The following is a 57,199-nucleotide window of genomic DNA, read 5'->3' as shown; positions in this document are numbered from 1 at the left end:
CTGTCGGCACTGGGTTACCTGCTGGGAGGCGGTGCCATGCTGGCTGAATCTGCCGGCTTGCAGCGCTGGCTCGAAGACCTGCAGCAGGATTGTCCGGCCCTGGCCTACGAGCAAGCGCCGGAAGCGACCGCCGAGCATTACCATCCGCCGCAGAACGACGCGCGCCTGCTCGCTGCGCTGATGCCCAAGCGCCGGGCCAGTGAGAACTGGTGGATTGCCTCCTACAGCGCCTTGCGCATTGGTGACAGCCTGAGCATCGGCAGCGACGAAGCGCCCGAAAATCCGCAGGCGCAAAAACTCTTCGACGACGAACGTCTCGATCCCCATGCGCCGCGCGAAGTGGCCACGGGCGGTGCGGACATCCATCGATTCCCCCGCGGGCCGGGTCCTGGCACCTTTCTCCATGGATTGCTGGAATGGGCCGGTGGCGAGGGATTTTCTGCGGCCCCGCAAGCGGTTGAAGACGCTATCGGGCGTCGCTGCAACCGGCGAGGCTGGGAAGGCTGGATCACCACGCTGAGTGACTGGCTGCAACACTTGCTCAAGTCGCCGCTGCACCTTGGCGTGGGGCAAGCGCCTGTAGTGTTCGAGCACCTGACGCAGTATCGGGTCGAAATGGAATTCTGGTTCGCCAGCCACAAAGTCGACGTGCTGAAACTGGATGAACTGGTTCGCCAATACACCCACAACGGAGTCGCTCGGGTGGCCGCTGAACCGGTGCTGCTCAATGGCATGTTCAAGGGTTTCATCGACCTGACGTTCGAACACGAGGGGCGTTATTACGTTGCCGACTACAAATCCAACTGGCTGGGCGTCGATGACTCGGCCTACACCGAACAGGCGATGGAACAGTCGATTCTCGACAACCGCTATGACCTGCAATACGTGCTGTACCTGTTGGCCCTGCATCGTCAGCTGAAAGCGCGACTGGCCGATTATGATTACGACCGGCATGTCGGTGGCACGTTGTACCTGTTCCTGCGCGGCACCCGTGCCGCCAGCCAGGGCGTGTATTTCGCCCGTCCGCCACGGGAGCTGATCGAACGCCTTGATCGCCTGTTCCAGGGCAAGCCAGAGCCCAAGGCCGAACCCGCCTGGGAACAGGGAGAACTGCTATGAGTCGCACCTTCGCCGATTTGCTGCCCACGCCATTGGCGGCTGAAAGCCTGGCAGACCTTGCGCCGTTGAGCCGCGCCGAGGATTTACTGCTGTTGCTCACGCGCTGGGTCGAGCGGGGCTGGTTGCGGGCACTGGACAAGGCTTTTGTGGCCTTCCTGCATGAACTGGCGCCCGATGACGATCCCCTGGTGCTGCTGGCGGCCGCATTGACCAGTCACCAGTTGGGCCACGGTCATGTCTGCCTGGACCTGTTCGAGACGCTGAAAGAGCCGGACTTTGCCCTGTCGCTGCCCCCAGAGGGCGACCTGCAGGGCGGCGCGATGGTGCTGCCTTCGCAGATGCTCGAGGCACTTGAAGGTGCTCACTGGTGCAAGGTGCTGGCAGCCAGCCCCCTGGTCGCGTTGGCGGCGGACAGGCGCGAGGATGCGCAGCATCGACCGTTGGTGCTGTCTGGAAAACGCCTGTACCTGCGCCGCTACTGGGCCTATGAGCGGCGCATCGACCTGTCGTTGCGCCAGCGCCTGGCAGAGCACGAAACTACCCCTGACGATCTGGCTCGGCGCCTCACCGGTCTGTTCGGCCCGGCCCGGCCCGGTGAAGTGATCGACTGGCAAAAACTCGCCTGTGCACTGGCGACCCGCAGCGCCTTCAGTATCGTCACCGGTGGTCCCGGTACCGGCAAGACCACCACCGTCGTGCGCTTGCTGGCGCTGCTCCAGGCGCCTGCGGTTGAAGCCGGCCAGCCACTGCGCATCCGTCTCGCCGCACCTACCGGCAAGGCGGCGGCGCGCTTGACCGAGTCCATCAGCCAGCAAGTCAGGACCCTCAAGGTCAGCGAAGCCGTCAGGGAGAAAATCCCCTCGGACGTTACCACCGTGCACCGCCTGCTCGGCAGTCGGCCGGGTACTCGACACTTCCGTCATCACGCGGGTAATCGTCTGCCGCTGGATGTGCTGGTGGTGGACGAAGCCTCGATGATCGACCTGGAAATGATGGCCAACCTGCTCGACGCCATGCCGGCTCATGCCCGCCTGGTATTGCTCGGCGACAAGGATCAGTTGGCCTCGGTAGAAGCCGGAGCGGTATTGGGCGATCTGTGCCGCGATGCAGAGGCCGGCTGGTACAGCCCGCAGACTCGCCAGTGGCTGGAACAGGTCAGTGGCGAGAGCCTGGCAACCAGCGGCCTGCCCGAGGACACTCAACACGTTCATCCACTAGCGCAGCAGGTGGTGATGCTGCGTCACTCTCGGCGGTTCGGTGAAGGCAGCGGCATCGGCCAGCTGGCGCGCTGGGTTAACCAGCAGCAGCCGGAAGAGGCGCGCAAATTGTTGGCCGCCCGCAGTCACGACGACGTGTTCGGCCTGTCGCTCAAAGGCGAACAGGATCGGGCGCTGGAGCGCCTGCTGCTCGAGGGGCACGGCGATGGGCCGCAAGGTTATCGGCACTACCTCAATCTGCTGCGCCAGCAGCGCCCGCCGCTGGGCCGCACCCTGGAAGATCCATGTTGGACCGATTGGGCGCGTCAGGTGTTGCAGGCATTTGATGCCTTCCAGTTGCTCTGCGCTGTGCGCAAGGGCCCATGGGGTGTCGAAGGCCTGAACCAGCGAGTCACCACCGCGCTGCTCAAGGCTCGACTGATCGACAGCGATCATCAATGGTACGAAGGCCGGCCCGTGCTGATGACGCGCAATGACTACGGCCTGGGATTGATGAACGGTGACATCGGCATCGCGCTCAAGCTGCCCGAGCGCGAGGGGCCTGAGGCCGGCAAGCAAGTGTTGCGAGTAGCATTCCCGCGTAACGATGGTCAGGGTGGTGTGCGTTTTGTGCTGCCTAGCCGGCTCAACGATGTCGAAACCGTGTACGCCATGACGGTGCACAAATCCCAGGGCTCGGAGTTTTCCCACACTGCGCTGATCCTGCCGGACGCCCTCAATCCGGTGCTCACCAAGGAGCTGATCTACACCGGGATCACCCGGGCAAAAAACTGGTTCACCCTGATAGAACCTCGCTCCGGCGTGTTCGAGGAAGCGGTGCGGCGCAAGGTAAAACGCTTGAGCGGGCTGATGCTGGAACTGGAGGAGGGCACCGCCCAGTAACGGAAACTGGCCGACCTGCCGCAGTGTCCGGCCTCGCTGGCGATTGAGCGCTGTGCTATCGTTGCGGCATCATTTCGTTTCGCTCAAGAGAATCCCTGCATGAAGGTGGCCGTCCGGAAGGCAGGGCGCGTGTTTGGCTGCAAGCAGATGTTGCTGGCCGGGATTCTCTGTCTGTTGTCCTCCTTCAGTTGCGCACAGCCCCAGGCGCCACAGAGCATGGCCGACCAACGGGCCAGGGCCGTGACCCAGGTCGTTCTCGGCATTCTCAGTTATGCGCGCTGGCCAGTTGAACCGGCGCAATTGCGCCTGTGCATCGTCGGCCCCACCGAGTACACCGACGACCTGGTCAAGGGCACCACCCAGGCCACGGGCCGCCCGGTCACTGTGCGCCGGTTCCTCGCCAACAACCCGTCCATCGTCAGCGAATGCGACGCGGTGTACATCGGCAAGCTCAGCGGCGACGAACGCAGCCAGCTGTTCGCATCACTGACAGGGCGCCCGGTGCTGAGCATCAGCGAGGCCGACGATCAATGCACCGTCGGCAGCCTGTTCTGCCTGCGGGTCAGCGACGATCAGGTGTCGTTTGAGGTCAATCTCGACTCCGTCGCCCGCAGCGGCGTGCGCATTCATCCAAGCGTGCTGCAACTGTCGCGCCGCAAGCCGGCGGCATCATGAGTCTGTTCAGGCCTGACATTCGTCCAACCTTGCGCTCGGTGCTGGGGCGCGGGCACCTGATCGTCGCACTGGTGGGCGTGTCGATGGCGAGTATTTCCCTGACGCTGCTTGGGGTCCTGGCTTTACGGGTCTATGCCGACCACAACCTGCACCTGATCGCCCGCTCGATCAACTACACCGTTGAGGCCGCAGTGGTGTTCAACGACAAGGCCGCCGCCACCGAAGCCCTGGCGCTGATCGCTTCCACCGAAGAAGTGGCCGATGCCCAGGTGCTGGATGACCGGGGCCACTTGCTGGCCCGCTGGCAGCGTCCAGAAACCGGATTGTTTTCCGAGCTGGAAATCCAGATAGCCAAGACCTTCCTGGAGAAGCCGATCAGCATGCCAATTGTCCATCAGGGGCGTGAAATCGGCAGTATCGAGCTCACCGGCCACGGTGGCAGCCTGCTGCGATTCCTGCTCAGCGGCCTGATGGGCATCATCCTGTGCACCGCGATCAGTGCCTGGATTGCGCTATATCTGGCCCGCCGGCAGCTGCGCGGCATTACCAGGCCGCTGCGCAGCCTGGCCAGCGTGGCGCACGCAGTGCGCAGTGAGCGAGCCTTCGACCGCCGCGTGCCGCCGGCGCAGATTGCCGAGCTCGATAATCTGGGCAACGACTTCAATGCCTTGCTCGACGAGCTCGAGTCCTGGCAGACCCACCTGCAGAGCGAAAACGAAACCCTCGCTCACCAGGCCAATCATGACAGCCTCACCGGCTTGCCCAACCGCGCATTCTTCGAAGGTCGCCTGAAGCGCGCATTGCGCCACGCCAGCAAACTCAATGAGCGAGTGGCAGTGCTGTTTCTCGACAGCGACCGGTTCAAGGAAATCAACGACAGCTACGGCCACGCTGCCGGCGATGCCGTACTGGTCGCCGTGGCTGACCGTGTTCGTGCGCAACTGCGCGAAGAGGACCTGGTGGCGCGCCTGGGTGGCGACGAATTTGCCGTGCTGCTGACGCCGCTGCACAAGACCGCTGACGCCGAGCGTATTGCCGAAAAAATTCTCGCCAGTATGGAAGAGCCAATCCCGATACCCGGCGACAGCCAGGTGTTGACCTCCCTCAGTATCGGCGTAGCCGTGTTCCCCGATCATGGCAATACCCCAGGCACCCTGCTGGATGCCGCCGACGCCGCCATGTATCAAGCCAAGCGCCTCGCCCGGGGCGCGCAACACACGGCGGGGTCGGAGTACCCCGTCGCCAACGTTATTACCAGGAGCTGATGTCCGTGTTCACATTGACCCACCGATCCCTTCGTTTTTTCACCGCTGCGCTGTTCATGGCGCTGCTGGCCCTGACTGGCTGCCAGACAGCACCGCAAAAAGGCCTGACCCCCGCACAGATCGCGGTGCTGAAGCAGCAAGGTTTCGAGTTGACCGACGACGGCTGGGCGTTTGGCCTGTCCGGAAAAGTACTGTTTGGCAGTGACGACGGCAGCCTGAACAGCGCCAGCACCGAGATCGTCCAGCGTATTGGCAAGGCGCTGCAAGGCGTGGGTATCGACCGGCTGCGGGTAGATGGCCACACCGATGCATCGGGCAAGGAGACCTACAACGAACAACTGTCCCTGCGCCGCGCCAGGAGCGTGGCGAAGGTCCTGAGCACCGTCGGCATCAAGGAACAGAACATCCAGCTGCGCGGCCTCGGCAGCAGCGTGCCCGTGGCGAGCAACACCACAACCGCCGGGCGCACCGAGAACCGCCGGGTGTCGATCGTGGTGTCCGCCGATTAATCGGCGAACAGCATCACGCGACTCTCACCCATTAACAGCGCCTGATTCTGCTCGGTCACAGAACGGATGTAATCCCACAACAGGGTAATCCGCTTGAGCTTTCTCAGGTCTTCCCGGCAGTACATCCAGAACTGTCGGGTGATGTTGATTTCCTCAGGCAGCACCGGCAGCAACCGCGGATCCTGGGCCGCCAGGAAACACGGCAGGATCGCCAGCGACCGCCCCTGCTGCGCGGCCACGAACTGCGCGATCACGCTGGTACTGCGCAGATTGGCGCTGGCCCCCGGCACCACGTTCGCCAGGTACAGCAGCTCCGAGCTGAACGCCAGGTCATCTACGTAACTGATGAATGCATGCTTGCCCAGGTCGGTCGGGCGGCGGATCGGTGGGTGTTTGTCGAGGTAGTCCTGGGTGGCGTACAGCTGCAATCGGTAGTCGCAGAGTTTGCAGCAGACATACGGACCGTGTTCCGGGCGCTCCAGGGCGATGACGATGTCCGCCTCGCGCTTGGACAGGCTGATAAAGTGCGGCAGTGGCAGGATATCCACCGAGATCGCCGGGTAAGCGTCGACGAAATGGCTCAGCTGCGGGGTGATGAAAAAGCTGCCGAAGCCTTCCGTGCAGCCCATGCGCACGTGCCCGGATAACGCCACGCCAGACCCCGAGACTTGCTCGCACGCCATGTGCAGCGTGCTCTCGATCGATTCGGCGTACCCCAGCAGGCGCTGGCCTTCGGCGGTCAGGACAAAGCCGCTGGTGCGCGATTTTTCGAACAGCAGGGTGCCCAGCGCCGCTTCTAGCGAGTTGATGCGCCGCGACACCGTGGTGTAGTCCACCGCCAGGCGCTTGGCGGCGGTGCTGGCCTTGCGGGTGCGGGCGACTTCAAGGAAAAACTTGAGGTCATCCCAGTTCAGCGAACCTAGAGATGTGATGTTTTTTTGCATGATGGACCGGCTTTTATGTGCGTTCTTATTAGAAGTTTGCACATCTATACTCCAAAAACCGCCGACAACCAATTCGCGACACTCGCGCCTTGGCTCCCTGATAACAACAAGTCCAGGAGACCCCCCATGAACGCATCGCTCACGCCCAACGACACCACCGTGCAGAAGGTCAAGCTGTTGATCAACGGCGAGTGGGTCGAGTCGCAGTCCACCGAGTGGCACGACATTGTCAACCCGGCGACCCAGCAAGTGCTGGCCAAGGTGCCGTTCGCCACCGCCTCGGAAGTCAACGCTGCCATTGAAGCTGCCCACCGCGCCTTCCAGACCTGGAAGCTGACGCCAATTGGCGCGCGCATGCGCATCATGCTCAAACTTCAGGCGTTGATCCGCGAGCATTCCAAGCGTATTGCCGTGGTGCTCAGCAACGAGCAGGGCAAGACCATTGCTGACGCTGAAGGCGATATTTTCCGTGGCCTGGAAGTGGTCGAGCATGCCTGCTCCATCGGTACTCTGCAGATGGGCGAGTTCGCCGAGAACGTTGCCAGCGGCGTCGATACCTACACCCTGCGCCAGCCGATCGGCGTGTGCGCCGGCATTACCCCATTCAACTTCCCGGCGATGATTCCACTTTGGATGTTCCCAATGGCCATCGCCTGCGGCAACACCTTCGTCCTGAAACCGTCCGAACAGGATCCGCTGTCGACCTTACTGCTGGTTGAACTGGCGCTTGAGGCCGGCGTTCCGCCAGGCGTGCTCAACGTGGTGCACGGCGGCAAGGATGTGGTGGATGCACTCTGCACCCACAAGGACATCAAGGCCGTATCCTTCGTCGGCTCGACCGCCGTGGGCACTCACGTCTACGACCTGGCCGGCAAGCACGGCAAGCGCGTGCAGTCGATGATGGGCGCGAAGAACCACGCCGTGGTACTGCCGGATGCCAACCGCGAACAGGCGCTGAACGCGTTGGTCGGTGCCGGTTTTGGCGCCGCGGGTCAGCGTTGCATGGCGACCTCGGTGGTGGTGCTGGTAGGCGCGGCCAAGCAGTGGCTGCCGGACTTGAAGGCACTGGCGCAGAAACTCAAGGTCAATGCCGGTAGCGAGCCTGGCACCGACGTCGGGCCGGTGATTTCCAAACGGGCCAAGGCGCGCATTCTCGACCTGATCGAAAGCGGCATCAAGGAAGGCGCCAAGCTGGAGCTCGACGGTCGCGACATCAGCGTTGCCGGCTATGAGCAGGGCAACTTCGTCGGTCCGACGCTGTTCTCCGGCGTGACCACCGACATGCAGATCTACACCCAGGAAATCTTCGGCCCGGTGCTGGTGGTGCTCGAGGTCAACACCCTCGATGAAGCCATCGCCCTGGTCAACGCCAACCCGTTCGGCAACGGCACTGGCCTGTTCACCCAAAGCGGTGCGGCGGCGCGTAAATTCCAGAACGAAATCGACGTCGGCCAAGTGGGCATCAACATCCCGATCCCGGTGCCGGTCCCGTTCTTCAGCTTCACCGGTTCGCGCGGTTCGAAACTCGGCGACCTCGGCCCTTATGGCAAGCAAGTGGTGCAGTTCTACACTCAGACCAAGACTGTCACCAGTCGCTGGTTCGATGACGACAGCGTCAATGACGGTGTGAACACCACCATCAACTTGCGCTAAGGAGCCCTCCATGAAAATCGCATTTATCGGTCTGGGCAACATGGGCGCGCCGATGGCGCGCAACCTGATCAAGGCCGGCCATGAGTTGAAACTGGTCGACCTGAACACCACCGTGCTGGCCGAACTGGAGCAATTGGGCGGCAGCATCAGCGCTTCGGCTCGCGAGGCGGCACAAGGTGCGGAGCTGGTGATTACCATGCTGCCGGCCGCGGTGCATGTGCGCAGTGTCTGGCTGGGTGAAGACGGCGTGCTCGCCGGCATTGGACAAGGCGTGCCAGCGGTGGACTGCAGCACCATCGACCCGCAGACCGCGCGGGAGGTGGCGAGCGCCGCCGCCAAACAGGGCGTGACCATGGCCGATGCGCCGGTGTCTGGCGGCACCGGTGGCGCGGCTGCTGGCACCCTGACCTTCATGGTCGGTGCCACTCCCGAGCTGTTCGCCACCCTGCAACCGGTGCTGGCGCAAATGGGCCGCAACATCGTCCATTGCGGCGAAGTGGGCACCGGGCAGATCGCCAAGATCTGCAATAACCTGCTGCTGGGGATTTCCATGGTCGGCGTCAGTGAAGCCATGGCCCTCGGCGATGCCTTGGGCATCGACACGGGCGTGTTGGCCGGGATCATCAACAGTTCCACCGGGCGCTGCTGGAGTTCGGAAATGTACAACCCGTGGCCGGGCATCGTCGAGACCGCTCCGGCTTCGCGCGGTTATACCGGCGGCTTTGGCGCCGAGCTGATGCTCAAGGACCTGGGACTGGCCACCGAAGCGGCCCGTCAGGCGCATCAGCCGGTGGTGCTCGGCGCGGTGGCGCAGCAGTTGTATCAGGCGATGAGCTTGCGCGGAGAGGGTGGCAAAGACTTCTCGGCGATTATCAACAGCTATCGCAAACCTCAGTAACGGGGTTTCCCAGGAAAAGATCGCAGCCCGTAGGAGCTGCCGCAGGCTGCGATCTTTTTGCCTACTCAGGCAAACACAAAATACTTGCGCACCGTCTCAACCACTTCCCACGTCCCCTTCATCCCCGGCTCAACCACAAAAATATCCCCCGCACGCAAATGGATCGGTTCCATACCTTCCGGGGTGATCACGCAGTAGCCTTCCTGGAAATGGCAGTACTCCCACTTCACATATTCCACATACCATTTCCCCGGCGTGCAGATCCATGTGCCCATGATCTTGCTGCCGTCTTCGCTGGTGTAGGCGTTGAGGTTGACGGTGTGCGGGTCGCCTTCGAGCTTTTCCCATTTGCAGGCGTCGAGTACCGGTAGCGGATGGGTGTCGCGAAGAACGGTAATAGGTGCGGTCATGTGAACTCCGGGCAGTGGATGCAAGAACGAAGCTGCACCCTATAGCGCCCGTCCAGCGGCGAGTTGTCTGTGCTCGACATCGGGGTGTCCAGAAACGCGCGGCCGCCTAGAGAGTCTCCAGCGGACAGGCGGCCTGAGACTGTTCGATGCCCCGTTCGAACTCAACCAGCTGCGCGTGTTGCCGCGCCAGTGTAGCCATGCGTTCGCCGATCTCGAGTTTCTTCGCCGCGATGGCCTGATGCGCCAACTCCCACGGCACCTGCGCGCCCTGATAGCCAGCGAAAATCGCCTGCAACTCCTTCAGGCGGAAACCCAGCTGTTGCGCGCATTTGATGAAGACCAGCAGTTCGACGCTCTGCTGGTCATAAACGCGATATGTGCCGTGGCGTTCAGCCGCTGGCAACAGGCCGATCGCCTCGTAGTGGCGGATGCTTTTGATGGTGGTTCCGGAACGCTGTGCAGCCTGGCCGATGTACATCAGTAATTCCCTTTAATGAGTCGAGGGCATTATCGGCACACTCAGCGACTGGCGATAGCCTCCGCTTGCTGCAACCACCGTTCACGCTGCGCGGTATTGGAGTCGAGGATCGGCCCGAAGGTGAGGGTTGCGGCGGGTTTGATGCCACAGAATTGCAGGATGGTCTTGCGCATCTGATGCACGCCAGGCATGTGATAGAACCAGCGGTAGTACCAGGGCGGCGTATCCATGGTGACCAGCAAGTGTGCGCTGCGACCGCGCAGGAGTTTGTCGGGGAAGGCTTTGCCTTTACGGTATTTGAAGGCGAAGCCGGGGAGGAATACACGATCGAAAAAGCCCTTGAGCACAGCCGGAATCCCGCCCCACCAGATCGGGAAGACCAGCGTCAGCTGCTCCGCCCACAGGACGTCCGCCTGGGCTTGCAGCAAGTCCGGCTCCAGGGGCTGCACTTGTTGGTAGCCTTCGCGCAGCACTGGATCGAACATCAGCTGCCCCAGGAACAGTTGGCGCACTTCATGTCCGGCGCGCAGTGCCGACTGGGTGTAGCGCTCGACCAGCGCTGCGCAAAAACTGTTGCTGGAAGGATGGCCGAGAATCACCAGAATCCGTTTGCCCATCGTGGCGGTCCTTGAAGAGGAAAGCCCAAGGGTAAAGTCTGCCCTTCAGGGGAGAGTCAAGGCGTGCAGCAGGGCCTTGGCGTAACCGGGCAGTTGCGCGAAGTCGCGGGCGCACAGCAGCAGTTTGCGCTGGGCCCAGGGATCGGTCAGCGCGATGCTGTTGAACGGCGGTTCGCCCGACCAGCGCTCCACGGCTGCTCGCGGCACGACGGCCAGCCCGGCGCCCCGGGCGACCATGCGCAGGGCTGCGTCGAAGCCATCGGCACGGATGCGGATCTGCAGGCGCGAACCGCTATGCAGCGCCTGTTCTTCCAGGTAAATCGCCAGGGCGCTATTAGCATTCAGGCCGACGTAGGCATGCGCCAGGGTGTCGCGGAAGCTCAAGGAATCGCGGATTGCCAGGGGGTGATCGCGGGGCATGACCAGTACCAAAGGATCGTCGCGAAACGCGCGGGTTTGCAGGTCGGTGCTGTCCACGGCGTCCGAGACGATACCCAGGTCCGCCGCGCCCTGGCGCAACGCGTGGGTGATGCGCGAGCTGGGCAGTTCCTGCAGCTCGATGTCCAAGTTGGGGTGGCTGAGCAGAAAGTCTGCGAGCGGTTCCGGCAGGTACTCGGTCATTGCCGTGGTGTTGCACAACAAGCGCACCTGGCCTTTGACGCCCTTGGCATATTCGGCGAGGTCCTGTTGCAGGCGATCGGCATGTTGCAGCAGCAGTCGGGCGTGTTGCGCCAGTGCCTTGCCGGCGGCAGTGGGGGTGACGCCACGTCGCCCGCGTAGCAGGAAGTCGACGCCCAGGGATGCCTCCATCGCCCGAATCCGCGCACTCGCTGCCGCCAGGGACAAATGGCTGCGGGTAGCGCCGGCGGTGATGTTGCCGCTGTCGAGGATGTTCAGGTAGAGGCGTAGGTCGGTGAGGTCGAAGTGCATGGAGTCTGCCTTGGTGTTTGTGTGGGCATGATGACCTCATCGCGAGCAGGCTCACTCCTACAGGTTTAGGAGCCATGCGCAAAAATTTCGCCGCACGCGGGACTACTGTGGGAGCGGGCTTGCTCGCGAAGGCGGCAGTCCGGACGATTCGAATTGATGCGACTGACGCTTTCGCGAGCAAGCCCGCTCCCACAGTTGACCGCATTCACCTGTAGGAGTGAGCCTGCTCGCGATAGCACCGGCAGCATCAACGAAAAATACAGCCTCAATCACAGCAAGAGGCATCCTCAGTATAAACCAGCTTTCCAAACCACCCGTCCCACTCCACGCTTAAGCCATGAATACTCTCCTGACGTTCTATCAAAATCTCGGCCTGGCCCTGTCGATGATGATCATCGCCACCTTCCTGCTGGCCGGCATGATCAAGGGCATCATCGGCCTGGGCCTGCCCACCATCGCCATGGGTCTGCTCGGCCTGGCTATGGCGCCAGCGCAGGCTGCCGCGCTGTTGATCATTCCCGCAACGTTGACCAACCTCTGGCAACTGGCATTCGGCGGGCATCTGCGCGCGTTGATCAGGCGCCTATGGCCCATGCTCCTGGCGATTTTCATTGGCACAGGCGCGGGCACGCTATGGATCGGCATGACCGGGGGACACTGGGTCGTGCGGGGATTGGGCGCGGCGCTGCTGCTATACGCATTGAGCGGCTTGTTCCTGCCCACCTTGCAGGTCGTCAGCCGTGCCGAGCGCTGGCTCGGCCCGCTGTGCGGCGTTTTGACCGGCGTGATCACCTCGGCCACGGGCGTCTTCGTCATCCCGGCGGTGCCTTACTTGCAAGCGCTGGACCTGGGCAAGGATCAACTGGTGCAGGCACTCGGCCTGTCATTCACCGTTTCGACCCTCGCCCTGGCCGCCGGCCTGTTCTGGCGCGGCGCTCTTGGCGGCGGCGAGCTGAGCGCGTCTTTTCTGGTACTGATTCCGGCGGTGGCCGGCATGCTGCTGGGGCAATGGTTGCGTCAGCGCATTAGTGCCGGCCTGTTCAAGCGCGTGTTTTTTATCGGCCTGGGCGTGCTCGGCGCCCACTTGCTGATCAGCGGTTAGTGGTTGACGGGGTGAGCAGCATTTGAGCGAGGTGTTTGGCCTGTCGGTATAAGGGGCTACTATCGGCGCAACGGCCGAAAAGATCGCAGCCTTCGGCAGCTCCTACAGAGTTCACATTTCCCCTGTAGGAGCTGCCGAAGGCTGCGATCCTGGCGATTCATGCGATAGAGGACACCCGTGAAAGCCAGATCCGATGAACTGCAGATCTTCGTCTGCGTGATTGAATGCGGATCGATTTCCGCCGCCGCCGAGCAGGTCGGACAAACGCCTTCGGCGGTCAGTCGCACCTTGTCGCGGCTGGAGGCCAAGCTGGAAACCACGCTGATCAACCGCACCACCCGGCGCATGGACCTGACCGAGGAGGGCAAGTATTTTTTCGAGCATGCCAAGCGCATCCTCGACCAGATGGACGAGCTCGAAGAACGTCTGACCTCGCGCCAGCAAACGCCTTCCGGGCGCCTGCGGATCAACGCCGCATCGCCTTTCATGCTGCACGCCATTGTGCCGTACATCGACGAGTTCCGCCGGCTCTACCCGGACATCCAGCTGGAACTCAACAGCAACGACCTGATCATCGACCTGCTCGAACAAAGCACCGATATCGCCATCCGCATCGGTACCCTGGCCGACTCGACCCTGCACGCCCGCTCCCTGGGTGGCAGCCCGCTGCATATCCTCGCCAGCCCGGCTTATCTGGAGCAGCACGGTACACCAACGGCCGTGGCGGACCTGAATGAGCACAACCTGCTCGGCTTTACCCAGAACGAAGGCCTCAACCAGTGGCCGTTGCGCTGCGTGCACGGCGACCGCTGGCCGATCCAGGCGAGCATCAACGCCTCCAGCGGCGAGACCATCCGCCACCTGGCGCTGCAGGGGCAGGGTATCGCCTGCCTGTCGCACTTCATGACCATCGAAGACATTCGCGCCGGTCGCCTGCAGGTTCTGCTGGCCGATTTCAACAGCGGGTATCGGCAGCCGATCAACGCGGTGTACTACCGCAACTCGCAACTTGCCTTACGCATCCAGTGCTTCCTGGATTTCATCCAGGGGAAATTGGCTGTGTATGCAAATGCGCAGTTCAACGGCTGATTCGTGACTCCTGCGCAACAGTGATTTGGGCTGCAGTGCCTGTTTCCCAAAGGCAGGGTCCCCAATACTGGACCCATCACTTATCCACGCACGGAGTTACTCCATGAACGTATTCGTCACTGGCGCTGCAGGTTTTATCGGCGGTTCGATCGCCACTGGTCTGATTCGCGCAGGCCACCAGGTTACCGGCCTGGTGCGCAATAAAGAGCAGGCCACTGAACTGAGCGCACTGGGCATCACCCCGGTCATCGGTACCCTTGACGACAGCGCACTGCTGGCCGAGCAGGCCCGTGCTGCCGATGCCGTGATCAACGCCGCCAGCAGCGATCATCGCGGCGCAGTCGAGGCCTTGCTCGACGCGCTGCGCGGCTCCGGCAAAGTGTTCCTGCACACCAGCGGTTCGAGCATCGTCGGCGATGCGTCCGGCGGCAAGTCCAGCGACGTTATCTACTTCGAAGACAGCCTGCCGGAGCCGACCGTCGACAAGGCTGCCCGGGTTGCCATCGATAACCTGATTCTTGCAGCGGCGAAGGACGGCGTGAACTCGGCCGTGATCTGCAACACCCTGATCTACGGCCATAGCCTGGGCGTGAAGCGTGACAGCGTGCAATTGCCGCGCTTGCTCAAACAGGCGCGCAACAGCGGGGTGGTGCGCCATGTCGGCAGCGGCCAGAACATCTGGTCCAACGTGCACATCGAGGACGTGGTAGCCCTGTACCTGCTGACGCTGGCCCGCAACGTACCTGGCACCTTCTACTTCGTCGAGAGCGGCGAAGCGTCGTTCATCGACATGACCACTGCCATGGCCCAGGCCCTGAAATTGGGCGAGCCGCAGGACTGGCCGTTGAAGGACGCCGAAGCGGAGTGGGGTTATGAAATGGCCAACTATGGCCTGGGCTCCAACAGCCGGGTGCGCGGCAAGCATGCGCGGGAATTGCTGGGCTGGGCGCCGAAGCGCACTTCGGTGGTTGAATGGATTCGGGATGAGATGGTGTGAGTTCGCTTTAGACCGCGTTATCGTTCATCGCGGACAGGCTCGCTCCCACAAAAGCATCGCGGGCAAGCCTTGCTCCCACAAAAGCATCGCGGGCAAGCCTTGCTCCCACAAAAGCATCGTGAGCAAGCCTTGCTCCCACAAAAGCATCGCGGGCAAGCCTTGCTCCCACAGGTCAATGTGGTCTGTGGGAGCAAGGCTTGCCCGCGATGGCATTTCTGAATTCCCCAAAGTAGCCTGATCCCCCCCAATTCCGTAACATCCCACCCTCTTTCCCGGCCCCGTCCCCGCGGCCCGTATTTTTGGGTACCCCATGAAACCAAAACGTCTGCGCGCCGACATCCTGGCCGGACTCACCACCTCGTTCGCCCTGCTTCCAGAATGCATCGCCTTCGCGCTGGTCGCTCACCTCAATCCGCTGATGGGGCTTTATGGGGCGTTCATCATCTGCACCCTGACCGCGCTGTTCGGCGGCCGGCCGGGCATGGTGTCGGGGGCGGCGGGTTCGATGGCGGTGGTAATCGTCGCGCTGGTGGTGCAGCACGGTGTGCAGTACCTGCTGGCCACCGTGCTGCTGGGCGGGCTGATCATGCTGGCGTTCGGGCTGCTCAAGCTGGGCAAGCTGGTGCGCATGGTGCCCCACCCGGTGATGCTCGGATTCGTCAACGGCCTGGCGATCATCATCGCCCTGGCGCAGCTTGAACATTTCAAGAGCGGTGATACGTGGCTCAGTGGCGAGCCGCTGTACATCATGATCGGACTGGTCGCCGTGACCATGGCCATCGTCTACCTGCTACCGCGCCTGACCCGCACAGTGCCGCCGGCGCTGGTGGCGATCCTCGGCGTCGGCCTGGCGGTATTTGCGCTGGGCCTGCCGACCCGCACCCTCGGCGACATGGCACACATCGCCGGCGGTTTGCCGGCGTTCGCCTTGCCCGACATCCCGTGGAATCTGCAAACCCTGCAGATCATCGCCCCCTACGCGATCCTGATGGCGCTGGTCGGCCTGCTGGAAACCTTGCTTACCCTGAATCTCACCGATGAAATCACCGAGAGCCGTGGTTATCCGGATCGCGAATGCGTGGCGCTGGGGGCGGCCAACATGGTCTCCGGGGTGTTCGGCGGCATGGGCGGCTGCGCGATGATTGGCCAGACCGTGATCAACCTCAGCTCCGGTGGCCGTGGTCGGCTGTCCGGCGTGGTGGCGGGCGTGATGATCCTGCTGTTCGTGCTGTTGCTCTCGCCGCTGATCGAGCGCATCCCGCTGGCGGCGCTGGTCGGGGTGATGTTCGTGGTGTCACAGCAGACATTCGCCTGGGCTTCGCTGCGGGTTCTGAACAAGGTGCCGCTGAACGATGTGCTGGTGATCGTCGCGGTGACTGTGATTACCGTGTTCACCGACCTGGCGACGGCTGTGCTCTGCGGCATCATCATCGCGGCGCTGAACTTCGCCTGGCAGCAGGCTCGCGAGCTCTACGCCGATGCGCATATCGAAGCCGACGGCAGCAAGCTGTATCACCTGCACGGCACGCTGTTCTTCGCCTCGACCACGCCGTTTCTCAACCAGTTCGATCCGGCCAACGACCCCGCTCACGTGACCATCGACTGCCGTCATCTGAGCTTCGTCGACTACTCGGCCATTGCCGCGTTGATTACCCTGCGCGAGCGCTACGCCAAGGCCGGCAAGCACCTGCGCGTGCTGCACCTGTCCGAACGCTGCAAGAAGCTGCTCAAGCGCGCCCGGGTCAATCACGAGTGATCGCTGATGTTACCGATGTTGCCAGGAGTGGGAGCGGTGTACATTTGATGAGTAAGGGCGGCTCCGCTGGGAGACTGACATGCAGTACGACACGCTGATTCGCAACGCCCTGATCATCGATGGCAGTAACAACGGGATTTTGAGCTACAGCGAAAGCCAGGCGAATGGCAGATACGCAGGGCGTTTTCTGGCGCGGGGAGGCAATCTGCGAGTGGGCTTTCAATGGCACCAAAAGACCCCAGACTTACGCAGCGTCTGTAGGAGCTGCGGCACGCTGCGATCTTTTGATCCGCTACTTGCCGGTGACCGTCACTCCGGTGGCTCGAACCGATCCAACACTCGATTCACCGTCAGCTCACTCAGCATGATGACCTGCGTAATGCCCAACAGCGCATTGCGCGACGAGCCCTCCAGGTGATCCACCAAGTCCGAGGCCATGACACTGGCCGATGCAAGGGACTCGCAGGCATAAGCCAGCAGGGTTTCGGTATCGAACTCTGGATTGACTGTGAAGAGGCTGCAGAGTTTGCGCGGGGTGGCTTTGATGTCGGCGATGGAGGGTGGGTTTTCGGCCGACTTGTGAGGATTATTCGAAGTGGGGTTTTCACGTGATAGCTGCGGATCCACGTCTGGCGGATTGGGTGTGACCTTGAACATGGGGACTTTCTCCAGTAGGGCCGCTACCAGCTCGCTACTAAACGAAAGGGTGGCAGCTGTGCGCAAGTTAGTAGACCGGTAAGCCATCCCAAAACCCGGCGCGCCCGAGGGCGCCATGCGCACAGCTACCATTAAGTGCAGGCGAAAACCTGACTGAATGAAGCCGGTGCAACCGAAGATGACTAGTCGGGCTACTAAACCCGATCACTGATAGGCAGTGACGCGAACCAAGTTACCGACCCGCCCCAAGGCGCACAAGCCGGCGGATTCTGGCGTAGCTGTAGGCATCCGCGCAAGGCGCTGTAGCTTTACAGGAAGTGAAGTTGCCGACGATTAAACACGCATGCAGCACGTTGACGTCCAACGTACCCAACGCTCAACCCAGCGGACACGCTCACCTGTAGGAGTGAGCCTGCTCGCGATGCGGTCACAACTGCCTGCGCAATTAACAGGGGCTTATCACCACCGCGCTCCGGTAATTTGAAAAGTCCTACATGGCACCATCGAAAAGTCCTACTTCAAGTTTCTACGACGCAGTCAGTAAATGCTCTTTGGAGAGGCTTTTTTCAGCCATTACCCGGCTCTCGATGAACCTGCCGAAACTCCCCGGGCGTTATCCCCCGACGGCTCTTGAACGTCCGATGAAACGAGCGCGCCTCGGTAAACCCCAGGTACAGGGCGATGTCCTGAATCGGCAGGGTGCTGTTGAGCAGATAATGCTCGGCCAACTCCTGTCGCAGGTCATCGAGAATCTGCTGGTATGAAGTCCCCGTCTGCTGCAGCTGGCGTTGCAGCGTGCGCACCGACACAGCCAACTGATCGGCCACCTGCTCCTTGCGCGGTAAGCCCTCCTTAAGCAACTGGCGCAAAATGCCCTTGACCCGCTGCTCCAGCGACGCGTCCTCGAGCGTGGCCATCAGGCCGAGCGCATGTTCTTCCAGGGTCCGCAGCAATTGTGCATCGGCCTGGCGCAACGGTAATTGCAGATACGCCAACGGCACAATGAGCGCCGAGTAAGGCTGGTCGAATAACACCGGACAGTCGAAAAACTTCTCGTACTGCGCCAAAGTCGTTTCGATCGGCCGTGAGTGTTCCAGCCACACGGCAGCCGGCGATACTTGAGTGTCGGCAATCCAGCGTGCGTACTGCAGCCAGGAACCCAGCACGTTTTCCACCAGGTGCCGGCGAATGCGCGGGCGTTGGTGGCGGCAGGTCCAGATCAGGTGCACGTGCGCGTCCAGCACCTCGGCGCGGCTGACGCCCATGTCCCCGACCAGCTTCTCGAACGGCATGATGCGGCTCATGGCATCGCCCAGAGTCGCGCAGTTCATGGTGATGTAGCCCAACACGCTCCAGGAGTTGGGCAACACGAAACGCGCCGAGTTGAGGCCGAACAACGGGTCGCCCGAGTGTTCACAGAAGTAGTCGAGCAGCTTTTCATGCACCTCGCCCGGCAACCGCAAGCTGTTGTCGCTCAACTCTTGCGCCTGTAACCCGGCAGCCACCAGCGCGGGTTCTGTGGCGATGCCCAATTGCTCGGCATAACGCAGGTATTTGAGCAGCGGCGGAACGGATGTGAAGCCGAGGGATTGCATGCTCATGTTCCTTGATCAAGGCCCGCTTGCGCGGATCACTGCCTTGAAAGGTAGTGGGAAAGCACAGGTGAAGTAAATGGCCGTCAGGCCGCCTTCGCAAGCAAGTCGAATCGTCACACCGCCGCTCCCACAGGTTTTGTGTTGTTCATTGAACTTGTGAACGATACATAACCTGTGGGAGCGAGCTTGCCCGCGAATCGATTTTTCAGTCACCGCAACCGCGTGATCAAACGCGGAAGTGGCTGACCATCATCTGCAACTGCCCACCCAACCGCGCCAGTTCAACACTCGATTTGGCCGTCTCGTCACTGGCTGCAGCAGTCTGCTCTGACACGTCGCGCACATTGATAATGCTGCGGCTGATTTCCTCGGCCACCGCGCTTTGCTGTTCGGCAGCAGCGGCGATCTGCTGGTTCATCGACTGGATATTTGACACCGTGCGGGTGATGTTTTCCAGGGACAGGCCGGCCTTGCGGGTCAAGGCGACGCTGCTGTCGGTGAGGGTGCGGCTGTTGTTCATCACCGTCGCCACCTGCTGGGTGCCGTTCTGTAGGCCGGCCACCAGGCCTTCGATTTCCTCGGTGGACTTCTGCGTGCGCTGGGCCAGCCCGCGCACTTCGTCGGCTACCACGGCAAAACCACGACCGGCTTCACCGGCGCGGGCCGCTTCGATGGCGGCGTTGAGGGCGAGCAAGTTGGTCTGCTCGGCAACGGCCTTGATCACGTCCATGACGCTACCGATCTTGTCGCTTTCCTGTTGCAACACGCTCATGGCTTGGGTGGAACGCGCGACTTCGCTGGCCAGGCGCTCAATCTGCGCGATCGCTTCGTTGACCACCTTGTCGCCTTCGCGAGCTTCGCCGTCTGCCGCAGCAGCGGCTTGCGAGGCTTGTTCGGCATTACGCGCGACTTCCTGCACCGTCGCCGTCATCTCGTGCATGGCGGTGGCGACCTGATCGGTCTCGACTTTCTGGCTGTTGACGCCAGCGCTGGTTTGTTCGGTCACGGCAGACAACTCTTCAGCGGCGCTGGCAATCTGCGCGACGCCGTCGCGGATGCCGCTGATCAGGTCGCGCAGGGTCACACCCATGCGCGCGATGCCTTGTTGCAACACGCCCAGTTCGTCACGCCGCGTGACCTTGACGTCCTGGGACAGGTCGCCACTGGCGATACGCTCGACCACTGCCAGGGTTTCGCGCAGCGGGCCGGTGATCTGGCGGGTGATGAGCACGGCGGCAATGATGCCCACCAGCAATGCAAGCAGGGTGCTGATCAGTTGCAAGGTACGCGCCTGGGCGCTTTCGGCGTCGCGGCGGTCGAGCTGGATCTGATACAGCTGGTCGCTCAGGGCCACGATGGCGGCGCCTTGATCGGTCATTTCCTTGCGCGCCTGAACCGCTTCATTGCTGGCGTTCTTGTACGCCTGCAAAGCGTTGCGGTAGTTGCCCAGCGCGGATTCCAGCTGGCGCAATGAATCGAGCTGAGTGTCGGCAAAATGTACGTTCAACGATTTGAGGCTGGCAATCGCGGCGTCCAGCTGGGCAACGGCTTTCTGCTCGGTCTCGGCATTGGTGGTGGCGGTGTAGCCGCGCACTTCATAGCGCGCGAGCAGGAACGCTTCCTTGGCGGCGGTGATGGCCTGGAATTGTTCGAAGCGCTGATCGCTGAGCGGCATTTGCTGCACGTGGGTATAGATGGAGTTGATCAGCGAGTTGGCCGTGTCGGCGTTGACACCCATGGCGTCACGGGCGCTATTGCCGCTGCGGTAGGCGCTGCGCATTTTGTTCAGAGAGGCTTTGTAGGCGTCGATCTCGGCGCCTTGCTCGCGCAGCAGCTTGAGATTGTCCGGGCTCTTGAATTTCGCCAGCAGCGCTTGTTGTTGGGCAGAAAATGCATCAAGGGTGGTTTGTACATTCTGCGCGGCGGTTTCGTCACCGTTGGTCAGCATGTACTGCAGGCGCACCACGCGTAGTTTGGTCAGGCCGGCGTTGAGCTGAGTGATGTCACTCATCCAGTTGCTGCGGTCAATCAACCCGCCCAGGCTGGTCCAGCCGGTCAGGGCGAGGACGCAGGTCAGTGCCAGGACCAGACCAAATCCCAGGCCCAGTTTCAGGTTTACGCTGATGTTGCCGAACCAGCTATTCATCACAATTCCTCCAGGAACGTTGTGCTTCTTGATCGTCAGTTGGCTGGAAGATTGTTGTTTTTGAGAGCCAGCAAGAATGGGTAGCAGGTGGTTATCGGCCGGTATTCTGTTAACTGAAGATCAAAACCCTGTGGGAGCAAAGCTTGCTCGCGATGGCGATGCGTCATTCAACATTGTCGTGGATTGACACGGCGCCATCGCGAGCAAGCTTTGCTCCCACAGGTGGGCGGTTCCAAGACTTTTTTCACAACCGTTTCACTCCCTGCCAACGCACCACTCTCTACCCTCGCCGCATCAAATGATGGCGATGCATGCCGGCGAGGCGGCTAGACGTGGAACTAAGACTGAATCTGTTCGGGATAAAACGCTCGATTGACCTGGGCTGGCTGGCCCGCAATCGAAATACCGTCGTGGTTCTGGCTTCGGCCCTGCTGGTCATCCCGTTGACCCTCTGGCTGTTGGCGCCGGCCGCCGTGCCAGACCTGGCCCATGGCAATGCCGCTGGCGGCCGGGCCTTGCTCGACGGTTGGGCCAAGGGCGACATGATCGTGCTGGTGCGCCACGTCGAGCGCTGCGATCACTCCAGCGCCGCTTGCCTGAGCGGCGACGACGGCATCACCGCACGCTCGCGCAGTGTCGCAGTGGGCGTCGGTGCGCAGTTCGAGCAGCTGGGTCTGGACAAGGCCGATGTCTACAACAGCCCGATGCTGCGCACTGCGCAGACGGCCGGGTATATGTTCAACAAAGTCGGCACCGGTGAAGAGTGGTTGATCAATTGCCGGGGCACCATGCTCAAGGATGCGTTGATGCACAAAGTACCCGGTCGCAATCTGATTCTGGTCACCCACAGCGAGTGCATGGCGCAACTGGAAAAGGACCTCAAGCTGCCCGTCTCGACGCTCGGCTACGGCGCGTCGCTGTTTATCTCTGCCGCAGCCTTTACTGTCCCACGCATGTTGGGCTTCGTTGAAGCTTCCGACTGGCGTTCGGTGACTACCCAATGAGCAAGCCCATGCGCTTTTACGCCTTCAACTTCGGCATTCCGCTAGCCCTCGCAATTGTAGTTTTCCTGCTGTTTGACCTGACCCGAATCGACATCGCCTTCAACGACCTTTTTTATGATCCGGTCACCCAGACGTTTCCGCTGGACCATGTTCACCTGTTCGAGAAAATCACCCACAAATGGGCGCGTATCATCCCTAACTGGACCGGTGAAATTGCGATCATCGGTGCCTTGCTGTCGTTTTTATGGCCGCGCCTGAAGGCCGAAAAGCATTCGAAGCTCATCGCATTCCTGGAAAAAATCAAACTGGGCCCGGTGCTGCGATTTGCCACCAGGCACCGTCGGGATTTTCTGTATGTGGTGTTTGCGTTTTCCATCAGCACCGGGGTTATTCACTACCTCAAGGGCCACACCAGCGTGTACTGCCCGATTGAAACCACCCAGTACGGCGGCAAAGTCGAGCACAAGGAGTGGTATCAGAATTTCGACCTGCTGAAGGTCGCGGGTGACGGACGCTGCTGGCCGGGTGGGCATGCCTCGGGCGGTTTCACCATGCTGGCGCTGTATTTCGTGGCGCGCCGTTATCGCTGGCGCTATTCCAAGGCGCTGATGTACGGCTCGCTGGCGCTGGGGTTTGTCTATGGCACCACGCGCGTCGTGCAGGGGTGGCACTACATGTCCCACACCTTCTGGGCCGGGATTTTTGTGTGGCTGGCGTGTCTGCTGACGGCGCTGGCGTTTTATGGCCGGGCGCGGTTGGAGGTTCCGGTGGCGCAGGTCGAATCGCGATCAACCGAGGGGACGCAATCGCGAGCAGGCTCACTCCTACACTAGATCGGTGTCGCTGTTTCCCCTGTGGGAGATTCTATGTTGCAGGGCAACCTTGCATCACAGCTTCGATCACAAACACTGCTGAAAGCACGAAACCTGTGGGAGCGGGCTTGCTCGCGAAGGCGGTGTGTCAGTCAGTTCAGTACCCAATGACCAACCGCTTTCGCGAGCGAGCCCGCTCCCACCTTGCCCAGCAAGCGGGCCCCTACAAAGTCTCCAATGCATTTACCGGCAAAACGGTCAGCACCAGGCGCGAGGCAAACTCCTCGCACACATGCACCGTATTGGTCGCGATACGTTTATCCCGGGCCTGGCCTTCGGGCTCACCACTGTTGGGGTTGACGTCGAAATGCGGAAAGTTGCTGCTGGCAATGTCCAGGCGCAGTCGGTGTCCGCGTTTGAACAGGTTGCAGGTCGCAAACGGCTCGATCACCACTTTGACCCGCTTCCCCGGCACCAGTGGTTGTGGGTCTTCCCACGAGTCCCGATAGCGGCATCGGCGGATACCGTCGGTGATGTTCATTGCGTAGCCCTGAGGGTAGTCGGCGCTTGGCGGATAGACGTCCACCAGTTTGGCGGTGAAGTCGGTGTCAGGAGCATCGCTTTCGATCCACAGTTCTATCTGCAAGGGACCTGCGACAATCAGGTCTTCGGTCAACGGCGGGGTTTGAAAACTCAGCACATCCGCGCGCTCTGCCAGAGGCTGATTGTCCCCATGGGTGGCAAAAAAATCGGGCCGGTCGCGCTGATCAAAAGCGCCACCGACAAACACCGGGGCACCGGAAGTGAGTGCGCCGCCGATGGTGGGAACCGGGTTGTCGGGGTCGCTGCGATAACTCAGATTGGCCTCGCGCACGCTTGGGGGCGTGGGGCTCAGGCGCTGGTCGTGGTCCAGATACAAACTCAATGTCTCACTGCCAGACAGCGGCCATTGCTGACCATGCAACCAGCGCCCGCCATGCTGCAGTCGACCATTTGCATCAGTGGTACCGTCGCCGCCACCCATCAAAAATACTTTCACCGGGGCCGACGCTGGCGCTACCTGCGAAGTGCCTTTGAGTGAGCGCTCAAACCACTGCAGCCGACACGTCAGCCAGTCCTCGGCCACTTGCCCGTCGAAGGCTGCCGCCTCGCCGAATTCGACATCACCGCTGTGACTGATGTTGCGGTCCCCATGTAGCCAGGGCCCCATCACCAGATGCTGTGGGGCGCTGTCATGGCGTTTGAATGCGCCGTAGTTGGCGAGCGTCGAACTGACATAGGCGTCATACCAGCTGGACATGAACAATACCGGGATATCCGGCAAGTCATCGTAATGACCCTCGGCGTAAATCCCCGGCTTGCGCCAATAATCACTGAAGCTGCCCTGGGCCCATTGCTCGAGCAGATACGCTTCATATTCCGGCACGTGGCGGATCGGCGAGTGGCCCGGCTGCCACGGCATTTGCGCAAACCATTGATGAATGTCCTCCTGCTCCAGTGCTTCGCGAATGCGCGGATCAGCCAGTGCTGCCGGGCTTTCCTTGGCCTGGCGCCAGGCCCAGGTCGCCTGCTTGAGCTCAAATGCACCGCCCTGGCGGATGCCACACTGGAAGGCGTTGGAAAACCCGCCCGAGTCCAGGACCATGCTGCTCAGGCCCGGCGGATGCAGGCAGGCCATCGCCAGTTGGGTATGCGCCGCATAGGACAACCCCATGCTGCCTATTTTGCCGTTGCACCAAGGTTGATCGACGATCCAGGCGAGCGTATCGAAGCCATCTTCGCCTTCTGCCGTGTATTTGGTGAAAACCCCTTCGGAGGCGTAACGGCCGCGACAATCCTGAAAGATCGCGACAAAACCCTGCTCGGTAAACCGCGCCGCCATGGCTTCGCGGGAGATGTGCTGGCCGTCCAGCTGCTTCTCCGAGCGCGAGGGTTTGCTTTTGTCATAAGGCGTGCGCTCGATCACGACCGGCAACGCACCTTCAGCGTTTATCGGCAGATAGATGTCGGTGGCCAGGTGCACGCCATCGCGCATGGGGACTGGCTGGTCGCGCAGAATGTGCATGGCCGGTAGTGCTTTTTCAGAAAGGGAATTCATAGCTAAACCTTGTCGACGCTGGCGCCTGCGGTCAGCACCGCAAGCGCCGTTGCACAGTCAGTAACCGGTGGTCACCGCGATGGCCAGGAGGATCATCGCCAGCACCATGTAGATGAGAAATAGCGGGAGGATGTAGCGCGCCCATTGACCCCAACCGACTTGTGCGGTGGCCAGCAGTACCAGCAGGCCACTGGAAGTTGGCGTGATCATGTTGGTCAGGCCATTGCCCAGCAGGAACGCATACACGGTGGTTTGCGGGCTGACGCCGGAGAGCTGGCCGAGCGGGCCGAAGATCGGCATGGTCACTGCGGCCTGACCGGAGGTTGAAGGGATCAACACATCCAGCCCCAGTTGCGAGAAGAACATGCCATAGGCGGAAACCACCGGGCCGTGATCACTGACGACACTCGCCAGGCCATTGACGATGGTGTCCAGCACCTGGCCGGTGGTGAGGATGATTTCAACGGCTGTTGCCAAGCCGATCAACACGCCGGCAATCAACACCTTCTTCATGCCATCGACAAACGCACTCGCCGTGGCACTTGCGCCCATCCCGGCAATGACCGCGAAGGCGATGCTGAGCGCCAGATAGAACGATGACAGTTCGTGGTACTTCCACTGCCAGCGGGTGGACGCAAAAACCATGAATGCGATACCGCCGCCCAAGACCAGCAGGTTCAGCAAGTGGCGCAGCGGCAGCGGTTTGTGTTCAAAGCTGATTTTTGCGCTGGCATCGAAGCCTTGCTTGTGGATGCTCCACAACACGAACGCGATGCCGACGCTGAGGAACAGGGCATAGGCGGCGATGCGCATGCTCATGCCACTGAAGATTGGGAGGCCGACCATTGGCTGGGCGACCGAGAGCGCAACGGGGTTGGTGATGGAGGCCAGGTATCCGATCTTCACCGAGATACACACGATCGCCAGCCCGATCAGGTTCGACAGGCCGAGCCTGTTGGCCATGGCGACCATCAGCGGCACGATCAGGATAAATTCCTTGGCCAGCCCCATGAAGGTACTGCCGGCGGAAAACACCAGCATTAGCATCGGCACCAGCACATAGATGTTGCCCCGGGTCATGCCGAGCAAGCGCTCAAGCCCGGCATCGATCACCCCGGCCTTGTTCAGCACGCCAAACATGCCGCCGATGAACAGCACCATGAAAATCAGCGCTGCACGTTTCTCGATGCCTTGCGGGATCGCCATGAAACCTTCGACCAGCGACACCGGCCGGGCCACGCTGTCGTTGGCCTTGCGTGGCTCGATGGAGAACAACTGAGTCAGCGAGTGGCTCTTCTCCAGCACCTGATAGGAGCCCGGTACCACCAGCGCGTTCTGGCGCTGGAAGGTCCCGGAGTTGACGGCGTAGGTAAAGGCGACCGCGAGCAACACGATGCTCAGCAGGATGATCGCCGGGTTGATGGGTTTGCGCTGGCCGGCATTGCCGGTGTCCACTTTCGTGGAGGCAGCGTTCGGCTGGGTGATGGTGATTTGTGGTTCGCTCATGATTCTTGCCCTGGCTGGCAGGGATGCCCTCGCGGTTATTGTTGTTGGTGTCGGCTGTTGTTGGAGCGGACACTAGGCCAAAGATCAGAGGCCTACAACGTTATGCGTGGAGCGGGTTGAGCTATGCGTTTTGTCGTCATTTGACGGCGACGGACGACTCGCTCAGGCGCTGCTTGAGGTGTTCGGCAAAGGCACTGACAACGCTCGAGCGCGGCTCGTCCCGCCGGAAAGCGAGGCCGAAAGCGTAGGGCAGGGCGGGCCGAAATGGCCGGGTAACGATCGGCAAATGAGCGAAGTGACTGGCCAGCAGGCCGTTGATGATCGACACCCCCAGGCCTTCGGCGACGAAGCTGCACGCGGCCCCGACGGAGTGCACTTCGATGCGCACCTGGGGCGTCAGGTTGACCGCGCGAAACACCTGATTGAGCTCTGCACGCAACGCCCGCTGGCGGCCCAGCATGACCAGCGGCACGTCACGCAGATGCTGGACCTCGATCACCGCATGGCGAGTCAGTGGATGGTCTGCTGGCATCACGCACACGCCTTCGGTTTCCAGCACTGGCTCGATGTCAAAATCCGCCAGCTCGGTGGGCAGGCGGACGAATCCCAGGTCAGCCGAACGATCAAGCACTGCACGTTCGATCATGTCGTAGGAGCCGGTCAGCAACTCGACGACGATGTCTTCGTGACCCTTCAGGAATTCGGCAACAATCTTCGGCAGCAGCTCCTGGGTCATGCTGGTGGGCACGCCCACTTTGAGCAGGCTCTTGCGCGACTGTCCGACCCGTAATTCGTCGGCCAGTCGCTGAATACGCTGCATGCCATCTACCAGTCCCGCTACCTCGGCGAGCAATTCATCGGCCTCGGGAGTCGCCATCAGGCGGCCCTTTTTGCGCAGGAACAAAGCAAACCCCAAGGTCTCTTCCAGCTGCGTCAGCAGGCGGCTGACCGCCGATTGGGACAAGCCCATCCGCGTCGCAGCACCGATAGTCGAGCCGGTGGACATGATTGCCTTGAAGGCTTCGAGTTGCTTGAGATTCACGCAGGATCCCCTTGGTTTGAACCGACGTAAGGCAGTGATACACGAGCTTGCGCATAGCCTGATGCGCTTCTCGCATAACGTTGTGCAGGCGCGGATGAGTGGTTAGTGTCCGCCCCAATGCGCTGCCGAGTCCAGCGCGACACCACAACATCATCGAGACATATCCCGTTCGCGGGACCTTTGCTACTGCCCATAAAATCGACAATACGGCACTGAGGAAATGGTTATGCGTGAGCTGTTCACGAGAGGCGCAATCGTGCCCGTCGCATTACTGACGAGCCTGTCACCGGAGCTCCTGGCTCAAGGATTCCTGGAAGATTCGCAAGGCAAGCTGTCCCTGCGCAATTACTACTTCAACGACGACTATCGGGATGGTGGCAACGACCGCCGGGAGTGGGCCCAGGGCTTTCTGCTGAACCTGCAATCGGGTTACACCGAGGGCACCGTCGGCTTTGGCCTGGATGCGCTGGGGCTGGCCGGACTCAAGCTCGACTCGAGCCCGACCCATGCCGGTACTGGCTTGTTGCCGGTGCACGATGACGGCCATGCGGCAGACGGATTTTCCAGCCTGGGCGTGACGGCGAAGATGCGCATTGGCGATGCCGTGGTGAAGACCGGCAACTTGCAGCCGAAGATTCCGGTGCTGGTCTACAACGACGGCCGGCTGCTGCCGCAAACCTTTCGCGGCACCCAGATTGAATACACGGGGATCCGCGACCTGTATCTGCATACCGGGCACCTGGATAAATTCAAGCAGCGCAACTCCACCGACAGTGTCGATATTTATCCCCAGGGCTACACCGGTGATAAAGGCACGGATTTCGATTTTGCCGGCGCGAGCTACAAGTTCACCCCCAACCTCAGCGGCACCTGGTACTACGGGGAAATGCGCGAGTTCTACCGCCAGCAGTTCTTCGGCCTGGTGCACAAACTGCCGGTGGGCAGCGGCAGCCTGACCAGCGACCTGCGTTACTTCATCAGCAGCGATGCGGGGGAGGCGCGCAATGGTGCGGTCGACGCCGACATGTTCAGCGGACTGTTTACCTACAAGATCGGTGCGCAAGCCATCGGCGTGGGCTATCAGAAGGTCACCGGCGACACAGCGCTGCCTTATACCAGCGTCTCAACGGTGTACTCGTTCACCAATGCCGGTGTCGGCAAATTCATCCAGAGCGGAGAGCAAACCTGGATGCTGCGCTACGACTATGACTTCGCGGCAGTCCTGCCTGGGTTGAGTTTCATGACCCGCTACTACAAGGGCGAGAACGGCGATTACAAAGGTCGCGAAGCCAGCGAGTGGGAGTCTGACACCAACCTGCGTTATGTCATCCAGGACAGCGCGTTCAAGGGAGTGGGCATGGAAGTGCGCAAGGCGACTTACCGTTCGACCTATGCCAGCGACCGCGACAACTGGCGGCTGTACCTGACGTATGACATCGCGTTGTGGTGACACCATCGTCGCAACGCATCGGTGCTGTCGTTCCCCCGTAGGAGCTGTCGAGTGAAACGAGGCTGCGATCTTTTGATCTACATTTTCAATCCAAAAAAAAAGCCCGCGGGAGGGCGGGCAAACCGTAGTTTCTTGAATGAGCGAAGGCAATGTACCCGTTGCCTCCGTGCAGCGTGGTGAAGAAAAATTCATCTGCACCACGCACTGCTCATCAATGTCAGAAGTTGTACTTGAAGCTGGTCATCACATTGCGCGGCGCCCCGTAGTTGGCCGACAGGGCAGGGGAACTGTAGTACGCACGATCAAACACGTTGTTCAGGTTCACCGAGGCCGTCAGGTTGCGGCTGATGTCATACCGCGCCAGCAGATTGGTGATCGCGTAGCTGCCCTGGGTGAAAGTGTGCAGGTCGTTGCCGGTCTTGCTCTGCCAGTTGACGCCACCGCCGACGGTCAGCTTGTCCAGCGCGCCCGGCAGGCGATAGGTGGTGAAGGTCTTGACGCTGTTGCGCGGCATCATCGTACTGATGCGGCTGTCATCCGCATCGGTGGTCACCGAGTAGGCGTAGCCCGCCGATGCCTGCCAACCTTCAGCCAGTTCGCCGTTGAGCTCCAGCTCGATGCCCTTGGACGTGGTGTCCTGTTCGGCAGAGTAGACGTTGTCGTGTTGCCAGATCGCCAGGTTGTCCTGCTCCAATTTGAACAGCGCGACGCTGGAGTTCAGCTTGCCATCCAGGTGCGTGCCCTTGAGGCCGATCTCGTAGCCTTTGCCTTCCATCGGGTCCAGCGGCTTGTTGTCCTCGTTGGTAATCCACGAAGCCTGCGGGCTGAAGATGCTGGTGTAGCTGGCGTACACCGACCAGGTGTCGTTGAGGTCGTAGACGATCCCGGCGTAAGGAATGAACACGCCATTTTCTTCGCGATTGACTTCGGTTTCCGGCGCGCCGTACGGACGGTCCGAGGTGTCGCGTTTCCAGTCGATAAGACGGCTGCCGAGGATCAGGCTCAGGTCGTCGGTGACGCTGAAACGCGAAGTCAGATACGCCGCATATTGCGTCTCGTCGATGGACGATTTTCCGCTTTCGACGAAGTCGGGTTTGGCGGAGTTGCCGTCCCAGGTATACAGGTTGTCGATGGCGCCTGCCGCCGAGGAGGCATAGTCGTACTGCCAGCCACCCCAGCTCGGTACGTTTTCCTTGTACTTCGACAACGTCATCCCGCCGATCAATTCATGCTCGCGCCCAAACAAGCCGAACGGGCCGGTGACGTACAGGTCGAGGTTGTCCTGCCGCGGCGTGCCGGAAAACTTCACTGGCAACTGAGTGGTACCACTGCCGTCCTTGTTAAGATCACCCATCACATAGTTGAAGTTTTCGTCGAATTTGTTTTCGGCGTAGGTGTACTCGATCTTGCCGCTCCAGCCGTTGGCGAATTGCTGCTCGATGGAGGTGAAGAAACTGGTTTGCTCGTGGTCGTTGTAAGACCAGTCCGGCGCCGAGTTGATCGAGCGTTTGAGGTCGGTGCGCTCTCCGGTACTGAAGCGCGATGGCAGGCCCGTGCGCAGCGGCGAGTCGACGTCGGTGCGCTGGTAGCTGAAGCCCATGGTCAGCAGGGTGTTTTCGCTCAGGTCGAATTCACTGATGCCGTAGACCAGTTGCGATTGCAGGTTGTAACGGTCGACCCAGGCGTCCTGGGTCTTGTAATCCGCCACCAGGCGGCCGCGCACGTTGCCGCTTTCGGTCAGCGGGCCGGATACGTCGAAGCCACTGCCGTAGCGATCCCAGGTGCCGGCTTCACCAGTAACACTGGCCTGGGCTTCGGCAGTCGGGCGCTTGCGGATCAGGTTGATCGTCGCAGAAGGGTTGCCCATGCCGCTGATGAGACCGGTGGCGCCGCGAATGATCTCGATGCGGTCGTACATCGCCATGCTCTGGGTGTAGTTGTCCAGGCGAGTGTTGGTGGGTACGCCGTCGATCTCGTAGTTCTGGATGGTGAAACCGCGAGAGTAGTAGGTGTCCGTTTCCGCACCGAGGCCGTCACGCACGACGATGATTCCGGGCGTCGCATCCATGGTTTCGCTCAGGGTTGTCAGGTTCTGATCATCCAGGCGCTGGCGGGTCATCACCGTCAGCGACTGCGGGGTTTCCCGCGGGGTCAGGTTGAGGCGCGTCGAACTGCTGGACGAGTAGGTGGTGTAAAGCCCGGTGCCTTCGGTGGTGGAGCCCGGCGCCTTGCCGGAAATCGACACCGCACCCAATTGCAACGCATCGCCCGCGCTCGCCACCAGTGAATAGTTGCCGCTGGCGCTGCGGCTGGCTTCCAGGCCGGTGCCGGCGAGCAACATGGCCAGACCCTGCTCCACATCGTAGCGGCCCTGCAGCCCTTGAGTCGTGTGGCCCTGGCTCAATGGCGTGGAGTAGGACAGTAAAATGTGCGCAGCCTCGCCAAACCGGCTCAGTGCCGGAGCCAACGGGCCTGCGGGAATATCAAAATCCTGCTGCGCCTGTTCGGCAGCCTGGGCCCAGTTGGGAGCTATCAGCAACGGCGCAGTTGCCGCCATGCAGCTGATGCCCTGAACCACGGCACAGGCCAGTTTATGCTTGAGCGAAAATTGCCGGACCCGGCCGTTGCGTGCGGTGAAATCCACGAGTGTTCCCCAAAGAAAATAAGTGTCTGGGGTTTAAGTCTCGCGAGATTCGAAAACGGACCACCCAAGCGCAGAAAAAATTGTGTCAGGCCAGCCGCGGCTTCAAGGTGACCCAATAGCGGGTGAATTGCTGGACGTCGAGCTGCAGGGTATCGGCGACAGCGAAGATGATTCGCTCGGTGTTCGCCAAGGGAAAGGTGCCGGATACCGGCACATCGGCCAGGCTCGGGTCACAGGCCAGATGCCCGCGTCGGTATCGACTCAGTTCCGCGAGGAAATCCTTGAGCGGCTGCCCCTGGGCAACCAGCATGCCCTGGCTCCAGGCCGGCGCGGTCAGTACCGTCGCGTGCCGGGTAATCAGGCCCTGCTCATTGAAGCTCAGTTGCTCGCCGGCCTGCAGCGTCATCGTCAGTTGCCGCTGCGCCAGCGGATTGATCACCAGCGAGCCCTGATACACGCTGACCTGCGTAACCCCCGCGCGCTGCCTGACGCTGAACCGCGCTAGCGCCACATCGATCCGGCCCTGTTCGGTAACCACTGACAGCGGGCGGCCATCGACGATCTTGTCGCGGGTGATCAGGATCTCCCCTCGCAACAATTTGACCCGTCGGGCCTCACGCTCAAACAGCACGTTGATCGCGCTGTCGGTGTTGAGTTCTACCTGGGTATTGTCGGCAAGCACGAGGCGTTGCTGTTCGCCGATCTGGCTGTGGTAATCGGCCCTCAGGTCTTGCAGCAGTGCAGTGTCCTTGAGGCTCCACGCCCCAGCACCGGCCGCCAATACCAGGCCAAGCTGCTTGAGGGCCGTGCGCCGCGACATCGTCGGTCGAAGCGCGGCATGAGCCAGGGGACGCTGGTTGGGTGAGCGGATCTCGCTCATGCGCTGGGCCAGTGCTTCAGCCCGTTGCCATGCGCGCTCGTGAACGGGGTGCGCCTGGCGCCAGCTCAGGCAGGCCGCGAGGGTTTCTGCGCTGACATCCGGCTCCTGCAGTTCCAGCTGCCAATGCATGGCCTGCTCGGCGATATCGCCGCCGATGGACTGGTTCACTGCAGATCCAGGGAATCGTCGAGCATGATGCACAGTGCACCCGCCTTGACGATGTAACGCTTGACCGTGGTGATCGACACATCGAGCCGCTGGGCAATTTCGCCATGACTGAGCCCGTCCACCTGGGACCACAGGAACGCCTCGCGCACTGGCCGCTCCAGGCATTCCAGCGCGGCATCAAGGGCGATCAGCGTTTCCAGCAGAATCGCCTGGGTCTCCAGGCTCGGCGCAGTCAGCTCGGGCATGGCTGCCAGTGCCTCAAGGTAAGCGCGTTCGAGCTTTTGCCGACGGTAGTGATTGGATAAAACACTTTGCGCCACCTTCGCCAGGAACGTGCGCGGAGCGTGTAGCTCTGGCACCTGTTCCTTGGCAAGCAGGCGCATGAAGGTGTCCTGCGCGAGGTCTGCCGCACTCTGTGAACAATTCAGCCGACGCCTCAGCCAGCTCTGCAGCCAGGTGTGTTGCTGTTGGTACAGCATGGCCACGTCGCAGAAGCTGGTTGGGGTGGTTGAGGACATGGAGGGGGGGCGCCGGATGAGTAGATATCACAAATGATAATACTTATCATATAGATCGGCAGGGTGTGGTGGCAAGGGTGGCTGTGTGGCTCGGTTGAAACAGACATCGAACTGCGAGAATGTGAGTTGACCAATCCAACATCTAAGTCCCGTATGCATTACATTTGGTGGCAAATGTCTCGAGTACTGAACATGGATTACAAGCTTCGTTCAGCCTGCGGGGCGTGTGTGGCGCCAGGCCAAACCCCAGACGCAACAAAGCCCGCACGGGGCGGGCTTCGTTGGTGCTTCGTATTTGGTGGAGCCGGGGGGATTTGAACCCCCGTCCGCCAGTACTCCGCTGTCGGTACTACATGCGTAGCCGTTTCTATTAAGTTAACCCTCAGCGACCCGAAGGGCAGGGTGCTTTGGGCGAGTTGTGTAAGTTTTAGCCGATTCGTCCACAACGTACTGCACGGCGATTCTGTTCTATATGACAATCACTTCGGGTTTACAGACATCCCCTAGTGATTGCTGGGCCCGAAGGCACCAGAAGCTCAGGGTCTAAGGCTGCTTACGCAGCGATAGCGAATTCCTGGCCGTGGTTATCGTCATTGGCAACTATAAGTAGTTGCAACAGTGGATTTACGAGTTCTGTTACCAACTCGGCATGCACCTAAAGTTTCGCGACCGGCGTCGAATCCTAAACGGCCCCTTACTCATTGCTCGTGAATCTGTGTGAGCAACAAGCCTGTGCAGTGTACGTCAAAGCGACCCGGAAGGCCAACCCGAAGGTTGGTCTTCCGGGAATGAATCATTGATTGGTGCCGCCGGCGGACTTTCTGATGTCCTCGATGGTCCGGGTGGTCTCAGCAATGCACTTCTCGGTGCCTTCCTTGGTGTTCATAGCCTGGTGAGACTTGGCTTGCTGGACGCTGGCATCGACACGGGTTTGCATTTCAGGCGTCTGAACCTGCGCCTTGGCATTGGCGATAGTCTGCAGATTGACTTCGCAAAGATCATCCGTACTAGCAGCAAACGAAGTGGAGGCCATCATGGAAGCAGTAACGAACAGACCTAACAGTACAGAACGTTTCATGTGTATCTCCTTGAACTGGGCGCCAGGACGGGCTGCCGGGTTTGGGTAAAACCCGGCAGGGCCGGGTTACCCGGTTGACTACAGCCGGGCGCAAGGGTTCTATTTTTTCTTCAGTTCGATCGCGCCCGGGTGACTCGGTCCACCAGGTAGACCAGCCCGTGGTAGTCAATTCCGCCGTGTTGCGCCAAGCCGATTTCGCAGGTGCGGCTGGTGGAGATCCCCTCGCTGCAATGCTGAACGGCATCCTTTAGCGAGCGCAGCGAATGCGCGTTCAGTTCCGGGGTCGTGAAGCCCTTGTCGCCGGCAAATCCGCAGCAGTGAATGCCTTCCGGAATTACCACGTTGTTACTGCATTTGCGCGCCAGGTCGATCAGCGCCTGGCTCTCGCCCAGGTGCTGGGTGCTGCACGTAACATGCACGGCGATGGGTGCTTCCTGCGGCGTGAAGTCGAGGCGATCCATCAGGTGGGTGCGGATGAAACGCACTGGGTCGTACAGGTCCAGCCGTGTTTCTCCGAGGTCCTGGACCAGGCGCAAGGTGCACGGGCTGGTGTCGCAGTAGATCGGGTCGAGGCCGCCGCGGCTGGCGTGCAGCAGTGCGCCGATCAGTTCCTGGCGTTTGTGTTCAGCCTGCTCGGCGTAGCCCTTGGAGGCGAAGGGCTGACCGCAGCACAGGCTGTCCAGGTTGTCTGGGAAGACTACCTGGTACCCGGCCTTTTCCAGCAAGCCACGGGTTTTTTCATACAGCGACATCTGCTCGCTGTCGCCGGCCGCCGGGCCCATGACCCGGGACACGCAGGCCGCCAGGTACACCACCCGCGGGCGCTGATCCGAGACACTCGGGCTGAAGCGAATGGCTTTTTCCGGTTGCGGCATGGCGTTGGTCCATTGCGGCACCTTGCCCTTGGACAGTCGGGTCAGGGTGGCCGAAAGCCTTGCCAGGCGTGGAGCGCCCAGGAGCATGCGCGCACCGTTGGCCACGTGCAGGGTGAAGCGTGCGCCTTGCAGGGCGGTGGCGAAATTTCCTTCAAGCCAGTCAGCGGTTTTCTTGCTGGTTGCCTTGCGACTGCGCAGCTTTTTCACCAGCTCGCCGGTATTGATTCCTACAGGGCAGCGTTGTGCACACAGGCCGGTAGCCGCGCAGGTGTCGATGCCTTGATATTCGTAAGCCGCCTCGAGTTCGGTGGTGTCAACGCCCGCGCGTTTCTTCGCCTGGATGTCCCGCCAGATCACGATGCGCTGGCGCGGACTCAAGGTCAGGCCCTTGGACGGGCAGACCGGTTCGCAGAAGCCGCACTCGATGCATTTATCGACTATTTCGTCGGCTGCGGGCAAGGGCTTGAGATGCTTGAGGTGAATCTGCGGATCGTCACTCAGCACCACGTCCGGGTTGAGGATGGCATTGGGATCAAGCAGGCGTTTGAGCTGCCACATCAACTGATAAGCGTCGCTGCCCCATTCCAGTTCAACGAAGGGCGCCATGTTGCGACCGGTGCCGTGCTCGGCTTTCAGCGAGCCGCCAAACTCCACTGCGACCAGCTGCGCCACGTCGTCCATGAACGCCTGGTAGCGCGCAACTTCTTGCGGGTTGTTGAAGCCCTGGGTGAAGACGAAGTGCAGGTTGCCTTCCAGTGCGTGGCCGAACAGGATCGCTTCGTCGTAATGGTGTTTGTCGAACAGCTCGATCAGGCGGTTGACGCCGATTGCCAGTTGCTCGACGGGGAAGGTCACGTCTTCGATGATTACCGTGGTGCCGGTTTTGCGTACGGCGCCAACGGCGGGGAAGGTGTCCTTGCGGATCGCCCAGAGGCGCGCGTTTTCCAGCGGGTCCTCGGTGAAGTCGACTTGTTTTTCCACCGGGAAGCCGCGCAGCGACGCCATGATCAACGCCAGCTGTTCCTGCAGCAAAGAAGACGACGCGGCGCGGGATTCGATCAACAGGGCGCAGGCATTGTTCGACAGTTGCTGGACGAAAGCCGGCATCCCGGGTTTGTCCTGCACTGAACGCAAGCTGCGGCGATCCAGCAGTTCCACGGCGGATACCGGCTGGCTCTTCAGCACGGTGACCGCGTTGCAGCAGGTCTCGACGTCGGGAAATACGATCAGCGCCGAGGCTTTGTTCGGGTGATCGATCACGGTGTCGTAGGTTACCGCGCTGATAAAACCGAGCGTGCCTTCGGAGCCCACCAGCAGGTGGCTCAAGATATCCACAGGCTCGTCGAAATCCACCAGGGCGTTGAGCGAAAGGCCGGTGGTATTTTTCAGACGGTATTTATGGCGAATTCTTGCAGCGAGTTCGGTATTGGCGCGAGTCTCGCGGCCCAAAGTCGCCAAGCGTTCGAGCAGCGTGGCGTGGTTCTGGCGGAACGCTGCGACACTCGCCGCATCCTCGGTATCCAGACGGCTGCCGTCGGCCAGCACCAGGCGAATGCCGGCCAGTGTGTGATAGGTGTTCTGCGCCGTGCCGCAGCACATGCCGCTGGCGTTGTTGGCGACAATGCCGCCGATTTTGCAGGCATTGATCGAGGCCGGGTCCGGACCGATCTTTCGCCCGAACGGCGCCAGCCACGCATTGGCCTGCGCACCGATCACCCCCGGCTGCAGACGGATCTGTGTGCCCTGACCACGGATTTCACGACCGTTCCAGTTATCCCCCAGCACGATCAGCACTGAATCGCTGATAGCCTGGCCGGACAGGCTGGTGCCGGCAGCGCGGAACGTCACTGCAACCTTGTCCCGTTGCGCCAGCTTGAGTAGCGCGACTACTTCATCTTCGGACTCGACGCGGATTACCAGCTTTGGGATCAGCCGGTAGAAACTCGCGTCGGTGCCGAAAGCCAGGGTCGACAACGGGTCGTCGAAGCGCCGCTCCTGGGGAATCAGTTGCTGCGCGTCTCGCAGGAAAGCTGCCGGTAGAGTCATTGGTCCTCCAGAATCAAAACCACCAGGTCTTTCGGCCCGTGGGCGCCGTAGGCCAGGACTTGCTCGATGTCAGCCGTTTTCGACGGGCCGGACACCAGCAAGGCGTTGGTCGGCATGCCTTGCGCCCATTCGAATTCCTGCTGCACCTGATAGAAGTTATCGCGGATTTCACTGGCCTTGAGCAGGGCAAAATGCACTGGCGGCACCAGGCTCATCAGGCGCGGTTCTTCCCGCGTCGGCCAAATGATCAGGCTGCCAGTGGCGGCGATGGCGCCCAGGGTCGTGGTCAGGCTGGCCGGAGTGTCGTTGAACAGCTCGGCTTTCCATTCCTCGATTGGCCGATTGTAGGCTTTGAGTGTCGGCAGCTGCGGATTGTTCGCCCAGTGTTGAGAGACGCGTTGCCCATGGGCGGTAGTCGGAGCGATCAGCAGGCTGGGCAGTTGCCGCTCCTCAAGCAATTTTGCGAGCAGTGCCGGCCATTGTTCAGCGTTGGTCAGGTGAATTTCGGTGTGCACCGCTTCCATCAATTTGCGGAGCTGCGGGATGCGTTGTTCGGGGGCATAGGTGTAGGGCGCTGTCACTAGTTCGACATCGAAGTTGTCAGCGACTGGCGTGGTGCCTGTCAGGCTGTTGCGCAATTTGCCGAGGATATTCTGCTTGGCACTCATCAACGATCTCCCTTTCTGACCAGGTGCTCGCGCGCCATGTCATGCAATGAACGGGCGGCGGGTTTTGGTGCACTGTGATTCTGTGTCCACGGGCCGATGCTGCTTGGCGTAAGGGCACGCAAGCGCGTGGCGAAGAACCCGAACAGGCGGTACAGCGTCGGCGAGCTGTTGAGTCTGGCCCAGGCGTTCCAGATGAAGCGCTCCTTGCGCGAGTACTTGCTGCCCTGGCCGCGCATTACTTGATGCGGGCTGTCCGGGGCCTTGACGTTCTCTTCGCGCAAGCGCCGCAGCAAGGCGGGAATAGGAATTTTTACCGGGCAGACTTCGCCGCACGCACCGCACAGCGATGAGGCGCTGGGGTGGTCTGGCACCTTCGCCAGGCCGACCATGTGCGGAGTAATGATCTTGCCGATGGGCCCGGGGTACACCTCGCCGTAGGCGTGGCCGCCGATGCGGGTGTAGACCGGGCAGTGATTCATGCAGGCGCCGCAGCGGATGCAGTTGAGGGTCTGGCGCAATTCGCTGTCGGCAAAGGCCTGGCTGCGACCGTTGTCCAGCAGCACCAGGTGCACTTCCTGTGGGCCGTCGAGTTCGTGCTCTTTGCGCGGGCCGGAGATCATGTTGACGTAGGTGGTGATCGGCTGGCCGAGGGCTGAGCGGGTCAGCAGCGATAACAGCGGCACCACGTCGCGCAGATTTTCCACGACCTTCTCGATGCCGGTGACAGCAATGTGCACCGGTGGCACCGTGGTGGTCATGCGGCCGTTGCCTTCGTTTTCCACCAGTAACAGGGTGCCGGTCTCGGCCACGGCGAAGTTGACACCGGAGACGCCGATGTCCGCTTCGAAGAATTTCTGCCGCAAGACTTTGCGGCCGATCTGAATGAGTTGGTCAACGTCCCTGGTGTACTCCACGCCAAGTTTGTCGTGGAACAAGGACGCGACCTGACCGGCATTCTTGTGGATTGCCGGCATAATGATGTGTGAAGGCTTCTCGTGGTCGAGCTGGACGATGTACTCGCCCATGTCCGATTCCAGGCATTCAATGCCACGATCAGCGAGGAAATGATTCATCTCCATTTCTTCGCTGACCATCGATTTGCCCTTGATCACTTGCCGCCCCTCGTGAGCGCGGATGATCGAGAGGACGATGCCATTGGCCTCGTCTACCGTTTCCGCCCAGTGCACTGTCACACCGTTGCGGGTCAGGTTCTGTTCAAGCTGCTCAAGCAGGTCGGGCAACTTGGATAAAGCACGGGCGCGGACGGCATTGCCGAGCGCTCGCAGATGTTCTCTTTCGTGGGCATCGCTGAAAGACGCTGCCCGTTTGGTCATCAGTGAATCCATCGCACTGCGAAAGTTACTACGCAGTTGCGAGTCATCCAGGGCCTCGTGGGCCCGAGTGCGAAAGTCTTCTTCTACGGTAACCGTAGGAATAATCGCGGAAGCGTTCATCGAACACCTCCGGTTCGCTGCCAGAGGAAACTCGCCAGATGCTGGCCGCGTAACGCTTGCTGCTGTTTCTCCAGCGAACCGTTGATGTTCATTAGGCAGCCACAATCGGCACTGAGTACCTGGTGCGCGCCGGATTCCATTAACGAGCGGGTCTTGTCAGCGACCATGGCGCCAGAAATGTCTGGCATACGGACGCTGAACGTTCCGCCGAAGCCACAGCATTCACTTTCGTGGCTGTGTTCGACCCGTTCCACATTGCTCAACTGCGCCAACAGCTCTCGGCCGTGCAAGTGGGTGTTCATTTCCCGGCGTGCCGAGCACGAGGTGTGCAGCGCCACTTTCACCGGTGAACCGTGGTCCTTGAGTTGCGCCTTGCAGACGAACAACAGGAACTCGGCCAACTCATACGTCCTGGCGGCCAGGGCCTGTACTTTCTGCAACGTGTGCGGCTCGTCCTTGAACAGGTCGGCATAGTGCTCGCGCAACATCCCGGCACACGATCCCGATGGCACCACCACCGGATAATCCTCGGCGAACAACGCCAGTTGAGCCCGCGCCACAGTCCGCGCCTGCTCGGTATAACCCGAGGTGTACGCCGGTTGCCCGCAGCAGCTTTGCCCTTGCGGGTACTCAACTTGAATACCTTCGCGCTCCAGCAGATGGATCGCATCCATGCCGGCTTCGGGGTAGAACAAATCCACCACACAAGTGCCGAACAGATAGACCCGCTGCGGTTTTTCGCCAGGGTATTGCCGCGGTTCCGCCAGTGGCGGGGCGACACGGGTTGCGTTCGGCACTGCGTTGTAAAAAAGCTCGCTCATCAGGCGTCTCCGGGTGGTCCCGGTTATCCGTCTGCTGCGGCTGCTGAATATAGAGAGGTAAGCTTTCAGCAGCCTTACAGACCGGGTAGTGAATAGCTGACGCCGGAGTCGTGGTCCGGCGTCGGTTTTTGCTTTTAATCGCGCAGGACTTAGTGCACCAGCATGCCGGTGAGCCAGTAGGCCTGGGCCAGGGTGATCAGGCCGACGATGGTGGCGAAGAACAGGCTGTGCTTGAGGGTGAAGCGGAACAGGTCCGACTCCTTGCCCACCAGGCCAGTCGCGGCACACGCCACGGCGATCGATTGCGGCGAGATCATTTTGCCGGTCACGCCGCCGCTGGTATTGGCTGCCACCAGCAGGGTGTCGTTGACGCCGATCTGGTGCGCGGTAGTTGCCTGCAGCGAACTGAACAGGGCATTGGACGAGGTATCGGAACCGGTGAGGAACACGCCCAGCCAGCCAAGAAACGGCGAGAAGAACGGGAAGGCCGCGCCAGTGCCTGCCAGGACCAGGGCCATGGTCGAAGACATGCCCGAGTAGTTGGTGACAAAGGCAAAGGCCAGCACCATACCGATCGACAGGATCGGCCAGCGCAGCTCATAAAAGGTCTCGCGCAAAGTGGTAAGACCAGTTTTGAAGTTGATCTTCAGTACCAGCATCGAAATCAGCGCAGAGAAGAAAATCGCCGTGCCGGTGGCGGAAATCGGATCGAGCTTGAACACCGCCGGGATGGCGGTCGGCGCAGTCACGATCGGCGCCACCTTGATCACCATCTGGTCCAGGTGCGGGATGGCGAAGTTGAACACCCAGCTGTACATCGAGCCGCCGGCAGCGAACATCGCCTTGAACGGTTTCAGGGTCCAGACGGTGACCAGTACGGTGAGAATCAGGAACGGTGACCAGGCCTTGAAGATCTCGCCCAGGCTGTACGGCGAGGCCACGGTGCTGCGCGGCAGGCCGAAGCCGCCAGCGCTGGCAGTCACCACGGATGCCGAGACGGCGCCGGCTACTTGTTGGCCGGCGGCGCGTTTTGGCTGCCAGACTTTCAGGAACAGCGTCAGCGAGATCAGGCTGGCCAGGGCCGAGGTGATGTCCGGCAGTTCCGGGCCGATGAAGTTCGAGGTGAAGTACTGCGTGATGGCAAAACTCAGGCCCGCCACCAGCGCGGCCGGCCAGGTTTCGCGCACGCCGCGCATCCCGTCCATCATGAATACCAGCCAGAACGGCACGAACAGCGACAGCAGCGGCAGCTGGCGACCGGTCATGGCGCCGATCTTGAACGCGTCGATCCCGGTGACTTGCCCGGCAACGATGATCGGGATCCCCAGCGCGCCGAAAGCGACCGGCGCGGTGTTGGCGATCAGGCACAGGCCGGCCGCGTACAGCGGATTGAAGCCCAGGCCCACCAGCAAGGCGGCGGTGATGGCCACGGGTGCGCCGAAGCCGGCGGCACCTTCCAGGAATGCCCCGAAGCAGAAGCCGATCAGCAGGACCTGCAGGCGCTGGTCGTCGGTGATCGACAGCACCGAGCTGCGGATCACTTCGAACTGGCCGCTCTTGACCGTCAATTTGTAGAGGAATACCGCCGCGACAATGATCCATGCAATTGGCCACAGGCCGTAAGCGAAGCCATATCCGGCGGCGGCGAACGCCATGTCCACGGGCATTTGGAAGGCGAAGATCGCCACGATAATCGACAGCGCCAGCGTGATGCTGCCGGCCACATGGCCCTTGAGGCGGAACACCGCCAGCGCGAGGAAGAAAAATACGATGGGAATAACGGCCGCGAGTGCGGACAGGCCAAGGCTGCCGAGCGGACTGTAGAGCTGTTGCCAGGTTTGCATATGGGGTGGCCCCTAATTGTTGTTGGTCAGGCACTGATCAGCGTGCTTGGATAATTGGTAATACCAATTTACAATCGCTGTTGGCTAGGGTAAAAGCCTTTGGGGAGGTGTGTCAATTTGCCGCCCTCAAACTTTCGTCGCAGATGCGCCGAGCTAGTCGGTTGTTTCGCTCGATTTATCGTCGTGCGGCAGGTGTCGGCGCAGTGCCGATAGGCCAGAATAGAGAGCCCGGCGAGTGGTCGGGGTCGTGGAGAAATGAGTCATGGGGTTTGATCAGATTCGGCAGCGCCGTTTGTCTGACGATATCGTCGAGCAACTCGAGGGGATGATTCTCGAGGGCACGCTGAAGGCCGGTGAGCGCCTGCCGGCAGAGCGCGCGCTGGCCGAGCAGTTTGGCGTTTCGCGTCCGTCACTGCGCGAAGCCATCCAGAAACTGGCGGCCAAGGGTTTGCTGGTCAGTCGGCAGGGCGGTGGCAACTATGTGGTCGAATCACTGGGCACGACGTTCAGCGATCCGCTGTTGCATCTGCTGGAAAGCAATCCCGAGGCTCAGCGTGATCTGTTGGAGTTTCGCCATACCCTGGAAGCGTCCTGCGCCTATTACGCAGCGCTGCGTGCAACCGACGTGGATCGCGAGCGGCTGACGGCGGCATTCAATGAGTTGCAGGACTGCTATACGCGTCACGACGAGGTCAGCCGCACGGAAGAGGGCGCCGCGGACGCGAAATTTCACTTGGCCATCGCCGAGGCCAGTCACAACGCGGTGTTGTTGCACACCATTCGTGGGCTGTTCGATCTGCTCAAGCGCAACGTCGTGACCAATATTGGCGGGATGTACAAGCAGCGCACGGAAACCCGCGACATGCTGATCACCCAGCATCGGGAGTTGTACACGGCGATTATCGAAGGGCGTGCGGAGCAGGCGCGGGAAGTGTCCAGTCGCCATATTCTGTATGTGCAGGAGGTGCTGGAGGAGGTGCGTCAGGAAGTCCAGCGCGTGGCGCGGGCCGAGCGGCGCAAGGGGACGTGACCGATTTGAATGCAAAAGATCGCAGCCTGCGGCAGCTCCTACATGGATTGTGTTTCAACCCGGTTCATCGGGCGCACACAAAACTGTAGGAGCTGCCGCAGGCTGCGATCTTTTCGCAGGCGCCGCATTCAGGCAGAAAAATTAATCTTCCTTGCCCTTGTTCCGCACCGCACGCTGCAATTCTCGACCCGCATCGCGCTCGCGTTCGGTATCACGCTTGTCGTATTCCTTCTTGCCCTTGCCCAGAGCGATCTCGCACTTGACCATGTGCTTGCTCCAGTACCAGGACAGGCATACGCAGGCGTAACCCTTCTGCTGCACGGCAGTGGCGAGCTTTTCCAGCTCGCGCCGGTTCAGCAGCAACTTGCGGGTGCGGGTTGGATCAGCAATGACGTGCGTGCTGGCAGTCATCAGCGGCGTGATGTGACTGCCGAGCAGCCAGGCTTCGCCATCCTTGAGCAGTACATAACTGTCAACCAGTTGCAGCTTGCTCGCCCGCAAACTCTTTACTTCCCAGCCGGCCAGGACCAGACCAGCCTCGAACTTGTGTTCGATGAAGTAATCGTGTCGCGCCTTTTTATTTTGCGCGATGGTCCCTGTGGGGTGTTTCTTCTGTTTAGCCATAGGGGCGGCATTATAGGGAGTTGCAAGCGAGTCGGCTACGGTATCGCTACGTGCTTGAGCAGGTTGATTGAATCCCGGACAATGCGCGCTCTTTTTTGAACGCTTGGGCGTGATAACGATGTCGACAGACAAGGTTTCTGTCCACGGCAGTTGGGCTAGCCGCTGGGTCTTCATACTCGCCGCGACCGGTTCGGCCGTGGGCCTGGGTAGTATCTGGAAATTCCCCTACATGGTCGGCGTCTACGGCGGCGGCGCATTTGTGCTGATGTTCCTGGCCTGCATCGCGTTGATCGGGGTGCCGGTGATGCTGGCTGAAACCCTGATCGGCCGTCGCGCGCGGCAAAGCCCGGCCAACGCCTTGAAGGTGCTGGCGATCGAGGCGGGGCATTCGGGCAAGTGGTCCTGGGGCGCCTTCGCCGGCATGATCACGGCGTTGCTGATCCTGTCTTTCTATAGTGTGGTGGGCGGCTGGTCGCTGGATTACATCATTGATATGGGTCGCGGCGACTTCCAGGGCGTGACGCCCGATCAGGTCGGCGAGTATTTCGGCAATGTGATCGCTGATCCGTGGCGCCTGACACTTTGGCACACAATATTCATGCTGCTGTCGGCCGTAGTCATCGCCAAGGGCGTGGTTGCCGGGCTTGAGCGCAGCCTGCGGATCATGATGCCGCTGCTGTTTGTGATGATCCTGGTGCTGCTTGGCTACAGCATGACCACCGGCCATTTCATGGAGGGCGTGCACTTCATGTTCGACTTCCATCCGGAAAAAGTCCTAGATGGTTTGCTGCCGGCTATGGGACATGCGTTCTTTTCCCTGAGTGTCGGCGTCGGGTCGATCATGATCTACGGCGCTTACATGCCCAAGGATTCGTCGATTTCCGGGACGGTTGTCGGTGTTGCGCTGCTGGATACCTTTGTCTCCCTGGTTGCAGGGCTGGCGTTGTTCCCCATCGTGTTCGCTGCGGGCCTCAACCCTAGCGAAGGCCCTGGGTTGATGTTTGTCAGCCTGCCGTTTGCCTTCGGTAACGTAGCCTTCGGCCAGTTGATGGGCGTAGTGTTCTTCGTGCTGGTGGCCGTTGCCGCCTGGAGCTCGGCGATTTCCCTGCTCGAACCGATGGTGGCTTACCTGGTTGAGCGCACCAAAGTCAGGCGCGCATGGGTGACATTCTGGCTGGCTTTCACCTGCTGGTTTGTCGGCTTGGGTACGGTGTTTTCCTTCAATATCTGGAAGCAAGCCAAGTTTTTCGTGAACGAAGGCGGGATGTTTCACCTCTATCAATGGGGTGCGGCAGGCGGTCTGGACTTCTTCGGTGTGATCGATTTCTTCACTTCGCGAATCATGTTGCCCCTTGGCGGGCTATGTTTCGTGGTGTTTGCAGGCTGGGTGATGGGCCGTGAGGCGGTTCGCGACGAATTGTCGATCCGCAGCCCGGCGCTGTTCGCCTTGTCCCTGTTTTTGATGCGCTATGTGGCGCCCATCGGCATTCTTGTAGTGTTTGCCGCCCAGCTGTGGAAGTGACGCTGACATGACGACACATATTCAACGTTCGGCACTGCTGCCATATCCGGCACAAGCGCTGTACGACCTGGTGAACGACGTGGCGCGGTATCCGGAGTTCTTGCCCTGGTGCTCGAAGGCTGAAGTGCTGGAGAGCTCTGCCGAGCACATGCGTGCCAGTGTTGGCGTGGCCAAGGGCGGCCTTAGTCAGCATTTTGTGACACGCAATATCCTGGTGCCGGGCCAGTCCATCGAGATGAACCTTGAGGAAGGGCCGTTCACTCAGCTGCATGGCGTGTGGATATTCAAGCCGCTGACTGAAAAGGCCTGCAAGATAAGCCTGGACCTGTCGTTCGATTACGCCGGGCCGATTGTTCGGGCGACCTTGGGGCCGTTGTTCAATCAGGCTGCGAATACCCTGGTGGATGCGTTCTGCCAGCGTGCCAAGCAGATGTATGGTTGAGGCTGTGATCGAGGTCGAGGTGGTGTACGCCGCCGTTGATCGCCAGGTGCTGCTTGAGGTGAGCGTGCCGCCGGGGCTGACCCTGCGCGAGGTAGTGCGGCAATCAGGTGTTCGTGAGGAATTTCCTCAGCTGGATCTCGCCGCATGCCCGCTAGGGATCTTCGGCAAGGTGGTCGCAGATCCGGATAGCCGCATGGTTCAAGCAGGTGACCGCATCGAAATCTATCGCCCGTTGCTGGCGGATCCGAAGGAAGTCCGGCGCTTGCGCGCGGCAAAGGCAGCCGAAGCCAAGGCGCGAAATCAGTAATTGCTGATTTGCAGGCAATAAAAAACCCGGCGTGCCGGGTTTTTTAATGCGTCGCAAATTATTGCGGCGAGGTGTCCAGAGGTTCGGGAGTCGGGACCGGCACGGTTTCTACACCGTCCACGTCCTTCTGGATCTGATCCAGCAACGAGCCTGGCTTGACCGGTTTCTCCGGTTTTGGCTTCTCGACGTTTTCCGCTGGCGCAGTCACGTTAGTGCCGCCGTCCTGGCCGAGAATGGCTTCGTCACGGCTGACACCCGGCATGAAATCACCGGAAAGGCTGACAAGCTGATCATTTGGGTTGAAGATAACGCTAATGCGTTCCTGTTGGCGTTCACCGCCACCCGGTTGCAGGCTGTACAGGTAATCCCAGCGATCGGCATGGAACGTGTCGGTCAGCAGAGGGTTACCCATGATAAACCGTACTTGCCGACGGGTCATTCCCGGGCGTAACTGGTCTATCATGTCCTGCGTGACGACATTGCCCTGCTGGATGTCGATTTTGTAAACCCCGGGGAATGAACAACCGGCGAGTGCGAGCAGTCCCACAAAGGTGAAACTGGTTAGCAAGAGCTTGGTGTTTTGCATCGGTGGGCGACTTCCACTATCTTGGCTGGGACAACGTAAACGCCGATCATACCCGCATTAAGAGAAGCTGCGAAGCAGCATCGCGAGAAAGCTGACCATGGTTGAAAATAGCGAACTACGCAAAGCAGGCCTCAAAGTGACCCTTCCACGGGTCAAGATTCTGCAAATGCTCGATTCCGCCCAGCAACGCCACATGAGTGCCGAGGATGTCTACAAGGCGCTGATGGAGGCTGGAGAGGACGTCGGTCTGGCCACGGTTTACCGTGTACTGACCCAGTTCGAGGCAGCTGGCCTTGTGGTGCGGCACAACTTCGACGGAGGCCATGCGGTCTTCGAGCTGGACGACGGCAAGCATCACGACCATATGGTCAACGTCGAAACCAGCGAAGTGATCGAATTCTTCGACGAAGAAATCGAGCGTCTGCAGAAAGCCATCGTCGACAAGTATGGCTTTGAGATGGTTGATCACAATCTTGTGCTGTACGTACGCAAGAAAAAGTAAGCATGTCGCGTGAGCTTCTGGTTCACGAAACGAGCGAAGGCGACCCCAGGGTCGCCTTCGTGCTTTGTGCCGTGGCTAAATTTTTGCCGTGACCACCATTTTTTTCGCGTGAGCCAGTGATTCCTTGGTGAGGTCGATGCCTCCCAGCATCCGCGCCACTTCTTCGACCCGGTCGTTCTTGCTCAGCTTCGACACTGCCGTACGGGTCGCATCCTCGCCGCGCACTTTGTGCACGAATAAATGCTGGTGCCCTTGAGCGGCGACTTGCGGCAGGTGGGTGACCGTCAGTACCTGGCCGCGCTCGCCGAGGCGACGCAGCAGCTGGCCGACGATCTCGGCGGTCGGGCCACCGATGCCGACGTCCACTTCGTCGAATACCAGAGTGGGTACCCGGGAGGTCTGCGCAGTGATGACCTGGATTGCCAGGCTGATCCGTGACAACTCGCCGCCCGAGGCCACCTTGGCCAGGGCTTTAAGCGGCTGGCCGGGGTTGGCGCTCACCAGCAGCTCGACTTGCTCAAGCCCATTGGGCAGCAACTCGTCGCTGGTATTGGGCCGCAGTTCAATGTTGAAACGCCCGCCAGGCATGCCCAGGCGCTGGATTTCCTGTTCCACCGCGCTGGCCAGGCTGCCGGCCGCCTGATGGCGCAGGTCGCTGAGGTCGCGAGCTTTCTCGTGGTAATGGCGGGCATAGGAGGCCAGCTCATCACTCAGGCGCTCGATGGATTCGTCGTTGGCGTTCAGCGTCTCGATTTCATCCAGCAGCTTCTGTTGCATTTCGGCAACTTCAGTCGGCTGGATGCGATGTTTGCGCGCCATGGTGTAGATCGCATCCAGGCGCTCTTCCAGGTATTGCAGGCGCGCCGGATCGGCATCGAAATTGTCGAGGAAGCGATTCAGCTCGCCCACGGCTTCTTCTACCTGGATCTGTGCGCTGGTCAGCAGGCTGCTGGCTTCACCCAGAGCGCCGATGGAGTTGTTCACGCTCGACAGGCGATTGAGGCTGGCGGTCAGGGCGTTCAGGACATTTCCGGAATCACTTTCGCTGCATTGCTCGACGACCTGGCGGCAGATGCCCAGCAGGGTCTCGGCATTGGTCAGGTTCTTGTGCTCCTGCTCCAGCTGTTCCAGTTCGTTTTCGCCGAGGCCAAGGTTTTCCAGCTCTTCGAGCTGGTAGCTGAGCAGTTGATGGCGCGCACGCTGTTCGTCGCCGGAATTGGAGAGGCGGTCCAGCTCGTGCCGGGTCTGGCGCCAGCGCTGGGCGGCGAGCTGAACGTGGCGGGCCAGGTCGGTGGCGCCCGCGTATTCATCGAGCAGCCGGCGGTGGGTATCGGTTTTCAGCAGGGACTGGTGTTCATGCTGGCTGTGGATGTCGATCAGCAGTTCGCCCAGGGATTTGAGGTCGCCGAGGGGGCAGGGCGTGCCATTGATATAACCGCGCGAACGGCCTTCGGCGGTTATGACCCGGCGCAAGATGCACGGTCCGTCGCTTTCAAGGTCGCGCTCGGCCAGCCAGGCGCTGGCTTCCGGAATGTCGACCAGGTCAAAGGTGGCGAGAATGTCTGCTTTATCTGCGCCGGGGCGCACCACGCCGCTGTCGGCGCGATCACCCAGGGTCAGGCCCAGGGCGTCGAGCATGATCGACTTGCCAGCGCCGGTTTCCCCTGTGATCACGCTCATCCCGCGATCAAGTTCCAGATCGAGATGGTCAACGATGGCGTAGTTGTGTACAGACAGGTGCACCAGCATAAGGGCCGCTCCCAGGCGTTAGGTCTGGTTATTTATACAGTGTTTTCGTTCTGGCTGACAATGCCCCTGCTTAGCTCGATTTGCTTGATCCGACGAAACCCTTAGTCCTTTGCGCAATCAGAATGCTGCTCTTTTTGTAGGGTTAATACCGTCCGCCCCTTGAAGCTGGTTTTTGCGGCCCCATATAGCTGGGCAGAAGCGCGAGTTGAGCTCGCGGACGTAATTGAAAGGAGAAATCTATGGCTGACGAACAGACAGTGGATACGCCAAATCAAGACGCCAACCCGGCCTCCGGTGAAGATCTGGCGACTCGTGTACAAGTGCTCGAAGAGCAACTGGCAGGCGCTCAGGATCAGGCTTTGCGTGTAGCCGCCGATCTGCAGAACGTCCGCCGTCGCGCCGAGCAGGATGTAGAAAAGGCTCATAAGTTCGCGCTGGAGAAATTCGCCAGCGACCTGCTGCCGATTATCGACAGCCTGGAGCGTGGCCTGGAGTTGTCCAACCCCGACGACGAAAGCATCCGGCCAATGCGCGAAGGCATCGAGCTGACCCTGAAAATGTTCCAGGACACCCTGAAGCGTTATCAGCTGGAAGCGATTGACCCGCATGGCGAACCATTCAACGCCGTTCAACATCAGGCAATGGCCATGCAGGAAAGCGCCGACGTCGAGCCGAATAGCGTGCTCAAGGTGTTCCAGAAGGGTTACCAGCTCAATGGTCGCCTGCTGCGTCCGGCCATGGTCGTGGTCAGCAAGGCGCCTGCGCCAGTTTCGCCTTCTATTGATGAGCAGGCTTGAAATTAGCCGCAAGGCCCCCATTTAGAAGTCAAGCGTTTAAGTGCTACCGCAGTTAGCCACCACTGCTGCGGTAACCAAATCCAAAGTTTCGGGAGAGTTAACATGGGCAAAATTATCGGTATCGACCTGGGGACTACCAACTCCTGCGTCTCCGTGATGGAAAACGGCAAATCCAAAGTCATCGAAAACGCCGAAGGCGCGCGTACCACGCCGTCCATCATTGCGTATGCCAACGATGGCGAGATCCTCGTTGGTCAGTCGGCCAAGCGTCAGGCAGTGACCAATCCGCACAACACCCTGTATGCGGTGAAGCGTCTGATCGGTCGCAAGTTCGACGAAGAAGTCGTACAGAAAGACATCAAGATGGTCCCTTACAAAATCGCCAAGGCTGACAACGGCGATGCGTGGGTAGAAGTGAACGGCCAGAAGATGTCGCCGCCACAAATCTCGGCTGAAATTCTGAAAAAGATGAAGAAGACCGCCGAAGACTACCTCGGCGAGCCAGTGACCGAGGCGGTGATCACCGTTCCGGCCTACTTCAACGACAGCCAGCGCCAGGCGACCAAAGACGCCGGCCGCATCGCGGGCCTGGACGTTAAACGTATCATCAACGAACCAACCGCAGCTGCTCTGGCTTACGGTATGGACAAGGCGAAAGGCGATCACACCGTGATCGTTTACGACTTGGGCGGCGGTACTTTCGACGTTTCCGTGATCGAGATCGCTGAAGTCGATGGAGAGCACCAGTTCGAAGTACTGGCCACCAACGGTGACACGTTCCTGGGCGGTGAAGACTTTGACATTCGTCTGATCGACTATCTCGTCGACGAATTCAAGAAAGAAAGCGGCATGAACCTCAAAGGTGACCCGCTGGCCATGCAGCGCCTGAAAGAAGCCGCTGAGAAAGCCAAGATCGAACTGTCCTCGAGCAATTCGACCGACGTGAACCTGCCGTACATCACTGCAGACGCTACCGGTCCGAAGCACTTGAACGTGAAAATCTCCCGCGCCAAGCTGGAAGCGCTGGTAGAAGACCTGGTTCAACGCACCATTGAGCCATGCCGCATCGCTCTGAAAGACTCCGGTATCGACGTTGGCGCCATCAACGACGTGATCCTGGTCGGCGGTCAGACCCGTATGCCACTGGTTCAGAAGCTGGTGACCGAGTTCTTCGGTAAAGAAGCTCGTAAAGATGTGAACCCGGACGAAGCCGTTGCCATGGGTGCTGCTATTCAGGGCGCGGTATTGGCTGGTGATGTTAAAGACGTGCTGCTGCTCGACGTCAGCCCGCTGACCCTGGGTATTGAAACCATGGGTGGCGTTATGACTGCTCTGATCGAGAAAAACACCACGATTCCTACCAAGAAATCGCAAGTGTTCTCGACTGCCGACGACAACCAGGGCGCCGTGACCATCCACGTGCTGCAAGGTGAGCGTAAACAGGCTGCACAGAACAAGTCCCTGGGCAAGTTCGACCTGGCTGAGATTCCACCAGCACCACGTGGCGTGCCACAAATCGAAGTGACCTTCGACATCGACGCCAACGGCATTCTGCACGTAGGCGCCAAGGACAAGGCCACTGGCAAGACTCAGTCGATCGTGATCAAGGCCAACTCCGGTCTGTCCGAGGAAGAGATTCAGCAGATGATTCGCGATGCTGAAACCAATGCCGACGAAGATCGCAAGTTCGAAGAACTGGCCGCTGCCCGCAACCAGGGTGATGCACTGGTGCACTCGACTCGCAAGATGATCGCTGATGCCGGCGACAAAGTGACTGCTGAAGAGAAGACTGCGATCGAAGCTGCAGTTGTTGCCCTGGAAGCCGCTGTCAAAGGCGACGACAAGGCCGCAATCGAAGCCAAGGTTGAAGAGCTGTCGAAAGTCTCCGCTCCCGTAGCGCAGAAGATGTACGCCGAACAGGCCCAGCCTGCTGAAGGCGCGGCACCGCACGACGAAAAAGCCGAAAAGGCCGATGACGTCGTCGACGCCGAGTTCGAAGAAGTAAAAGACCAGAAGTAAGTTGTTGGTCGCCCGGTTGACTGCCCCAAGGCGGTGACTGGTAGGATGTCGCCGCGCGGGAGCCTGCTCCCGCGTTGGCGTGTCTGGAGTACAGGAATTTTTACAACATGCGACAGCGTTCGCGTGTTGCTGGTATGGCCGAGGATGCTCCTGCTTTTCGAGCCGAAAGTACCGCAATGAATCAAAGACCAGGATCGTTGAATTGACGTGAGTTGGGTCCGGGCCTGTATTGGGGCTCAACGAGTTTGGCGAGGCTCAGGAGAGTCTTGCTGGACGTCCTCAAGAGTGCGAAGACTTATGGCAAAGCGTGACTATTACGTAGTATTGGGTGTTGAGCGTGGCTCAAGCGAAGCAGACCTGAAGAAGGCCTACCGCCGCCTGGCAATGAAGCATCACCCGGACCGTAATCCCGATGACAAAGCATCGGAAGAGCTGTTCAAGGAGGCCAACGAGGCCTACGAAGTGCTGTCCGACTCGAGCAAGCGCGCGGCTTATGACCAATATGGTCATGCCGGTGTCGACCCGAGCATGGGGGGTGGCGGCGCCGGTTTCGGCGGTCAGAACTTCTCCGACATCTTTGGTGACGTGTTCAGCGATTTCTTCGGTGGCGGTCGTGGCGGTGCGCGTGGCGGTGCCCAGCGCGGCAGCGACCTGCGTTACACCCTGGAGCTGAACCTGGAAGAAGCGGTGCGCGGTACGACCGTGAATATCCGCGTTCCGACACTGGTCAACTGCAAGCCGTGCGATGGCTCGGGCGCGAAGAAGGGCTCCGCGCCTGTGACTTGCCCGACCTGCGGCGGGATTGGCCAGGTCCGCATGCAGCAGGGTTTCTTCTCGGTGCAGCAAACCTGCCCGCGTTGTCACGGCCAGGGCAAGATCATTTCCGATCCGTGTGATTCCTGTCACGGCGAAGGCCGTATCGAAGAGTACAAGACTCTCTCGGTGAAAGTGCCGGCGGGTGTGGATACTGGTGACCGCATTCGCCTGTCCGGCGAGGGCGAGGCGGGTGCCCAGGGCGGCCCGACGGGCGACCTGTACGTGGTGATCAATGTGCGCGAGCACGCGATCTTTCAGCGCGATGGCAAACATCTGTTTTGTGAAGTGCCGATCAGCTTCGTCGATGCGGCGCTCGGTGGCGAGCTGGAGATTCCGACCCTCGATGGTCGAGTCAAACTGAAGATCCCCGAGGGGACCCAGACCGGCAAGCAGTTCCGTGTTCGCGGCAAGGGCGTTGCGCCCGTGCGTGGCGGCGGTGCCGGCGACCTGATGTGTCGTGTGGCGGTCGAAACCCCGGTCAACCTGGGTCGTCGTCAGCGCGAATTGCTGGAGGAGTTCCGCAGTTCGCTGGCGGACGACAACAGCCATTCGCCGAAAACCACCGGCTGGTTCGAAGGCGTGAAGCGCTTCTTCGGCGATTTGTAAGGAGACAGGCATGCAACGTATTGCAGTGATGGGCGCCGCCGGGCGCATGGGTAAAACCCTGATCGAAGCTGTGCAGCAAGCCCCGGGCGCAGGCCTGACTGCAGCTGTGGATCGTCCCGACAGCACGCTGGTCGGTGCCGATGCCGGTGAGCTGGCAGCGCTGGGTCGTATTGGCGTACCGCTGTCCGGTGACTTGGCGCGGGTAGTCGACGAGTTCGACGTGCTGATCGACTTCACTCATCCGACGGTGACCCTGAAGAACCTGGCTTTCTGCCGCAAGCACGGCAAGGCGATGATCATCGGCACCACCGGTTTCAGTGTCGAAGAAAAACAGCTGCTGGCCGAGGCGGGCAAGGACATTCCGATCGTCTTCGCCGCCAACTTCAGCGTCGGCGTCAATCTTTGCCTGAAACTGCTGGATACCGCAGCGCGGGTGCTGGGTGATGACGTCGATATCGAAATCACCGAGGCTCACCATCGGCACAAGGTCGATGCGCCATCAGGTACTGCCGTGCGCATGGGCGAAGTGATTGCCGATGCGCTCGGTCGGGACCTGAAAAAGGTGGCTGTGTATGGTCGTGAAGGTCAGACCGGTGCTCGCGAGCGCGAGACCATCGGTTTCGCCACCGTGCGTGCCGGTGACATCGTCGGTGACCACACCGTGCTGTTCGCCGCCGACGGCGAGCGTGTCGAGATCACCCACAAGGCTTCCAGTCGCATGACCTTCGCCAAGGGTGCGGTACGTGCTGCGTTGTGGCTGGATGGCCGAAAGCCTGGCCTGTATGACATGCAAGACGTGCTCGACCTGCGTTAATATCTGCCCGAAACCGGGTTCAAACCCAGGGTTTGAGCCCGGTTTTACTCCGCCAAGCGACGTCCTGTCGCATTCTCCAGCCTTTAAGGCTCATTGGCGGTAGACCAAAAAGGCCTTTTTCTGTAAGCTACAGCTTTAGTGTGTTCACTAAAAGCGCGCAGAATAATTCAGTGAATGAGCGGGGTGACGTGTCCATACGTCACTCCGCTTTTTTACACCTGCGATCGCCCTTTCAGGCTTTATTTACGGGAGGTCTTCTTGACTAAGCCAGCCATACTCGCCCTTGCTGATGGCAGCATTTTTCGCGGCGAAGCAATTGGAGCCGACGGTCAGACCGTTGGTGAGGTGGTGTTCAATACCGCCATGACCGGCTATCAGGAAATCCTTACCGATCCTTCCTACGCCCAACAGATCGTTACCCTGACTTACCCGCACATCGGCAACACCGGCACCACGCCGGAAGACGCCGAGTCCGACCGCGTCTGGTCCGCTGGCCTGGTCATCCGTGACCTGCCACTGGTTGCGAGCAACTGGCGCAACACGATGTCCCTGTCCGATTACCTGAAAGCCAACAATGTCGTGGCCATCGCCGGTATCGACACCCGCCGCCTGACCCGCATCCTGCGTGAGAAAGGCGCACAGAACGGCTGCATCATGGCCGGCGACAACATCTCCGAAGAAGCCGCCATCGCCGCCGCCCAGGGTTTCCCTGGCCTGAAAGGCATGGACCTGGCGAAAGTCGTCAGTACTAAAGAAAAGTACGAATGGCGCTCGACTGTCTGGGACTTGAAAACCGACAGCCACGCGACCATCGACGCTTCCGAGCTGCCGTACCACGTGGTTGCCTACGACTACGGCGTCAAGCTGAACATCCTGCGCATGCTGGTAGAGCGCGGCTGCCGCGTCACCGTAGTGCCGGCCCAGACCCCAGCGGCCGACGTGCTGGCGCTGAAGCCGGACGGGGTGTTCCTGTCCAACGGCCCCGGTGACCCAGAGCCATGCGACTACGCGATCCAGGCAATCAAGGACGTGCTGGAAACCGAGATTCCGGTATTCGGTATCTGCCTGGGTCACCAGCTGCTGGCCCTGGCCTCCGGCGCCAAGACCTTGAAAATGGGTCACGGCCACCACGGTGCCAACCACCCGGTGCAGGACCTGGACAGCGGCGTAGTGATGATCACCAGCCAGAACCACGGTTTTGCGGTGGACGAAACGACCCTGCCAGCCAACGTGCGCGCGATCCACAAATCGCTGTTCGACGGTACCCTGCAAGGCATCGAGCGTACCGACAAGAGCGCCTTCAGCTTCCAGGGTCACCCGGAAGCCAGCCCTGGCCCGAACGACGTAGCGCCATTGTTCGATCGCTTCATCAACGAAATGGCCAAGCGACGCTGATCGCTCGCCTTGATGCAGCAAAGCTTGAGGGCGGTCCCGCAACCGGCGGCCCCCTCAAGGCTTCACAGATTGAACAAGACGGCTTGCCGACTGACCTGCGGATTTGAGTGACAAACCCATGCCAAAACGTACAGACATAAAAAGCATCCTGATTCTCGGCGCTGGCCCGATCGTTATCGGCCAGGCCTGTGAATTCGACTACTCCGGCGCCCAGGCCTGCAAAGCCCTGCGCGAGGAGGGTTACCGCGTCATCCTGGTGAACTCCAACCCGGCGACCATCATGACCGACCCGGACATGGCCGACGCCACCTACATCGAGCCGATCAAGTGGCAGACCGTTGCCAAGATCATCGAGAAAGAGCGTCCGGACGCGCTGCTGCCAACCATGGGCGGCCAGACCGCCCTGAACTGCGCCCTGGACCTGGAGCGCGAAGGCGTTCTGGAGAAGTTCGGCGTAGAGATGATCGGTGCCAATGCCGACACCATCGACAAGGCCGAAGACCGTTCGCGCTTTGACAAGGCGATGAAATCCATCGGCCTGGACTGCCCGCGCTCGGGTATCGCCCACAGCATGGAAGAAGCCAACACCGTGCTCGAGAAGCTCGGCTTCCCGTGCATCATCCGTCCATCCTTCACCATGGGCGGCACCGGTGGCGGTATCGCTTACAACCGTGAAGAGTTCGAAGAAATCTGCGCCCGAGGTCTCGACTTGTCGCCGACCAAAGAGCTGCTGATTGACGAATCGCTGATCGGCTGGAAAGAGTACGAAATGGAGGTTGTCCGCGATAAGAAGGACAACTGCATCATCGTCTGCTCCATCGAAAACTTTGACCCGATGGGCGTGCACACCGGTGACTCGATCACTGTTGCGCCGGCACAGACCCTGACGGACAAGGAATACCAGATCATGCGTAACGCCTCCCTGGCGGTACTGCGCGAGATCGGCGTGGAAACCGGCGGCTCCAACGTCCAGTTCGGCATCTGCCCGGACACTGGCCGCATGGTGGTCATCGAGATGAACCCGCGGGTATCCCGTTCCTCGGCCCTGGCCTCGAAAGCCACCGGTTTCCCGATTGCGCGTATCGCTGCCAAGCTGGCAATCGGCTATACCCTCGACGAGCTGCAGAACGAAATCACCGGCGGCGCTACTCCGGCGTCCTTCGAACCGTCGATCGACTACGTCGTCACCAAGCTGCCACGTTTCGCCTTCGAGAAATTCCCGAAAGCCGACGCACGTCTGACCACTCAAATGAAGTCGGTCGGTGAAGTCATGGCGATCGGCCGGACCTTCCAGGAATCCTTGCAGAAAGCCCTGCGCGGTCTGGAAGTGGGCGTTTGCGGCCTGGACGAGAAGCTCGACCTGAGCAATCCCGAAAGCATGAGCATCCTCAAGCGCGAACTGACCGTGCCGGGCGCCGAGCGCATCTGGTACGTGGCTGACGCCTTCCGCGCCGGTCTGTCGGTCGAAGACATCTTCGGCATGAACATGATCGATCCGTGGTTCCTGGTGCAGATCGAAGATCTGATCAAGGAAGAGGAGAAGGTCAAGACCCTGGGTCTGGCCAGCATCGACCGCGACTTGATGTACAAGCTCAAGCGCAAAGGCTTCTCCGACATGCGTCTGGCCAAGCTGCTGGGCGTGACCGAAAAAGCGCTGCGTCGCCACCGTCACAAGCTGGAAATCTTCCCGGTCTACAAGCGCGTTGACACCTGCGCGGCCGAGTTCGCCACCGACACCGCCTACATGTACTCAACCTACGAGGAAGAGTGCGAAGCCGCGCCGTCGGGCCGCGACAAGATCATGATCCTCGGCGGCGGTCCAAACCGTATCGGCCAGGGCATCGAGTTTGACTACTGCTGCGTACACGCGGCACTGGCCCTGCGCGAAGACGGTTACGAGACCATCATGGTCAACTGCAACCCGGAAACCGTTTCCACCGACTACGACACCTCCGATCGCCTGTACTTTGAACCAGTGACCCTGGAAGACGTGCTGGAAATCTGCCGGGTCGAGAAGCCTAAAGGCGTGATCGTCCAGTACGGCGGCCAGACTCCGCTGAAACTGGCGCGCGCCCTGGAAGAAGCCGGTGTGCCGATCATCGGTACCAGCCCTGACGCCATCGACCGTGCCGAAGACCGCGAG

General features: G+C 60.5%; 48 protein-coding genes, 1 other RNA gene and 1 pseudogene (2 of these 50 only partly in view). 25 read left to right on the top strand and 25 right to left on the bottom strand.

All coding sequences use genetic code 11. The annotated features are described in order from the left end of the window. From recB to ACYZTK_RS11945, 5 genes are all read left to right on the top strand, one after another. A protein-coding gene (recB, locus tag ACYZTK_RS11965; RefSeq protein ID WP_462014621.1) for an exodeoxyribonuclease V subunit beta crosses the window boundary here: on the top strand, window positions 1–1,119 show its 3' portion. The gene continues 2,571 nt to the left of window position 1, outside the view; the window shows 1,119 of its 3,690 coding nt (coding positions 2,572–3,690); the start codon falls outside the window, past its left edge; the stop codon is at window positions 1,117–1,119. Next, the gene (recD, locus tag ACYZTK_RS11960; RefSeq protein ID WP_462014620.1) at window positions 1,116–3,218 is read left to right on the top strand and encodes an exodeoxyribonuclease V subunit alpha; all 2,103 of its coding nucleotides are present in this window, start codon (window positions 1,116–1,118) and stop codon (window positions 3,216–3,218) included. The genes recB and recD overlap by 4 nt, the downstream gene beginning before the upstream one ends. Before the next feature lie 99 nt (window positions 3,219–3,317). Then, complete coding sequence (locus tag ACYZTK_RS11955; RefSeq protein WP_462014619.1) at window positions 3,318–3,893, top strand: YfiR family protein; 576 nt, start codon at window positions 3,318–3,320, stop codon at window positions 3,891–3,893. Next, window positions 3,890–5,158, top strand: a complete 1,269-nt coding sequence (locus tag ACYZTK_RS11950; protein WP_462014618.1) for a diguanylate cyclase domain-containing protein — start codon at window positions 3,890–3,892, stop codon at window positions 5,156–5,158. The genes ACYZTK_RS11955 and ACYZTK_RS11950 overlap by 4 nt, the downstream gene beginning before the upstream one ends. Continuing rightward, window positions 5,158–5,667 (top strand): OmpA family protein, encoded by a 510-nt coding sequence (locus ACYZTK_RS11945; protein ID WP_462014617.1) that lies wholly within the window; start codon window positions 5,158–5,160, stop codon window positions 5,665–5,667. The genes ACYZTK_RS11950 and ACYZTK_RS11945 overlap by 1 nt, the downstream gene beginning before the upstream one ends. Here the strand turns inward: ACYZTK_RS11945 and ACYZTK_RS11940 are convergent. Continuing rightward, window positions 5,664–6,611, bottom strand: a complete 948-nt coding sequence (locus tag ACYZTK_RS11940; RefSeq protein ID WP_462014616.1) for a LysR family transcriptional regulator — start codon at window positions 6,609–6,611, stop codon at window positions 5,664–5,666. The genes ACYZTK_RS11945 and ACYZTK_RS11940 overlap by 4 nt on opposite strands. Before the next feature lie 126 nt (window positions 6,612–6,737). Here ACYZTK_RS11940 and ACYZTK_RS11935 point away from each other — a divergent pair, with 126 nt between their 5' ends. Beyond that, complete coding sequence (locus tag ACYZTK_RS11935) at window positions 6,738–8,264, top strand: CoA-acylating methylmalonate-semialdehyde dehydrogenase (protein WP_462014615.1); 1,527 nt, start codon at window positions 6,738–6,740, stop codon at window positions 8,262–8,264. A 10-nt stretch (window positions 8,265–8,274) separates the two neighbouring features. Continuing rightward, window positions 8,275–9,162, top strand: a complete 888-nt coding sequence (gene mmsB / locus ACYZTK_RS11930) for a 3-hydroxyisobutyrate dehydrogenase (protein ID WP_462014614.1) — start codon at window positions 8,275–8,277, stop codon at window positions 9,160–9,162. Window positions 9,163–9,227: 65 nt separating this feature from the next. On the opposite strand, the gene ACYZTK_RS11925 is transcribed toward mmsB, so the two are convergent. From ACYZTK_RS11925 to ACYZTK_RS11910, 4 genes are all read right to left on the bottom strand, one after another. After that, window positions 9,228–9,572, bottom strand: coding sequence for a cupin domain-containing protein (locus ACYZTK_RS11925; protein ID WP_462014613.1), 345 nt, complete (start codon window positions 9,570–9,572; stop codon window positions 9,228–9,230). A 106-nt stretch (window positions 9,573–9,678) separates the two neighbouring features. After that, a complete protein-coding gene (locus tag ACYZTK_RS11920; RefSeq protein WP_462014612.1) occupies window positions 9,679–10,050 on the bottom strand; it encodes a MerR family transcriptional regulator in 372 nt (123 codons plus the stop codon). A gap of 41 nt (window positions 10,051–10,091) precedes the next feature. Then, window positions 10,092–10,667 (bottom strand): NAD(P)H-dependent oxidoreductase, encoded by a 576-nt coding sequence (locus ACYZTK_RS11915; protein WP_462014611.1) that lies wholly within the window; start codon window positions 10,665–10,667, stop codon window positions 10,092–10,094. Window positions 10,668–10,712: 45 nt separating this feature from the next. Then, a complete protein-coding gene (locus ACYZTK_RS11910) occupies window positions 10,713–11,597 on the bottom strand; it encodes a LysR substrate-binding domain-containing protein (RefSeq protein WP_462014610.1) in 885 nt (294 codons plus the stop codon). Window positions 11,598–11,934: 337 nt separating this feature from the next. Between ACYZTK_RS11910 and ACYZTK_RS11905 the strand changes: the two genes are divergently transcribed. The 4 genes from ACYZTK_RS11905 (at window position 11,935) to ACYZTK_RS11890 (ending at window position 16,541) form a co-directional block, all read left to right on the top strand. Next, window positions 11,935–12,699 carry a sulfite exporter TauE/SafE family protein gene (locus ACYZTK_RS11905; RefSeq protein WP_462014609.1) on the top strand — a complete coding sequence of 255 codons (765 nt, stop codon included), beginning with the start codon at window positions 11,935–11,937 and terminating at the stop codon, window positions 12,697–12,699. A gap of 177 nt (window positions 12,700–12,876) precedes the next feature. Further along, complete coding sequence (locus ACYZTK_RS11900; protein ID WP_462014608.1) at window positions 12,877–13,788, top strand: LysR substrate-binding domain-containing protein; 912 nt, start codon at window positions 12,877–12,879, stop codon at window positions 13,786–13,788. Between the two features lie 103 nt (window positions 13,789–13,891). Beyond that, on the top strand, window positions 13,892–14,785 hold the full coding sequence (locus tag ACYZTK_RS11895; protein ID WP_462014607.1) for an NAD-dependent epimerase/dehydratase family protein: 894 nt from the start codon (window positions 13,892–13,894) through the stop codon (window positions 14,783–14,785). Window positions 14,786–15,095: 310 nt separating this feature from the next. After that, on the top strand, window positions 15,096–16,541 hold the full coding sequence (locus ACYZTK_RS11890; protein WP_462014606.1) for a SulP family inorganic anion transporter: 1,446 nt from the start codon (window positions 15,096–15,098) through the stop codon (window positions 16,539–16,541). A 309-nt stretch (window positions 16,542–16,850) separates the two neighbouring features. Here ACYZTK_RS11890 and ACYZTK_RS11885 read toward each other — a convergent pair whose 3' ends face one another. The 4 genes and pseudogenes from ACYZTK_RS11885 to ACYZTK_RS11870 form a co-directional block, all read right to left on the bottom strand. Then, window positions 16,851–17,198: a DUF6124 family protein gene (locus ACYZTK_RS11885; protein WP_462014605.1), complete on the bottom strand. Its 348-nt coding sequence runs from the start codon at window positions 17,196–17,198 to the stop codon at window positions 16,851–16,853. 566 nt (window positions 17,199–17,764) lie between these two features. Beyond that, window positions 17,765–18,793: an AraC family transcriptional regulator GliR gene (gliR, locus tag ACYZTK_RS11880; RefSeq protein ID WP_462014604.1), complete on the bottom strand. Its 1,029-nt coding sequence runs from the start codon at window positions 18,791–18,793 to the stop codon at window positions 17,765–17,767. Between the two features lie 226 nt (window positions 18,794–19,019). Next, window positions 19,020–19,724 (bottom strand): methyl-accepting chemotaxis protein, encoded by a 705-nt coding sequence (locus ACYZTK_RS11875; protein ID WP_462014896.1) that lies wholly within the window; start codon window positions 19,722–19,724, stop codon window positions 19,020–19,022. A gap of 201 nt (window positions 19,725–19,925) precedes the next feature. Further along, window positions 19,926–20,804, bottom strand: a pseudogene (locus ACYZTK_RS11870) (methyl-accepting chemotaxis protein); the annotation flags it as partial. A gap of 467 nt (window positions 20,805–21,271) precedes the next feature. Between ACYZTK_RS11870 and pmrG the strand changes: the two are divergent. Then, window positions 21,272–21,943, top strand: a complete 672-nt coding sequence (gene pmrG / locus ACYZTK_RS11865) for a lipopolysaccharide core heptose(II)-phosphate phosphatase PmrG (RefSeq protein WP_462014603.1) — start codon at window positions 21,272–21,274, stop codon at window positions 21,941–21,943. Between the two features lie 8 nt (window positions 21,944–21,951). Beyond that, window positions 21,952–22,776 (top strand): phosphatase PAP2 family protein, encoded by an 825-nt coding sequence (locus ACYZTK_RS11860; protein WP_462014602.1) that lies wholly within the window; start codon window positions 21,952–21,954, stop codon window positions 22,774–22,776. 202 nt (window positions 22,777–22,978) lie between these two features. Here the strand turns inward: ACYZTK_RS11860 and ACYZTK_RS11855 are convergent, their stop codons facing one another. The 3 genes from ACYZTK_RS11855 to ACYZTK_RS11845 form a co-directional block, all read right to left on the bottom strand. Beyond that, window positions 22,979–24,820 (bottom strand): CocE/NonD family hydrolase, encoded by a 1,842-nt coding sequence (locus ACYZTK_RS11855; RefSeq protein WP_462014895.1) that lies wholly within the window; start codon window positions 24,818–24,820, stop codon window positions 22,979–22,981. Window positions 24,821–24,910: 90 nt separating this feature from the next. Next, window positions 24,911–26,359 (bottom strand): YfcC family protein, encoded by a 1,449-nt coding sequence (locus ACYZTK_RS11850; RefSeq protein WP_462014601.1) that lies wholly within the window; start codon window positions 26,357–26,359, stop codon window positions 24,911–24,913. A gap of 136 nt (window positions 26,360–26,495) precedes the next feature. Then, window positions 26,496–27,401, bottom strand: a complete 906-nt coding sequence (locus ACYZTK_RS11845; RefSeq protein WP_462014600.1) for a LysR family transcriptional regulator — start codon at window positions 27,399–27,401, stop codon at window positions 26,496–26,498. A 226-nt stretch (window positions 27,402–27,627) separates the two neighbouring features. On the opposite strand from ACYZTK_RS11845, the gene ACYZTK_RS11840 reads away from it, so the two are divergent. Then, window positions 27,628–28,851, top strand: a complete 1,224-nt coding sequence (locus ACYZTK_RS11840) for an OprD family porin (protein WP_462014599.1) — start codon at window positions 27,628–27,630, stop codon at window positions 28,849–28,851. Between the two features lie 217 nt (window positions 28,852–29,068). On the opposite strand, the gene ACYZTK_RS11835 is transcribed toward ACYZTK_RS11840, so the two are convergent. The 10 genes from ACYZTK_RS11835 to ACYZTK_RS11790 all read right to left on the bottom strand — a co-directional run bounded on the left by ACYZTK_RS11835 (window position 29,069) and on the right by ACYZTK_RS11790 (window position 41,847). Continuing rightward, window positions 29,069–31,408, bottom strand: a complete 2,340-nt coding sequence (locus ACYZTK_RS11835) for a TonB-dependent siderophore receptor (protein WP_462014894.1) — start codon at window positions 31,406–31,408, stop codon at window positions 29,069–29,071. 172 nt (window positions 31,409–31,580) lie between these two features. Further along, window positions 31,581–32,543, bottom strand: coding sequence for a FecR domain-containing protein (locus ACYZTK_RS11830; RefSeq protein WP_462014598.1), 963 nt, complete (start codon window positions 32,541–32,543; stop codon window positions 31,581–31,583). Further along, a complete protein-coding gene (locus tag ACYZTK_RS11825) occupies window positions 32,540–33,061 on the bottom strand; it encodes a sigma-70 family RNA polymerase sigma factor (protein WP_462014597.1) in 522 nt (173 codons plus the stop codon). The genes ACYZTK_RS11830 and ACYZTK_RS11825 overlap by 4 nt, the downstream gene beginning before the upstream one ends. 296 nt (window positions 33,062–33,357) lie before the next feature. Further along, window positions 33,358–33,755, bottom strand: a transfer-messenger RNA (tmRNA) gene (gene ssrA / locus ACYZTK_RS11820). A 99-nt stretch (window positions 33,756–33,854) separates the two neighbouring features. Beyond that, window positions 33,855–34,139 carry a hypothetical protein gene (locus ACYZTK_RS11815; protein WP_462014596.1) on the bottom strand — a complete coding sequence of 95 codons (285 nt, stop codon included), beginning with the start codon at window positions 34,137–34,139 and terminating at the stop codon, window positions 33,855–33,857. 110 nt (window positions 34,140–34,249) lie between these two features. Beyond that, the gene (locus tag ACYZTK_RS11810; RefSeq protein WP_462014595.1) at window positions 34,250–37,060 is read right to left on the bottom strand and encodes an FAD-binding and (Fe-S)-binding domain-containing protein; all 2,811 of its coding nucleotides are present in this window, start codon (window positions 37,058–37,060) and stop codon (window positions 34,250–34,252) included. Next, a complete protein-coding gene (locus ACYZTK_RS11805) occupies window positions 37,057–37,728 on the bottom strand; it encodes a LutC/YkgG family protein (protein WP_462014594.1) in 672 nt (223 codons plus the stop codon). Before ACYZTK_RS11805 ends, ACYZTK_RS11810 begins: the two co-directional genes overlap by 4 nt. Next, window positions 37,728–39,182, bottom strand: coding sequence for a LutB/LldF family L-lactate oxidation iron-sulfur protein (locus tag ACYZTK_RS11800; RefSeq protein ID WP_462014593.1), 1,455 nt, complete (start codon window positions 39,180–39,182; stop codon window positions 37,728–37,730). Before ACYZTK_RS11800 ends, ACYZTK_RS11805 begins: the two co-directional genes overlap by 1 nt. After that, window positions 39,179–40,003, bottom strand: coding sequence for a (Fe-S)-binding protein (locus tag ACYZTK_RS11795; protein ID WP_462014592.1), 825 nt, complete (start codon window positions 40,001–40,003; stop codon window positions 39,179–39,181). Before ACYZTK_RS11795 ends, ACYZTK_RS11800 begins: the two co-directional genes overlap by 4 nt. 149 nt (window positions 40,004–40,152) lie before the next feature. Then, window positions 40,153–41,847 (bottom strand): lactate permease LctP family transporter, encoded by a 1,695-nt coding sequence (locus ACYZTK_RS11790; protein ID WP_462014591.1) that lies wholly within the window; start codon window positions 41,845–41,847, stop codon window positions 40,153–40,155. A gap of 262 nt (window positions 41,848–42,109) precedes the next feature. Between ACYZTK_RS11790 and ACYZTK_RS11785 the strand changes: the two genes are divergently transcribed. After that, window positions 42,110–42,877 (top strand): GntR family transcriptional regulator, encoded by a 768-nt coding sequence (locus tag ACYZTK_RS11785; RefSeq protein WP_462014590.1) that lies wholly within the window; start codon window positions 42,110–42,112, stop codon window positions 42,875–42,877. A gap of 141 nt (window positions 42,878–43,018) precedes the next feature. Here ACYZTK_RS11785 and smpB read toward each other — a convergent pair whose 3' ends face one another. After that, window positions 43,019–43,501 carry an SsrA-binding protein SmpB gene (gene smpB / locus ACYZTK_RS11780; RefSeq protein WP_008149046.1) on the bottom strand — a complete coding sequence of 161 codons (483 nt, stop codon included), beginning with the start codon at window positions 43,499–43,501 and terminating at the stop codon, window positions 43,019–43,021. A 118-nt stretch (window positions 43,502–43,619) separates the two neighbouring features. Between smpB and ACYZTK_RS11775 the strand changes: the two genes are divergently transcribed. Genes ACYZTK_RS11775 through ACYZTK_RS11765 form a run of 3 tightly spaced genes read left to right on the top strand, consistent with a single transcriptional unit; the run spans window position 43,620 to window position 45,772 of the window. Then, window positions 43,620–45,023 carry a sodium-dependent transporter gene (locus ACYZTK_RS11775; RefSeq protein WP_462014589.1) on the top strand — a complete coding sequence of 468 codons (1,404 nt, stop codon included), beginning with the start codon at window positions 43,620–43,622 and terminating at the stop codon, window positions 45,021–45,023. A gap of 7 nt (window positions 45,024–45,030) precedes the next feature. Then, window positions 45,031–45,465: a type II toxin-antitoxin system RatA family toxin gene (locus tag ACYZTK_RS11770; RefSeq protein ID WP_462014588.1), complete on the top strand. Its 435-nt coding sequence runs from the start codon at window positions 45,031–45,033 to the stop codon at window positions 45,463–45,465. Continuing rightward, the gene (locus ACYZTK_RS11765) at window positions 45,458–45,772 is read left to right on the top strand and encodes an RnfH family protein (RefSeq protein WP_462014587.1); all 315 of its coding nucleotides are present in this window, start codon (window positions 45,458–45,460) and stop codon (window positions 45,770–45,772) included. The genes ACYZTK_RS11770 and ACYZTK_RS11765 overlap by 8 nt, the downstream gene beginning before the upstream one ends. Window positions 45,773–45,830: 58 nt before the next feature. Here the strand turns inward: ACYZTK_RS11765 and ACYZTK_RS11760 are convergent, their stop codons facing one another. Further along, on the bottom strand, window positions 45,831–46,358 hold the full coding sequence (locus tag ACYZTK_RS11760) for an outer membrane protein assembly factor BamE (RefSeq protein ID WP_045060057.1): 528 nt from the start codon (window positions 46,356–46,358) through the stop codon (window positions 45,831–45,833). Window positions 46,359–46,455: 97 nt separating this feature from the next. Between ACYZTK_RS11760 and fur the strand changes: the two genes are divergently transcribed. Next, a complete protein-coding gene (gene fur / locus ACYZTK_RS11755) occupies window positions 46,456–46,860 on the top strand; it encodes a ferric iron uptake transcriptional regulator (RefSeq protein WP_461951940.1) in 405 nt (134 codons plus the stop codon). Between the two features lie 75 nt (window positions 46,861–46,935). On the opposite strand, the gene recN is transcribed toward fur, so the two are convergent. Next, the gene (gene recN, locus ACYZTK_RS11750) at window positions 46,936–48,609 is read right to left on the bottom strand and encodes a DNA repair protein RecN (protein ID WP_462014586.1); all 1,674 of its coding nucleotides are present in this window, start codon (window positions 48,607–48,609) and stop codon (window positions 46,936–46,938) included. Window positions 48,610–48,848: 239 nt separating this feature from the next. Between recN and grpE the strand changes: the two genes are divergently transcribed. The 6 genes from grpE to carB form a co-directional block, all read left to right on the top strand. Beyond that, window positions 48,849–49,406: a nucleotide exchange factor GrpE gene (grpE, locus tag ACYZTK_RS11745; protein ID WP_462014585.1), complete on the top strand. Its 558-nt coding sequence runs from the start codon at window positions 48,849–48,851 to the stop codon at window positions 49,404–49,406. 102 nt (window positions 49,407–49,508) lie between these two features. After that, window positions 49,509–51,425: a molecular chaperone DnaK gene (gene dnaK / locus ACYZTK_RS11740; protein ID WP_462014584.1), complete on the top strand. Its 1,917-nt coding sequence runs from the start codon at window positions 49,509–49,511 to the stop codon at window positions 51,423–51,425. Window positions 51,426–51,722: 297 nt separating this feature from the next. Further along, window positions 51,723–52,847 carry a molecular chaperone DnaJ gene (gene dnaJ, locus ACYZTK_RS11735; RefSeq protein WP_462014583.1) on the top strand — a complete coding sequence of 375 codons (1,125 nt, stop codon included), beginning with the start codon at window positions 51,723–51,725 and terminating at the stop codon, window positions 52,845–52,847. Between the two features lie 10 nt (window positions 52,848–52,857). Next, window positions 52,858–53,661, top strand: coding sequence for a 4-hydroxy-tetrahydrodipicolinate reductase (gene dapB / locus ACYZTK_RS11730; RefSeq protein WP_462014582.1), 804 nt, complete (start codon window positions 52,858–52,860; stop codon window positions 53,659–53,661). A gap of 258 nt (window positions 53,662–53,919) precedes the next feature. After that, on the top strand, window positions 53,920–55,056 hold the full coding sequence (gene carA, locus ACYZTK_RS11725; RefSeq protein ID WP_462014581.1) for a glutamine-hydrolyzing carbamoyl-phosphate synthase small subunit: 1,137 nt from the start codon (window positions 53,920–53,922) through the stop codon (window positions 55,054–55,056). Window positions 55,057–55,174: 118 nt separating this feature from the next. Beyond that, window positions 55,175–57,199, top strand: partial view of a carbamoyl-phosphate synthase large subunit gene (gene carB / locus ACYZTK_RS11720; RefSeq protein ID WP_462014580.1) — the 5' portion only. 1,197 nt of this gene lie beyond the right edge of the window; only the first 2,025 of its 3,222 coding nucleotides appear in the window; its start codon is at window positions 55,175–55,177; its stop codon lies beyond the right edge, outside the window.

It is taken from the genome of Pseudomonas sp. LB3P31 (assembly GCF_054897945.1).
The sequence above is the reverse complement of the archived record's forward strand: the minus strand, read 5'-3'. Positions and strand labels throughout refer to the sequence as shown.

What these genes read in the sequence shown, in the direction of transcription:
- ACYZTK_RS11810 (WP_462014595.1), bottom strand. Translation starts at nt 37,060, where the DNA reads ATGACTCTACCGGCAGCTTTCCTGCGAGACGCGCAGCAACTGATTCCC.
- ACYZTK_RS11940 (WP_462014616.1), bottom strand. Translation starts at nt 6,611, where the DNA reads ATGCAAAAAAACATCACATCTCTAGGTTCGCTGAACTGGGATGACCTC.
- dnaJ (WP_462014583.1), top strand. Translation starts at nt 51,723, where the DNA reads ATGGCAAAGCGTGACTATTACGTAGTATTGGGTGTTGAGCGTGGCTCA.
- dapB (WP_462014582.1), top strand. Translation starts at nt 52,858, where the DNA reads ATGCAACGTATTGCAGTGATGGGCGCCGCCGGGCGCATGGGTAAAACC.
- ACYZTK_RS11805 (WP_462014594.1), bottom strand. Translation starts at nt 37,728, where the DNA reads ATGAGTGCCAAGCAGAATATCCTCGGCAAATTGCGCAACAGCCTGACA.
- ACYZTK_RS11835 (WP_462014894.1), bottom strand. Translation starts at nt 31,408, where the DNA reads ATGGCGGCAACTGCGCCGTTGCTGATAGCTCCCAACTGGGCCCAGGCT.
- ACYZTK_RS11875 (WP_462014896.1), bottom strand. Translation starts at nt 19,724, where the DNA reads ATGACGGCGACGGTGCAGGAAGTCGCGCGTAATGCCGAACAAGCCTCG.
- ACYZTK_RS11890 (WP_462014606.1), top strand. Translation starts at nt 15,096, where the DNA reads ATGAAACCAAAACGTCTGCGCGCCGACATCCTGGCCGGACTCACCACC.
- ACYZTK_RS11840 (WP_462014599.1), top strand. Translation starts at nt 27,628, where the DNA reads ATGCGTGAGCTGTTCACGAGAGGCGCAATCGTGCCCGTCGCATTACTG.
- ACYZTK_RS11800 (WP_462014593.1), bottom strand. Translation starts at nt 39,182, where the DNA reads ATGAACGCTTCCGCGATTATTCCTACGGTTACCGTAGAAGAAGACTTT.
- smpB (WP_008149046.1), bottom strand. Translation starts at nt 43,501, where the DNA reads ATGGCTAAACAGAAGAAACACCCCACAGGGACCATCGCGCAAAATAAA.
- ACYZTK_RS11855 (WP_462014895.1), bottom strand. Translation starts at nt 24,820, where the DNA reads ATGCACATTCTGCGCGACCAGCCAGTCCCCATGCGCGATGGCGTGCAC.
- ACYZTK_RS11945 (WP_462014617.1), top strand. Translation starts at nt 5,158, where the DNA reads ATGTCCGTGTTCACATTGACCCACCGATCCCTTCGTTTTTTCACCGCT.
- ACYZTK_RS11910 (WP_462014610.1), bottom strand. Translation starts at nt 11,597, where the DNA reads ATGCACTTCGACCTCACCGACCTACGCCTCTACCTGAACATCCTCGAC.
- ACYZTK_RS11915 (WP_462014611.1), bottom strand. Translation starts at nt 10,667, where the DNA reads ATGGGCAAACGGATTCTGGTGATTCTCGGCCATCCTTCCAGCAACAGT.
- ACYZTK_RS11925 (WP_462014613.1), bottom strand. Translation starts at nt 9,572, where the DNA reads ATGACCGCACCTATTACCGTTCTTCGCGACACCCATCCGCTACCGGTA.
- mmsB (WP_462014614.1), top strand. Translation starts at nt 8,275, where the DNA reads ATGAAAATCGCATTTATCGGTCTGGGCAACATGGGCGCGCCGATGGCG.
- ACYZTK_RS11760 (WP_045060057.1), bottom strand. Translation starts at nt 46,358, where the DNA reads ATGCAAAACACCAAGCTCTTGCTAACCAGTTTCACCTTTGTGGGACTG.
- ACYZTK_RS11770 (WP_462014588.1), top strand. Translation starts at nt 45,031, where the DNA reads ATGACGACACATATTCAACGTTCGGCACTGCTGCCATATCCGGCACAA.
- ACYZTK_RS11950 (WP_462014618.1), top strand. Translation starts at nt 3,890, where the DNA reads ATGAGTCTGTTCAGGCCTGACATTCGTCCAACCTTGCGCTCGGTGCTG.
- ACYZTK_RS11920 (WP_462014612.1), bottom strand. Translation starts at nt 10,050, where the DNA reads ATGTACATCGGCCAGGCTGCACAGCGTTCCGGAACCACCATCAAAAGC.
- ACYZTK_RS11955 (WP_462014619.1), top strand. Translation starts at nt 3,318, where the DNA reads ATGAAGGTGGCCGTCCGGAAGGCAGGGCGCGTGTTTGGCTGCAAGCAG.
- grpE (WP_462014585.1), top strand. Translation starts at nt 48,849, where the DNA reads ATGGCTGACGAACAGACAGTGGATACGCCAAATCAAGACGCCAACCCG.
- ACYZTK_RS11885 (WP_462014605.1), bottom strand. Translation starts at nt 17,198, where the DNA reads ATGTTCAAGGTCACACCCAATCCGCCAGACGTGGATCCGCAGCTATCA.
- ACYZTK_RS11850 (WP_462014601.1), bottom strand. Translation starts at nt 26,359, where the DNA reads ATGAGCGAACCACAAATCACCATCACCCAGCCGAACGCTGCCTCCACG.
- ACYZTK_RS11895 (WP_462014607.1), top strand. Translation starts at nt 13,892, where the DNA reads ATGAACGTATTCGTCACTGGCGCTGCAGGTTTTATCGGCGGTTCGATC.
- ACYZTK_RS11790 (WP_462014591.1), bottom strand. Translation starts at nt 41,847, where the DNA reads ATGCAAACCTGGCAACAGCTCTACAGTCCGCTCGGCAGCCTTGGCCTG.
- ACYZTK_RS11775 (WP_462014589.1), top strand. Translation starts at nt 43,620, where the DNA reads ATGTCGACAGACAAGGTTTCTGTCCACGGCAGTTGGGCTAGCCGCTGG.
- fur (WP_461951940.1), top strand. Translation starts at nt 46,456, where the DNA reads ATGGTTGAAAATAGCGAACTACGCAAAGCAGGCCTCAAAGTGACCCTT.
- ACYZTK_RS11860 (WP_462014602.1), top strand. Translation starts at nt 21,952, where the DNA reads ATGCGCTTTTACGCCTTCAACTTCGGCATTCCGCTAGCCCTCGCAATT.
- ACYZTK_RS11905 (WP_462014609.1), top strand. Translation starts at nt 11,935, where the DNA reads ATGAATACTCTCCTGACGTTCTATCAAAATCTCGGCCTGGCCCTGTCG.
- ACYZTK_RS11935 (WP_462014615.1), top strand. Translation starts at nt 6,738, where the DNA reads ATGAACGCATCGCTCACGCCCAACGACACCACCGTGCAGAAGGTCAAG.
- ACYZTK_RS11815 (WP_462014596.1), bottom strand. Translation starts at nt 34,139, where the DNA reads ATGAAACGTTCTGTACTGTTAGGTCTGTTCGTTACTGCTTCCATGATG.
- recN (WP_462014586.1), bottom strand. Translation starts at nt 48,609, where the DNA reads ATGCTGGTGCACCTGTCTGTACACAACTACGCCATCGTTGACCATCTC.
- ACYZTK_RS11825 (WP_462014597.1), bottom strand. Translation starts at nt 33,061, where the DNA reads ATGTCCTCAACCACCCCAACCAGCTTCTGCGACGTGGCCATGCTGTAC.
- ACYZTK_RS11785 (WP_462014590.1), top strand. Translation starts at nt 42,110, where the DNA reads ATGGGGTTTGATCAGATTCGGCAGCGCCGTTTGTCTGACGATATCGTC.
- dnaK (WP_462014584.1), top strand. Translation starts at nt 49,509, where the DNA reads ATGGGCAAAATTATCGGTATCGACCTGGGGACTACCAACTCCTGCGTC.
- gliR (WP_462014604.1), bottom strand. Translation starts at nt 18,793, where the DNA reads ATGCAATCCCTCGGCTTCACATCCGTTCCGCCGCTGCTCAAATACCTG.
- ACYZTK_RS11795 (WP_462014592.1), bottom strand. Translation starts at nt 40,003, where the DNA reads ATGAGCGAGCTTTTTTACAACGCAGTGCCGAACGCAACCCGTGTCGCC.
- ACYZTK_RS11765 (WP_462014587.1), top strand. Translation starts at nt 45,458, where the DNA reads ATGGTTGAGGCTGTGATCGAGGTCGAGGTGGTGTACGCCGCCGTTGAT.
- recD (WP_462014620.1), top strand. Translation starts at nt 1,116, where the DNA reads ATGAGTCGCACCTTCGCCGATTTGCTGCCCACGCCATTGGCGGCTGAA.